This is a genomic window from Thermoanaerobaculia bacterium (assembly GCA_035260525.1).
In the GTDB taxonomy this organism is placed as follows: Bacteria; Acidobacteriota; Thermoanaerobaculia; order UBA5066; family DATFVB01; genus DATFVB01.
The window spans coordinates 1-47097 of record DATFVB010000206.1 but is presented as its reverse complement, the minus strand read 5'-3'; the positions used below and the strand labels follow the sequence as shown (position 1 = coordinate 47097).

Here is a 47097-nt window from a genome sequence, read left to right as displayed (position 1 = left end):
GCTGCTGACGGACGACTCGGTCGCTCCGGCGCTCGCCCGCCGCCAGCTCTCCCGCGCGTCGGCCGACCTGCGCGAGAATCTCTGAACCGCTCCGGCGGCGTGGGGGGGCTGATGGCCGACAAGGCCTCGGGATTCTTCTCCAAGATCAAGCGCGGGCTCTTCATGACGCACACCGAGATCCTCGAGAAGATCGAGGGGGCGGTCAAGGAGAAGCTCGGCTACGACGCGTCCGTGCTGGAGACCCTGGAGGAGGCGCTCATCGCGGCCGACGTCGGCGCGGAGACGGCGGGGACGCTCGTGGCCGGCGTCGCCGCGCGCGCGCGCCGCTACCGGCCCGAGGACCTTCCGAAGCTGCGCGTGCTCCTGAAGGAGGAGATCGACGCGCTGCTCGCGACCGCCCCGACCGAGCACGTCCCCGAATCCCGGCCCGAGATCGTGTTCATCGTGGGAGTGAACGGGACGGGGAAGACCACGACGGCGGCCAAGCTCGCGGCGCGCGACATCGCGGCGGGGCGGAGGGTGATCCTCGCCGCCGCCGACACGTTCCGGGCGGCGGCGATCGAGCAGCTGCAGACGTGGGGCGACCGGATCGGTGCGCCCGTCATCAAGCATTCCGAAGGATCGGACCCCGCGGCGGTCGTGCACGACGCGATCGCGGCCGCCCGCGCCCGTAAGGCCGACGTGCTGTACGTCGACACCGCCGGACGCCTCCACACGAAATTCAACCTGATGGAGGAGCTCGCGAAGATGCGCCGGGTGGCGGGGCGGGAAGTCGCGGGCGCCCCGCACCGCAGCCTCCTCGTCCTCGACGCCACGACCGGGAGCAACGGCCTGGCGCAGGCGAAGCGGTTCGTCGAGGCGGCCGGCGTCACCGGCGTCGTCCTGACCAAGCTCGACGGAACCGCCAAAGGAGGGGTCGTGCTCGCGATCCTTCGGGAGCTCGGGATACCGGTCGTCGCCGTCGGCGTCGGGGAGGGCCAGGACGACCTCGTGCCCTTCGACGCCCGCGACTTCGCGGCGGCCCTGCTGGACGGATGAAGACGGACGACGAGACGTGGATGCGCCGGGCGCTCGCGCTCGCGGAGAAGGGGCGCTGGTCCACCTCGCCGAACCCGATGGTCGGCGCCGTCCTCGTGAGGGGAGGACGCTTCGTCGCGGAGGGCTGGCACCGCCGCGCGGGAGAGCCGCACGCGGAGATCGAGGCGCTCGCGGCCGCCGGGGGACGCGCGAAGGGCGCCACGCTCTACGTGACGCTCGAGCCGTGCGCGCACCAGGGGCGCACGGGGCCCTGCGCCGATGCGATCGTCCGCGCCGGCATCCGCCGCGTCGTCGCGGCGCGCCGCGACCCGAACCCCCGGGTCGCGGGGCGCGGCTTCCGCCGGCTCCGCGCGGCGGGGATCGAGGTCGAACACGGCGTGCTCGCCCGCGAATCGGCGCTCCAGAACGAGCGGTACGACGTCTGGATCACCCGCGGCCGTCCCTTCGTCCTCGCGAAGGTCGCCGCCACGCTGGACGGCCGGATCGCCGATTCCCGGGGGAAGTCCCGGTGGATCAGCGGGCCGGCGGCGCGGCGTCGCTCCCTCGAGTGGCGGGAGGAGTTCGACGCGATCGTCGTCGGGGCCGCGACGGCGGAGCACGACCGCGCGCGGCTGACTCGCCGGCTCGGATGGAACCGGACGACGCCGCATCGCCGCATCGTGCTCGACGGCGCGTTCCGCGTCCCCGAGGCGCTTCCGATCTTCCGGGGAACCGGCGCGGAGATCTGGACCTCTTCGCGGGGGGACGCGGCGAAGGAACGGCGCCTCGCTTCCCGCGGCGTTCGCGTCGTGCGGCTGCGGCGCGCGCGCCGCGGAAGGGGAATCGACCTCGCCGCGGCGCTCGCCCGGCTGGGCGCCGAAGACGTCACCGGGCTCATCGTCGAAGGAGGCACGCGGACGCTGACGGAGTTCCACGCCGCGGGGCTGATCGACCGCTGGGCGATCATCCTCGCTCCGAAGCTCCTCGGGGGCGCCGGCGCCTGGCCGATTCTCGGCGGCCCGGGCGTTCCCCTGGCGAAGGCGCCGGCGCTCTCCGGCATGACGGCGTCGGCGCTCGGCCCGGACCTGCTCGTGACGGGGAGGACCCGGAATTGAAGGGGGAGGCGTAACGTGTTTTCCGGCATCGTCTCCGCCACCGGCCGCGTCGATCGGATCGACGTCTCGCCCGCGGGAGCGCGCCTGGCCGTGCGTCCGCCGGCGCGTTTCGGGCGCTTTCGGCGCGGGGAGAGCATCTCCGTGTCGGGGGTCTGTCTCACCGCGCTCGCCGGCTCCGCGCTGTTTCGCGCGGATCTCTCGCCGGAGACCCTCCGGAAAACGACCCTGGGAGAGCTCCGAAACGGGGACGCCGTCAACCTGGAGCGTGCCGTGCGCCTCGCGGACCGCCTCTCCGGCCACCTCGTCTCGGGGCACGTCGACGGGATCGCTCGGGTCGTCTCCGTCGAGCCGGAAGGGGACTCCTGGATTTTCCGGTTCGCGGTCCCGCGCGCGCTCGGCCGTTACGTGATCGAGAAGGGATCCGTCGCCCTCGACGGGATTTCGTTGACGGCGATCGGCGTGCGGGGAGGCCGCTTCTCGGTCGCGGTGATCCCGCACACGTTTCGCGCGACGACGCTCCGCGGCCGCCGGCCCGGCTCGCGGCTCAACTTCGAGGCCGACATGATCGCCCGCTGGGTCGAGTCGCTGCTCCGACGATGATCGTCTACGAAGGGTCGGCGCCGGCCGCCGTGCGGCGAGGCGAGTTCCATCCCTTCGCCGGCGCTCGCGGCCGCGTGCGCGCGCTCCCGTATCCCGGCTACGACGCGCCGGGCGGCGATCCGTGGCGCGGGACGTACCGGCGGCCGGGGGAGATCGCGACCGCCGCGGGTCCGTCCTCGCCCGATGCGTGGTCGGACGCATTCGCGCGCGCGGCCGCCGGGAGGATCCTCGTCGGGCCCGCCGCGCCCGCCGAGCCGGTGTACGGCGCGGCGGCGGCCGCGGTCGAGGCCGCGCGGCGGCTCGGGCGCGCATCGGTCCTCGTCGAGACCGCCGACCGCGCCACGAACGAGATCGCCGCGGGGCCCGACCTCGCGCGCGTCGTCGTGTGGGACGGAACGCTCGCCGCGGACGAGTTCTGGGAACGGTTCGCGGGGGGCGCCCGGCCCTCCGGAGTGGCGCTGCCGTGGATTCCCGGCTGGACGGGGGAGGAGGACTTCCTCGCCGCCTTCTTCGGAGCGGCCGCCGGCTCGGGAGCGGCGTTCGCCGCCGGATTCCCTCTCTCGGGAGACGGAGCTTCCCGCGCCGCGATCCACGGCGATTTCGCGGCGCGCCATCCGGACCGCGCCGACGCGTTCTTCGACGCCGTCCATCATCGCGACTGGGATCGGGGAACCGACGAAGCGAGGTCGCGATTCCGGGCGCTCGCGGCTCGCGCCGGCATTCCCGCGCGCATCCCGCCCCTCGTCGGGAGGCGGGATTTCGAGGCGAACGCGCGGCTGGCCGACGCGTTCGAGAGCGAGGCGGAGGCGGGGGAGGAGCCGCGCGCCTCGGCGCTCCTCGCCGCGGCCCGCCGGGTCGAAGATTTCGACCGCGACGTGGCCGACCTCGAGCGGGAAGGAAACCTTCGCATTCTCTGGCCGCCCGACTCTCCCGAGGCGCGCCTCGCCCGAGCCGTCCTCGCCGGAATCGCCCGGTGACCCCCGCCGGCCTCTACGTCCACGTCCCGTACTGCGTGCGCCGGTGCTCCTACTGCACCTTCGTGCTCACGACCGATTTCTCGAGCCGCGACCGCTATCTCGAAGCGCTCCGCCGGGAGGCGGAGCTCGTCGCGCCCGAGGCGGGCGGGGCGGGTTTCGACTCGCTCTATCTCGGCGGCGGGACGCCGTCGACGGTTCCGCCGAACCTCCTCGCCGCGCTTCTGGCCGACCTGCGGGCGGCCTTCGAATTCGAGGACGGTTCGGAGATCACGATCGAGGCGAACCCGGACGATGTCACGGACGCCGCGGCGGCCGCGTGGCGGGAGGCCGGCGCGACCCGGGTGTCGCTCGGCGTCCAGTCGTTTCGCGACGAGGAGCTTCGGGCGATCGACCGGATCCACACCGGCGAGGACGCCGCGCGCGCGATCGATCGGCTCGCGTCGGCCGGACTCGCGATGTCGGCCGATCTGATGATCGGCATTCCCGGGCAGGAGCGCGGAGGACTGCTCGCCGACGTCTCCCGGCTCGCCGCCGGCCCGGCCGGCCACGTCTCGATCTACATCCTCGAGCTCGACAAGGCGAAGCGGATCGCGGAGGACCGCCGCCTCCATCCCGGGCGCTATCTCACCGACGACGCGCAGGCGGACGCGTATCTCGACGCCGGCCGTCTCCTGTGCGACGCCGGCTTCCGCCACGACGAGGTGTCGAACTGGTCCCGGCCGGGGTCGGCGGCCCGCCACAACGCGAAGTACTGGCGGCGCGTTCCCACGCTCGGCCTCGGGGTCGGCGCCCACGAGCTCTGGGACGAGCGCCGAAGGGCGAACACGGCGTCTCTCGGCGCCTACCTCGACGCGATCGCGCACGGCCGCCGCCCGACGGTCGCCGATCGGGCGATCGACGATGTCGAGCGCGAGCGGGAGGAGATCCTGCTCGCGGCGCGCACGCGCGAGGGGATCCCGGCGGAGCGGATCGAGTCGTGGCTCGCCGAACGCGGCGACGCCGCGCTCCGCGAGGACTGGCCGCGCTGGATCGACGCCGGGTTGATCGAGCGGCGCGGCGAGCGTTACGCGCTCACCGAGCGGGGGTTTCTCGTGTCGAACGAGATCCTGTTCCGGTTCGTGTAGCGGTCTTTTTGTTTTGAAAATGGGCGAGTAGCGCCTCATCTCTCTCCGAACCAGGATTCGAGATCAGCCCACGCGCGCCACCGCGATGGCTTCCTTACCCGCCAGCGTTCGACGAGCCTCAGCCCACCGGAGATCAGTTCGTCATCGTTCTGACCAAATCGCATCACGGCGCGCTCGACCAGTTCTGACGAAACCAGCAGAAACGGCGTCAAGGCGGCCTCGCGCCCTTCGCTCGTCAGGAGCGGCCGAAAAACAAGACGAAGAGCCGAAAGCTGCATGCTTACAAGGCCAATGTCGTGACACACATTGAGGGCGGTCCCCCCGAACGCTCGTCCGCAAGACGACGCGCTCGCAATTTCGAAGGCACGCGCCACCCGGTCAGAGGCTTTCGGCGGAAGAAGAGGGAGGACGAAATGATCCACGCGGGCCTGCCATATCGAGATGGTGACGTTGCTCCGATCCTCTCCCCGGGGTAAGGCTGTCTCGCCGATCACTCCAAGGTCTGCAGATGTCGGCGGTAGGGTTCGGTCGGCTGAACGAATGGCGTTTCGTATTCTGCGGGCCGCGGCTTCAAAATCACGTTCGGCCAACGCGATGCCTTCGGTGACAACCGATGCCTCCGTTTCGCCGCTGGCAGCATATTCGAGCAACACGCGCGCCAGATGCTGCTCGCACCGAGCCTGGCTGTTTGCCGTGACCTCGCACTCCGCGATTGCAGTGCTGACGAACTGCGGAGTCGGTGTGCCGATTGCGATTGCGTCCAAGAGCTTTTCGGGTGCCGTCGGGGCTGCCGGCCGAACCGTGATCCCTTGGGCGGCGGTGATGGCGATTCCCGTGACGGCAAAAGCCGCGATGATCCTGCAGGTCATCGGGGGAATTCTATGCGTCCACGCGAAAACCGCCGTGCGATTTCACCCAACCTCAGGCGCGGGGAGGCGCGAGCCCGGCGGGATGCGGGCGCCCGAGCCCGCGGCCGCGGCGTACCGGGGCGTACGTTAAGGCCGCGGGTCGCGGCGCACGCGCCCGCCCGGCTCGATGCATCGCCGCGCCCCTCCCGCGGCTTCGCTCGCTAAATGAAGAGGGGCGCGAGCACCAGCGTAATGGTCGAGAGGAGCTTGATGAGGACGTGCAGCGACGGCCCCGCCGTGTCCTTGAAGGGGTCGCCGACCGTGTCGCCGACGACCGCGGCCTTGTGGGCTTCGGAACGCTTTCCGCCGTAGATTCCCATCTCGATGTACTTCTTCGCGTTGTCCCACGCGCCGCCGGCGTTGTTCAGGAACGTGGCCATCAGGATCCCGGCGATCGTGCCGACCATCAGGAAGGAGGCCACGGTCTCGGCGCCGATCCCGAGGAACCGGAAGAGGATCCCGACCGCGATCGGCATGCCCACCGCGAGGAGGCCGGGGAGCACCATCTGCTTCAACGCGCCGCGGGTGACGATGTCGACGGTGCGGCCGTAGTCGGGTTTCTCGGTGCCGGCGAGGATGCCCGGCTTCTCCTTGAACTGCGCCCGAACGTCGTTGATCACGAAGTAAGCGGCCTTGCCGACCGCGCGAATGCAGAGGGCCGAGAAGAGGAAGACGAGCATCGCGCCGAGGAGCCCGCCGATGAACACCTCGGGCTTGCTCATGTCGACGTGGAGGCGTTCGGTGACGCCGAGAAGCCCCTTCTGGCGCATGAGCTCGGTCGCGTCGTCGAGGTAGGCCGAGAAGAGCAGGAACGCCGCGAGCGCCGCGGAGCCGATCGCGTATCCCTTGGTCAGGGCCTTCGTCGTGTTGCCGACCGCGTCGAGGCGATCCGTCTTCTTGCGGATCTCCTCCGGCTGCTGCGACATCTCGACGATGCCGCCCGCGTTGTCGGTGATCGGGCCGAAGGTGTCCATCGCGAGAATGTACGCGGCGGTCGAGAGCATTCCCATCGTCGCGACCGCGGTGCCGAACAGCCCCGCGTGAGCGATCCCCGAGGCCCGCCCGACGTAGTAGCTCGCGATGATCGCGATCGAGATGACGACCACCGGAAGCGCGGTACACTCGAAACCGACGGCGATCCCCGTGATGATGTTCGTCGCGGGGCCGGTCTGCGAAGCCTCCGCGATCTCGCGCACCGGACGGTACTTGTACTCCGTGTAGTACTGCGTGATGTAGACGAACGCCTGCGACGTCAGGATGCCGATGACGCCGCAGATCAGGAAGTGCCACCAGGCCGCGGGAGCCTCCGCGGTGTTCAGGAGCCAGCGGGTCGTGAAGGCGAACCCGGCCATCGCGAGGAGGGCGGTGACGTAGTAGCCGCGGTTCAACGCGACCATCGGATCCACGTCTTCCTTCGTCTTCACCACGAGAACGCCGATGATCGACGCCACGATCCCGAAGGCGCGCGCGACCAGCGGGAAGAGCACGCCGCCGAGGCCGAAATAGGGCCAGAGGGCGACGCCGAGGATCATGGCGCCGATGTTCTCGGCGGCCGTCGATTCGAAGAGGTCGGCGCCGCGGCCCGCGCAGTCGCCGACGTTGTCCCCGACGAGGTCCGCGATCACGGCCGGGTTGCGCGGATCGTCCTCGGGAATACCCGCCTCGACCTTGCCGACGAGGTCGGCGCCGACGTCCGCCGCCTTCGTGTAGATGCCTCCGCCCACCTGGGCGAAGAGCGCGACGAACGAGGCCCCGAACCCGTAGCCGACGATCAGGAACGGTATCCGCTTCGGATCCTCTCCCATCGCGCGCAGGACCGCGAAGAGGCCCCCGACGCCGAGCAGCGACATCGCGACCACGAAGAGGCCGGAGACCGCTCCCGCGCGCAGCGCCGTCTGGAGGGCGCCGTTCAACGACGTTCTCGCCGCCGACGCCGTGCGGATGTTCGCCCGGATCGAGACCCACATTCCGACGTAGCCGGCGATCAGCGAGCACGCGGCCCCGAGGATGAACGACACGGTCGTCGTCGCGGCGAGCTGCATGTCTCCCTTCGCGTAGGCGTACAGCACGAAGATCACCGCCGCGAGGACGAGCGCGAGCGACGCGATCGTGCGGTTCTGACGCCGCATGAACGCCTCCGCGCCCTCCTTGATGGCGTCCGAGATGGCTTTCATCGCGGGAGTGCCGGTGTCGCGCTTCAGGACCCAGCGCGCGAGGCCCCAGGCGAACACGAGCGCGCCCCCGGAACACAGGAAGATGATCGGCATTTCCCAGGTCATTCTCTGCTCCTCAAAAAACGAGCCCGCCGTGCGGGCCCGTCAAACTTGCGTTGCCGTAACCGGGAAAGGGTCTAGCGGACGGGCACGGGCTCCATGACGATGCCGATCTTCACGCCTTCTTCGGCGTTCTCCTTGTATCCCGTCGAGTTCCGGACGGCGTCCATGACGTTCATCGTCTCGCCGTAGTTCGCGGTGTCGTCGACCGAGAAGAAGACGACCTTCTCCCGGCGATTTTCGAGGATCTGCCCGAGTTGAGTCACGAGGGCCGTCTGCGTCATCTCCTGCTTGTTGAGGAAGATCTTCTTGTCGGCCGTGTAGGAGACGACGAGCTGGTCCGGAGGCGGCGCGGACGGGGTCGCCGACGGGGGCGCCTTCGGGGGGATGGTCGCGTTGTAGCCCATCTGCGTCATGGGCTGGATCACGATGAAGATGATGAGGAGGACGAGGCACACGTCGACGAGCGGGGTGACGTTGATCTCGCTCCGGACGTTGCCGACTTTTCCCATTTCCATAAGCGGTTCTCCCTCGCGCGTTCCCGATTACTGGCCGGGCTTCTGCTTCTTGTCGGTGATGAGCCCGACGTTCTCGAAGCCGGCGTCCTTCGCGATGCGCATCACGTCGCGAACCTGCTTCCACGAGAGGCGCGTGTCCGCCTTGATGACGACGGGCCGGGTCGAATTGCGCTGGTAATCCTCGTCGAGTTGTTTCTCGAAATCCGGGCGGGAGTAGATGTTATCGCCCAGGTCGTCATGGATCCCGAGAATCGGCGGGTTGCCGTATTTCACGTTGAGGACGATCTGCTTCTGGTCCTCGGGCTTCTTCGAGGGCTGGGCGGTCTGCGGCAGCGTGATGTCTCCGGTGCCGAGCATCGGAGTCACGACCATGAAGATGATCAGCAGCACGAGACAGACGTCCACGAGCGGCGTGACGTTGATCTCGCTCCGGATGTTTCCCTTGTCCCCACCGAGGTCCATGGATCCCTCCCTTGGTCCGCCGGGCCTACGAGGCCCGGGCCGCTCCCTGCTTCTTGACGAAGTAGTCGAGGAGCTCCGACGCGGAGTTCGACATCTCGACCTGGAAGCGCTCGATTTTGTTCATGAAGAAGTTGAACATCCACACCGCGGGAATGGCGACGAAGAGGCCGGCCGCCGTCGTCCAGAGGGCCTCGGCGATGCCGCCCGAGACGCTCGCCAGGTTTCCGCCGCCGCCCTTCGAGATGCCCTCGAAGGAGTGGATGATGCCGACGACCGTTCCGAAGAGCCCGATGAACGGCGCGGTCGTCGCGATCGTGGCGAGACCGCCGATGCCGCGCTTGAAGTCCGCCGTCACCATGAGGGCCTCGCGCTCGACGGCGCGCTTGCCGGCCTCGACGACGTCGTGTCCGGGAACGTTCATCGTGCCGGCCTGGACCTCGTACTGGAACTCGTAGAGGCCGGCCGAGACGACGCGCGCGAGGTGGCTGTCCTTGTATTTCTTCGACTCGGCGATCGCCCCCGCGATGTTGTCCTGCTTGAGGAACGTCGTGACCTGCCGCGCGAAGATGAGGGACTGCTTCTTCGCTTTCCCGAAGGTGATCAGCCGCTCGATCATCACGGTGATGGAATAGATGGACAACGCTCCCAGGATGATCACCACCGATCGGGCGATCCAGCTCATCGAGTTCCAAATTTCCAACATGATTAAAAAATCCTCCTCATCTTAATGCGCACACGCGACAATCAATGCAGCTGGAAGTTGACCGTGACCGTGAGGTACACGGAGACCGCCCGCCCGCCCAGCGTGGCGGGCCGGTAGGTCCAGTGAGACACCGCGCGCTCGGCGGCGGCGTCGAGAAGCGGATTGACCGATTTCAGCACCTTCACGTCCGAAACCGTGCCGTCCGCGGTGATGATCGCCTCGAGGATCACGACGCCCTGCATGCGCGCCTTCCTCGCCGGCTCGGGATAAACGGGCTCGACGCGTTCCTTCAGGATCGGCGCCTTCACGTCGCCGCCGACGCGGAGCGGTGCGCCGGGGGTGGTGCCGGTGCCTCCCGGCGTCCCGCCGATCACCCCGCCCACGACGCCGCCGGGAACGCCCCCTTCGACGCCTCCCTCGACTCCTTCGCCGGGTGTCTGGACGGGCTCGGGCGCGGGGAGGGGCTGCGGGATGACGTCCGGTATGACGGTGGGCGACATCACGCGCTCCGTGACCTGCGGCGTCGGCTTCGGCTGCGCCTTCTGCGGCGCGGCTTTCGGCGCCGGAGGAGGCGGGGGAGGAGGCGGCGGCGGAGCCGCCGCGTAGAACTGCACCGGGATCGGCGGCTCGGGGACGTCCTCCACGAACCAGAGCGAGGCCGCGACGACGGTCCCGATCACCAGACCGTGGATGATCACCGAGAGGAAGAACGTCAGCGGTTTCTTGCCGGTGCCCTTCCGGCGCTTCGATTCGATGAGCTGGTTTTCGAACATGGCCTTATTTCCCCGACGCGCCCTTGGCCGCCTTTTCGGCGGCCTTCTTCTTGTTGAGCTCGATCGCCTTGTTCCGGTACTCGTCGGCCTTCGCGACGTCCTCGGCCGCTTTCTGCGGGTCGCTCGTCTGCTCGAGCTTCGCCTGCTCGCGGTAGAGAAGGTTGATGAACGCGAGGGCTTCCGTGTAGTTCGGGTCGATCGCGAGCGCCTTGTTTTCGGCGTCGATTCCCTCCGTGATCACCTGCTGCCGCTGCTCGTCGGTCAGGTCGGGATAGTTGTGCGCCTTGTCCCAGGCCTGCGCGCCGATCGTCTCGAAGGTTTCCTTCTTCGGACCGGTGATCCGCATCGCCTCTTCCATCATCCGGACGCCGTTCGGAAAATCCGCCTTCTGGAAATAGAGGTTGGCCATCGTCTCCTTGGCCTTGGCGTCTTCGGGGTGCTGCTGGCTGTAGGCCTGGAAGAAGGCGAGCGCGTCGTCCACGCGTCCGGAATTCAGGTACATCGTCACGAGATACTCGGGCGCCTTCTTGTCGTCGGGAAACGCCTCGACGTATTTCCTGAGATAGTCGATCGCCTTCTGCGCGTATTCGAGGTCCTTCGGATGCTTCGAGCCCGGCTGGTACATCCCCATGTACGCGAGCCCGATGTTCTTGTAGATCTTCTTCTCGCCGGGGTCGAGCTCGAGCGCCCGGTTGTACTTGGCGAGCGCCGTGTCGTACTTGCCGACGCGGAAGAGCTCGTTGCCCGCCCGGATCTCGCTTCGGGACTGGAACTTGTTGCACCCCGCGGTGGCGAGCAGGATCGCCAGACCACACACGGTCCAGGTGTTGCGCCCGATGGACCCGTTCGGTTTCATTCGACGTTCGCTCCTGCGCTGTTCTTGCCCGGAGACACGAAGCCCCCGGAAACCACGAGTTTAACCCCTTCCTCGACCGAGAAACCAGGATCCAGCAATTCGTCCTCCGGAACGACCACGACGGTCCCGCTCGTCGGGTTCAGCGCGGCCGGAATGAGAACGGAAACCCATTTCCGGTCGCTCCCGGCCGGCGATCGCCAGTCCAGCCGGGAAGTCACGAACCCGACCGCGAACACGCCGCGGCGCGGGTACTCGACGAAGACCACTCTTTTCAAACCCCCGCCGCCGGGAGAGAGCGCCGTAACCATTTGTCGCGACGCTGTGTAGACGCTCTTGACCAGCGGGGTATTCTCTAGAATTTTCGAGACGTAAGCAAGAATTTTTTTGCCGGCAACATTCGACGCAACCGCTCCGACGGCGAGGATCAGCAAAATCGAAACCACCAGCCCGACGCCCGGCAGATGACGGCCGATCGCCCGGTCCGCCGCCGGACCGAGCAGCCCGTCGAAGAAGTTGAAGAGAAACCGGAAGAACCAGTAGGTCAATGCGAGCGGAAGGAGCGTCAGGATCCCGGTGACGAAGCTCCGGCGCAGCGCGTTCAAGCCCCCTCCCGCTCGATCCGGATCGTCCGATGCGCGTCCGCGGGACCCTCGATCGAGACCCGGTACCGGAACCGCAGCAGCTTCGCGGCGCTCCGGTTGGGCCATTCGACGGCGGCGATCTTCCCTTCGAGCACGTCCGGAAGCCCGATCTCGCGGAGCTCGTTCTCGTCGTCGGGCAGCCGGTAGAGGTCGAGATGGACGAACGACGGAGCGCGCGCGCAGTCGTATTCGTGGAGGATCGCGAAGGTCGGCGACGCGACGGCGCGGGCCTGTCCGCCGAGACCCTCGGCGAGGCCCCGGACGAAAACCGTCTTGCCGCTCCCGAGCGGTCCGGAGAGCGCGACGACGTCGCCCGAGCGGAGATCGGCCGCGAGGCCGCGCGCGATCGATCGCGTGTCTTCTTCGCCGGCCGACTCGAATTTTGCGGGGAGCCGCATCGCGGGAATCCTATTCCATGGAGCCGAGCACGTCCGCGACCGCGTCCGCCACCTCGGTCGCGAGCGCGCCGCGCTGCCCGCGCGCGGCGCCGGCCGCTTCTCCCGCGAGCCCGTGCACGAACGCCGCGGCGACCGCCGCGTCCGAGGCTTCGAGCCCCTGGCCGAGAAACGCCGCGCCGACGCCCGCGAGCACGTCGCCGGTCCCTCCCTTGGCGAGGGCGGCGGAGCCCGTCGGGTTGAGCCAGAGATTCCCGGCGGGGGAGGCGGAGATCGTCCCCGCGCCCTTCAACATCGCGACCGCCCGCGCCCTTCGCGCCAGCTCGGCCGCCGCTGCCGGACGGTCCCGCTGGATGCGGGCGACCGTCGATCCCAGCAGACGCGCGGCTTCTCCGGGATGCGGCGTGATGATCGACGGCGCCTTCCGGCGAAAGGCCTCGGGACGCCCGGCGAACGCGTTGAGCGCGTCGGCGTCGAAGAGGGCGGGGAGGCGCGCGGCCGCCACCGCCGCGACCGTCCGGCGCGCGCCTTCGCCCGTTCCGAGCCCCGGCCCGACCGCGGCCGCGTCGCAGCTCTCGAGCAGCGCACGGAGCGCCTCCGCCGCCGCCGGGGAGAGCGCGCCGTCTTCGTCGGGGAGCGGCAGCGTCATGGCCTCCGGCAGCCGGGCCAGAAATCCGGGCTCGATCGAGGCGGGGCACGCGATCGTCACGAGGCCGGCGCCGGCGCGCAGGGCGCCGAGCGCGGCCAGCAGCGCCGCTCCCGCCTTCCCGCGGCTCCCGGCGACGATCGCGACCCGTCCGGCGTCCCCTTTGTGGGCGTCGGGCGGCCGCCGCGGAAAGAGCGGCGCGATCTCTTCCCATCCGATCATGGCGAACCGGTGCGCCCGGGTCTCGAGGAGCGCGTCCGGGATCCCGATGTCGACGACGGCGATCTCGCCGCAGAGGGCGCGGGCGGGAAAGATCGCGTGGCAGCGCTTGAGCGCGGCGATCGCCGCGGTCGCCCGCGCCCGGATCGCCGGGCCGAAGACGTCGCCGCGGTCGCCGGAGAGTCCGGAAGGCACGTCGACGGACAGGATCGGGCGCCCGGCGGCGTTGGCCGCCGCGACGAGCCGGCGCGCGCGGCCGGAGAGCGGGCGCGAGAGCCCCGTCCCGAAGAGGGCGTCGACGACGAGATCCGCCTCGTCGAGCTCGCGGGCGACGACGGCGGCGCGGGAGGCCGGGATCCACGGGAGCTCCCTCTCGCGGGCGGCCTTCCAGTTCGCGAGCGCGTCGCCCCGGAAGCCGTCCGGCGGCTCGAGCGCGACGATCGTGGCGGCGATCCCGCGCGCGTGGAGCAGACGCGCCGCCGCGAGGCCGTCTCCGCCGTTGTTCCCCGGGCCGCAGAGCACGGCGACTCGCCGCGCTCCCGGGAACCGGTCGGCTGCCAGCTCGAGCGTCCCTTCCGCGGCGCGCTCCATGAGAACGAGCGAAGGGATCCCCGCCTTCCTCTGCGCCGCCCGGTCGACGGCGGCCATCTCGCCCGAGGTCAGGATCCTCACGCGGGCGTTCCCCTTCCGAGCGACCGGAGAGCCTCCCACGTGTGTCGCGGAAACCCGGCGGCCGATCGGTCCCTCGCCGCGAGCTCCCGGGCGAGCCGCTCGAGGTCCTCTTCCGCATCGACGTCGTCGGTCTCGGCGACGCGCTCGAGCCGCGCGCCGAGCGACGCGGCCCGCTCGAGCGTCTGCTCGAGCACGCGCGGGGTCGACCATTCGATGCCGTCGAACAGTCCGCGGCTCCCGTCCGGGGGGAAGACGAGCCGGGCGTCCCGGCGGCTGAGGAGGATCGCGGCGAAACCGCCGTCGCGCGCCGGCCAGACGGCGCTTTCCGGTTGCTTTAGGAAGAGCGCGAACGCGTCGGCCGGAAGCGCCGGGTGGTCCGAACCGATCGCGACGGCGCGATCGTAGAGGGCGAGCTCCCGCGTGAATGCGCGCGCGAGGCGCCCACCGAGGTCTCCCGGACCCTGGGGTTCGATGCGCCAGGGGGGCCGGAAGGTCCGCCGCCAGAACGGGGCTTCCGGCTCGTCGGCGGCGAGGACCGGGGCGACCCCGGCGATCGCGCTCCACCGTTCGGCGCCGTCGCGGAGGAACGCCTCGGCCAGCGCGGCGGCGGCGGCGGCTCCGACCGTCCGGGCGAGGCGCGTCTTGACCCTCCCGGGGACCGGGAGCTTGGCGAAGAAGAGGAGGGCGGTGCGCGCGCGGGAAGGGAGGGGGCCGGGGCGGCGCGGCGGCATCGCGGAACCCTAAGACCCGGCCTTCTTCTCCGCCGGCAGGACCGAGATGAAGACGCCCTTCTGCGCGAACGAGACGGCGTTGGAGACGCCGTCGCGGATGGCGACCGAGAGACGCTGCGCGCCCGGGATCATGATGAGCTGCACGTCGTATCCGTACGTCTTCGTCCTCGCCGAATCGTAGTTCTTGAGCGGCACCTTGATCTCGAGCGGGCGGATCTGGAGGTCCGATTGCTTCCCGTCGGAATCGAGGACGACGAAGTAGACGTAGAGGCGGCCGCGATACTGGGCGCCGTCCGGCACCAGCGTGACGTTTTCCAGGGGGATCGACATCCGGATCGGGACGAGGTAGTTCTCGGCCGAATACGCCTTCGGGTCGCCGACGGCGATCGTGAATTTCAGCGGATTCTCGCTGCGCGGATAGGTCAGCGCCGCCGTGACCTCCTCGGCGGTCCGCGTTTCGACCGTTTTTTCCATGTATCCGGAGCGGTAGCGGGCTCGCAGTCCCGGCTTCGTCAGCTTGACCTCGATCTGGTGGGGACGGTCGACGGCGCCTCGGGTCGAGCGGTATCCGAGCGAATAGAAGTCGGAGAAGTCCCTGGCGACCTCGTCGAGCTCGCGCGTCGGATCGTTCGTGTTGATCGCCGCGATCCCGCCGGTCTCGCGCGCGAGCGTCTGCAGCGGCTGCTGGTAGTTTTGCCGGAGGAAGAACGTCGACGGGCGGCTGTCCATCGTCGCCCGCTCGGCCGACACGTTTTCGTCGGCCTGGAGTCCCGACGCGTCGATCGCGTGGAGCGTCACTCCCTGCGCGTTGGCCTCGCGGACGAGGGCGAGATACGACGCGGTCCGGTCGAACGTGAACGCCTCCGTGCTCGCCTGGGAAGCATGAAACTTCGTCTGGATCGTGTCGAAGAGCTCCTGCCCGACCGTCTGCGGGAGGCCGTCGGAGACGTAGATGAGGATTTTTCGCCCGTCGACGCCGGCGAGGCCGTCGATCGCGGTCTTCAGCCCGTCGAGGGACGCGCGGAGGTCGTCGTCCATCGAGCGCGCGACCTGCTCCGCGTAGTTGATCGCCTCTCCCTGGTTCTTCATGTCGTTGATCTTCTGGAGCGCGTCCTCGCGCTCGGACACGATGGTCTGCCCGCCGCCGGCCTCGCCGGCGACCTTCTCGAGGGCGCCGACCAGGAGACCCTTCTCCGAGGTGAATTTCTGCCGCACTTTCAGCGACCGGTTGAAGGTCATGACCATGCCTTCGGCGTTCGGGCCGATGGCCTTGTCGAGGAAGTCGTAGACGCTCCGGAAGACGCGCGTGCGGTGGAGCGGATGGATGTTGAGGTTGTCGACGTAGACGACGTACTTCGCCTTGAGCGCCGCGGGAATTTCCGCGGCCGCGGCGGGCGCCGGCGGCGAGGAGAGCGAGATCTCGCTGCCGTCGGCGAGGATGGTCCTCCCGCCGGTCACCGCGTAGAAATTCGTGATCGGCTGCGGGATCCCGTCCTCGAAGACCTGGAAGTCTTCCTTCTTGAGCCCCGGCACGCGGTTCCCCTTGGAGTTGGTGACCACGACCTCGACGTTCGTGATCGCGACGGTGACGTTCTCGGCGAGCGGCGGGAGCTCCGCCACCTTCGGCGTCTTCTGCGCGAGGAGCGAGCCTTCCGCGGCCAGCGCGGCGGCCGCAATCAGGAGAACCCGGCTTCGAGGCATTCGCGGCATTCTATCCCCGCGCCGGCGGGCATCGTTCGCCATGCTCATGAGTAATCCGGGCTAGAACGCGAGGATCAGCCCTCCCGAGAGCTCGCCGTTGGTGAGCCAGTGCGTGTCGTTGCAGCGGCGGTCGTCGTGGCGCGAGCAGGTGTCGTTGCCGTTCAGATAAGTCGAGTATCCGCGTCCGTCGAACCGCAGGCCGAAGTGCGGATTGACGAACACCTTGAGCCCCGCCCCGAGACTCGCGGTGAACCGCGACGAGTCGTGAGCCGCGACCGGGGTCGCCGACGGCTGGAGCCGTCCCACGCCCGCGCCGAGCGTGACGTACGGGACCGCCCGCCGGTGGCCGAAGTTGAACGTGCCGTAGCCGAGCAGGTAGTCGATGCGGAGATCGCCGAGGCGCTCGCCTCCGGAGCCGAACAGGTCGCCGGAGTCGTGGGTGACGAAGTGCGTGTCGGTGCGCGAGGCCTGCACCTCGAGCTCCATCGACTCGGTCATGTTGTAGCCGAGGCGCAGCCCCCACGTGTTCGCGTCGTCGGCGTCGACGCGCTGGTCGAAGATGGAATTGGAGCCGCGGGCGAACTCGCCGCCGAAGAGCCGGCCGTAGAACGGGCTGATCTCGACGGTGTTCTGGCGGATCTGAGCCCTCGCGGCGGCGGGGAGGCCCAGCGCGAGGACGGCGGCGGCGAGCGCGAGAACGGCGGATCTCGGTTTCATTTCGACCCCCTCTTCTTCTTGGCATACTTGTCGACGCGTTCCATCCACTCCTTCTCGATGTTCGGGGAGAAGCCGACGTAGGCCTTCTCCAGCGTCCCGTCCGGAGCGACGATGAAGCTCGTCGGGATCCCCTGCGAGGTCATCACCGCGGCATCGGTAGGGCTCGCGTAGTAGATCGGCAGAGAGAGATTGTGGGCCTTGAGGAACGGCGCGATGCGGTCGCGATCGGAATCGACGCTGATGGCGAGCACCGTGAAGTTGCGATCGCTGTAGCGGTTGTAGAGGTCCTGCAGGAGCGGGAGCTCGGCCCGGCAGGGCCCGCACCAGGTCGCCCAGAAGTTGAGGAGCAAGACGTTGCCGCGGAGCTGGGAGAGCCGGATCCCGCCACCGTCGCGCGCTTCGAGGTCGAGGTCGGGAAAAGGGACGGGCTTGGCCGCGCGGGCCGCGGCCGCGAACACGAGCACGAGCCCGAGGAGGGTCCCGACAACGCGGACGGAGGGCTTCGGTTTCATCTTCGTCTCCAGGTGCGTCCAACGCGCACGCCGTTCAGTTTATTTCTTTCCATCCCCGGAGGATACCCGCGCGTCGGGAGAGGATCGCCGTCTATAATCCGCGCGTTGAGCATCGATCCTCGCGCGCTGCCCGCCGTCTCGCAATGGGACGACAAGCTGGACACCTTCGTCAAAGCCGTCCTCGTCAAGGTGGCGGATTTCCTCCCCTCCCTCCTCGGCGCCGTCATCGTCCTCGTCGCGTTCTGGGGACTTCACCGGCTGCTCCGCGGGATGCTGAACCGGAGCCTCTCGGCGCGGACCAGCCTGCTCGCCGCCGACATCCTCCGGAAGCTTCTGAAATACGTCGTGCTCGGCATCGGCCTCCTGATGGCGGCGTCGCAGCTCGGCTTCAACGTGCTCTCGATGCTCGCCGGGCTCGGGGTCGCCGGCCTCGCGGTCGGCCTCGCGGCGAAGGACACGATGGCGAACTTCATCGCCGGACTGATCATCCTCTGGGACAAGCCGTTCGCGCTCGGCGACGACGTGGAGATCGGCGAGACGCCCGGATGGGTACGGCACATCGAGCTCCGGACGACGATTCTCGAGGACATCGACGGCAACGACGTGATCCTCCCCAACAGCGACGTCGTCGCCAAGAAGATCATCAACTACAGCCGCACGCCGAGGTCTCGCCTCCACGTTCCGATCGGGATCGCTTACGGCGCGAACATCGAGGCCGCGCGGACGGCCCTGCTGGCCGCCGCGGCCGGGGACGCGCGGCTCCTCGAGTCTCCGGCTCCGGTCGTGATCGTCACGGAGCTCGCCGACTCCGCCGTCGTCCTCGAGCTGATCGTCTGGGCGGCCGATCCTTCGCGGCGTCGGCTCCTCCGCGCGGAGTACCTGGAGCGGGCGAAGAACGCGCTCGACCGCGCCGGAATCCCGATCCCCTTCCCCCAGCGGGAAGTGCGCCTGCTGGGAACGGCGGCCGCCCGTGCCTGAGACGCCGGCGGAGAAGGTCGCGGGACCGGCGGCGAATCCCGTTGCCGTTGAGGCAACAAACCCGGTCGCCGTTGAGGCGACGAGTCCCGTTGCCGTTGAGGCGACGAGTCCCATCGTCGCGCGGGTGACGCGCGCCGGCCGCGTCGAGTCGATCCATCGCGGCTTCGGCGCCGTCTGTGACGCGTCGGGTCGCGGTGTGGCGGGTTTCGGAGATTCCGAAACGCCGGTCTTCTGGCGCTCGGCGGCGAAGCCATTCCAGGTCATGCCCTTCCTCGAGGCGGGCGGGGCCGAGCGCTTCGGCCTCACGACCGAGGAGGTCGCGCTCGCCGTCGCGTCGCACTCCGGCGAGCCGGCGCACGTGGCGACCGCGGAGTCGATCCTCGAGAAGGGAGGCTTCTCGGCCGCCGATTTGCGCTGCGGCGCGACCCCCCCCTCCGACGAGGCGTCGGCCGCCGCGGTCGTGCGCGACGGCCGACCCTTCTCGCCGCTCCACAACAACTGCTCCGGAAAGCATGCCGCGATGCTCCTCGCCTGCCGCCTGCTCGGGTTCGACCCGGCGACCTACGACGATCCCGCGCACCCTCTTCAACGCCTGATCCTCGCCAGGGTCGCCTTCTACGCCGGCCACCCGGCGTCGAAGATCGAGATCGGGGTCGACGGCTGCTCGCTGCCGGTGTTCCGGCTGCCGATCTCGCGCCTCGCGGCCGCCTACGCGCGTCTGGTCGCCCCGGGAATGCTCGACGACGAGTCTCCGGCCGCCGCGAAGGCGCGTCGGCGCGCGGTCGCGGCGATGATCGCCGCCCCCTTCCACGTCTCCGGGACGGGCCAGTTCACGACCCGGTTTCTCGAGGCGGGCGCCGGCCGCTGGATCGGCAAGGAAGGCGCCGAGGGGGTGTACGCGATCGGCGTCGCCGCCCCGCGGCTCCTGGGAATCGCCTTCAAGATCGACGACGGCGCCGCCCGTCCGCGATTCCCCGTCGCGATCGACATCCTCTCGCGCCTCGGGATCTGGGAGGGGGGCGTGCCCGAGTCGCTCTCCGGGGACGTCCGCCCGGCGATCCTCAACGCGAGGGGACTGCGCGTCGGGGAGGTCGTCGCCGCCGTGCCGGTCGAGGCGCGCGCGGACGCCGCGAAGGGGCCTCCGGGCGATCCGGTCGCGGGGCGCGCGTGAGCCACCGCAACCTCTCGAGCTTCGTCGAGGAGCTGCGGCGGCGGGGAGACCTCGCGACGATCCGAGAGCGCGTGTCGCCGATCCTGGAGATCACCGAGATCGCCGACCGCGCGGTCAAGTCGGGAGGGCCGGCCCTGCTCTTCGAGAACGTCGAGGGCTCCGAGTTCCCGGTCGCGATCAATCTCTTCGCCTCCCGCGCGCGGATGCTCGAGGCGCTCGGGATCGGCTCGTGGGAGGAGTGGGAGGAACGGCTCGAGTTCTTCCTCGACCCGAAGCCCCCGGAGGGCTTTCTCGGGAAGCTCAAGGCGCTCCCGAAGGTCGCCGACCTCGCCTCGGTGTTCCCGAAGACGGTCCGGAGCGCGCCCTGCCAGGAGGTCGTCGAGACGGGCGACGCCGTCGACCTCGGGCGGCTGCCGGTCCTGAAGTGCTGGCCCCAGGACGCCGGCCGGTTCATCACGATGCCGCTCGTCGTCACGCGCGATCCCGCGACCGGCCGCGCCAACGTCGGCATGTATCGGATGCAGGTCTACGACCGGAACACGACCGGCATGCACTGGCAGAAGCACAAGGACGGCGCGGGGCAGGCGCGCGGCTACGCGCGCGAGGGGCGCCGGATGGAGATCGCGGCCGCGATCGGGGCCGATCCGGCGACGGTCTTCTCGGCGATCGCGCCGCTTCCCCCGGGCGTGTCGGAGTTCCTCTTCGCCGGGTTCCTGCGCGGGGAGAGCGTGCCGCTCGTGCCCGCAAAGACGGTCGATCTCCTCGTCCCGGCCGAGGCCGAGTTCGTGCTCGAGGGGTGGGTGGATCCCCGCGAGAGCCGTCTCGAGGGTCCGTTCGGCGACCACACCGGTTACTACTCGCTCGACGACGACTTCCCGGTCTTCCACGTCACGGCCGTGACCCGCCGCGCGCGGCCGATCTATCTCACGACGATCGTCGGGCCGCCGCCGATGGAGGACGGCTTCATGGGAGAGGCCGTCGAGCGCCTCTTCCTTCCGCTCGTCCGGAAGACCATCCCCGACATCGTCGACATGGCGCTCCCCGTCGAGGGGATCTTCCACAACCTCATGATCGTGTCGATCGACAAGCGCTACCCGGGACAGGCGCGGAAGGTGATGCACGCGATCTGGGGGACGGGGCAGATGATGTTCACGAAGGTGATCGTCGTCGTCGACGCCGGGACGAACGTGCACGACCCGGCCGAAGTGGTCTGGAAGAGCCTGAACCACATCGACCCGCAGCGCGATTTCGAGTTCGCGCTCGGGCCGATCGACGAGCTCGACCACGCCTCCCGCGAGCCGTGCTACGGGTCGCACGTCGGAATCGACGCCACGAAGAAGCTGGCCGGCGAGGGATTCCGCCGCCGGTGGCCCGACGAGATCGTGATGGACGCGGAGGTCCGGAAGAAGGTCGACGCGCTCTGGCCGAAGCTCTTCCCCGGCGGCTGAGCGCGCCGACGGCCGCGCGGCGTCGCTCTCGGTTCCCGCGCCCGCACACGTCGACGTTCGCGCACGCTTCTTGCTTCGTCTCCGCGGCGGAGGGAGTGTGGCGGGAGGCATCGCATCTTCGGTGCTCGCGCCGGCCGGGCCGCAGGCCGGGTCGATTGCGGCGCTGTGGTGGCTCGTACTCGGCGTCTGCGGCGCCGTTTTCGTCGCCGTGCTGGTTCTCCTCGCGGCGGCGCTCGCACGCCGCCGCAGCGCCGAGCCCGATCTCCTTCCGGGGCCCCCCCCGGCCGAGGGCCGCCGGAAAGCGGCGGTCGCGGCCGGTGCCGTCACGACCGTCGTGATCCTCTTCGTCTTCCTCGTCGCGAGCATGTCGACGGGGAAGACGGCGTCCCCGTCGCGGGACGACCCGGCCGGGCTGCCGATCGAGCTCTTCGGCCGCCAGTGGTGGTGGGAGGTCCGCTACCCGTCCCCGTCCCCCTCCGACACGGTCGTGACCGCCAACGAGATCCACGTGCCGGTCGGGCGCACCGTGCTCCTCCGCGCCACGTCCCGCGACGTGATCCACAGCTTCTGGGCGCCCAACGTCGACGGAAAGAAGGACCTGATACCGGGCCGATGGACCCTGACGCGTTTCCGCGTGGACCGTCCCGGCGTCTACCGAGGCCAGTGCGCGGAGTACTGCGGCGTCCAGCACGCGCACATGGCGTTTCTCGTCGTCGCCCAGCCGGAAGCGGAATTCGAGTCCTGGCTCGCCGCGCAGCGGGCGCCGGCGGCACCGCCGGACGGCGCCCTCCAGGAGCGCGGCCGCGACGTCTTCGTCTCCTCCTCCTGCCCGCTGTGCCACACGGTCCGCGGGACGCCGGCCGCCGGGACGCTCGGGCCCGACCTCACCCACGTCGGCGCGCGCGAGACGATCGGGGCGGGGACGCTCGCCAACGACGCGGCGCACCTCGCCGGCTGGGTGCTCGACCCGCAGAAGGCGAAGCCCGGCGCCGCCATGCCGCCCAACGCGATCGCCTCCCGGGATCTCCCGGCGCTGCTCGGCTGGCTGGAGCACCTCCGGTGAGCGCCCCGACGCCGGGCCGCGCTCCCGCCGGCCGTGAGCGTCGGGAGACCCGCGCTCACGCCGCGGCCGCTGAGGAGCGGGCGACGTTGCGCGAGACCTGGAGAGAGCCTCCCGGACTGCGCGGCTTCTTCACGGCCGTCGGCCACAAGGAGATCGGAAAGCGCTACGTCGCGACCGCGTTCTTCTTCTTCCTGCTCGGCGGGATCCAGGCGGCGCTCATGCGGATCCAGCTCGCGGTTCCCGAGAACCGGTTCCTCTCGCCCGACCGGTACGACCGGTTCTTCACGACGCACGGGACGACGATGATGTTCCTCTTCGCCGTCCCGGTCATGGAGGGAATGGCGGTCTACTTCGTGCCGCTGATGGTCGGCACGCGCAACGTCGCGTTCCCCCGGATGAACGCTTTCGGGTACTGGATGTACCTCGTCGGCGGACTGTTCCTGTACACGGGCGTGTTCCTCGGCGCGGGACCGCAGGCGGGGTGGTTCGCCTACACGCCGCTCTCGGAGCGGGCGTTCTCGCCGGACAAGGGAGTCGACATCTGGTCGCAGATGATCACGTTCACCGAAATCTCCGCGCTCGTGGTCGCGATCGAGCTGATCACGACGATCTTCAAGCAGCGCGTCCCCGGGATGTCGCTCCATCGCCTCCCGCTCTACGTCTGGGCGATGCTCGTCACGTCCTTCATGATCCTCTTCGCGATGCCCGCCGTGATGATCTCGAGCGGGTTTCTCGCGATGGACCGCCTCGTCGCGACGCAGTTCTTCGTCCCGGCTTCGGGCGGCGACCCACTCCTGTGGCAGCACCTCTTCTGGTTCTTCGGCCACCCCGAGGTGTACATCATCTTCATCCCCGCGCTCGGGTTCGTGTCGACGATCGTCGGGACCGCGGCGCGGCGGCCGGTCTTCGGCTACACGGCGATGGTCCTCTCGCTCGTGTCGACGGCGTTCCTCGGCTTCAGCCTCTGGGTGCATCACATGTTCGCGACGGGGCTGCCGCAGATGGGCTCGAGCTTCTTCACGGCGGCGAGCATGATGATTGCGATCCCCAGCGGGGTCCAGATCTTCTGCTGGATCGCGACGCTCTGGGGGAGACGGCCGCGGCTGACGACGCCGCTCCTCTTCGTCCTCGGGTTCGTCTTCATCTTCGTGATCGGCGGCCTGACCGGCGTCATGCTCGCGTCCGTGCCGCTCGACCTCCAGGTGCACGACACGTTCTTCGTCGTCGCCCACTTCCACTACGTGCTGATCGGCGGCGCGGTGTTCCCGCTCTTCGGCGCGATCTACCACTGGTATCCGAAGTGGACCGGCCGCCGCATGTCGGAGGTCCTCGGCCGCTGGAACTTCGCCCTCTTCTTCGTCGGATTCAACCTGACGTTCTTCCCGATGCACGTCCTCGGGCTGCACGGGATGCCCCGGCGCGTCTACACCTACCGGCCGGAGACGGGATGGGGGCCGCTCAACATGCTCGCGTCGATCGGCGCGGCGGTGATCGCCGCGAGCGTCCTCGTCTTCCTCGTCAACGTCGTGCGCAGCCGCCGGCGCGGAGAGCCGGGAGAGAACCCCTGGGGAGCGTCCACCCTCGAATGGGCCGCGGCGTCGCCGCCGGAGCCGTACAACTTCGAGCGCCTTCCGGTCGTCGAGGGAAGAGAGGCGCTCTGGTGCCGGTCGCCCGAGGCGCCGGTGGTCGCCGGGATCCAAGAGGACCGGCGGCAGGTGCTCGTGACGCGCCCCCTCGACGCCGAACCGGACCACCGTCCCACGCTCCCCGGCCCGTCGGTGTGGCCTTTCCTGATGGCGCTCTCCGTCGGCCTCGGGCTGACCTGGGGGATCTTCCAGGCACGCGCGTTCGTCGTGTCCGCCGCGCTCTCGGCGGTCGCGATGACGGGGTGGTTCTGGCCGAAGGGGGAGCCGCAGCCTCCGGCGCGCGAGGAGAACGCGTGAGCGCCGAAGTCGACGTCGCCCGCCTCCCGGAGCACGTTTACGATCACCGCGCCCTGGTCGTCTGGGCGAACCTCGGCCTCATCGCGATCGAGAGCACGACCTTCGCGATGGCCTTCTGGAGCTACTTCTACTACCGCATGACGGCGCGCGAGTGGCCGCCGCCCGGCATGCCGCTCCCCGATCTGCGTTTCGGGATCGCGAACGTCGCCGTGCTGCTGATGAGCTGCATCCCGTTCCGGATCGCGGAGCGCGAGGCGAGCAAGGGGCCCGGGGCGCGTCGGGGGCGGATCCGTGCGGGGCTCGCCGCGAACCTGCTCTTCGGCGCGGCGTTCATCGCGCTCCGCGCCTTCGAGTTCCGCGGCCTCGGCTGCCGGTGGAGCGCCAACGCCTACGCCTCGATCAACTGGGCGATCCTCGTTCTTCACGGCGGGGACACTCTGGCGGCCGTGATCGAGACGGGGGTCGTCCTCGCGGTGTTCGTGCTCGGACCGGTGAAGGAGAAGGACTTCACCGACGTGCGCGCCGACGCCTTCTTCTGGTACTTCCTCGTCGCGGCGGGCGTCGCCGGCGCGGCGGTCGTCTACGCCGCGCCGAGGCTGCTGTGAACGGCGCCGCGCGGCCGGCCGTCGCCTGGACGGGAGTGCTGCTCCCGCCGGTCGCGTGGCTCGCCGACCTGTCGCTTTCGGACTCGCTCGTCGGCGAGTCGTGTCTTCGCGGCGACCGGCTGCTCCTGCACGGCGCGACGGCCGTCGCGCTCGCGGCGGCGCTGGCGGGCATCGCGGCCTCGTGGGCGACGTACCGCGGCGCGAAGGGGGATCCGTTGCCGCGCGCGCGCGCCGAGCGGTTCCTCGGCGTGGCGGGGATGGCGCTCGGCGCCATGTTCGTGCTGGTGATCCTCGCCGCGCAGGTGCCGAAGCTGATGCTGAGGCCGTGTGCGTAGGACGATCTTCGCTCTCGCCGCGCTCTCCGCCGCCGCGCCCGCCGGAGCGCACGAGACGGCCGGGAGCGGCGGGGCCGGATGGACGTTTCCGCCCGCCGTGGTCGCGGCCCTCGCGGTCTGCGGCGTCGCATACGTCGTCGGCGTGCGGCGTCTCTGGCGGCGCGCGGGAACGGGCGCGGGGATCGGGGTCCGGGCGGCGGTCTCCTTCGCCGCCGGATGGGCGGCGCTCGCGGCCGCGCTCGTCTCCCCGATCCACGAGCTCGGCGAGGCGCGGCTCTCGTGGCACATGGCGCAGCACGAGCTGATCATGCTCGTCGCGGCGCCGCTTCTCGTGCTCGGCCGGCCCGCCACGGCGTTTCTCTGGGCCTTCGGGAGCGGCCCGCGCCGGGCGATCGGCCGGGGAGGGCACGCGCTCGCCCGGCCCGCGGCGCACCCGGTGTTCGCGTGGGTCGTCTTCGCGCTGTCCCTCTGGACCTGGCACCTGCCCTCGCTGTATCAGGCGGCTCTCCGGAGCGAGACCGTGCACGCCGCCGAGCACGCGACCTTCCTCGCCGCCGCCCTCCTCTACTGGTCGGCCGTCCTCGCCGGCGCGCGCGGGAGGATCGCGGTGGGCGCCGAGGCGGTGTCGCTCTTCGGCACCGCGTTCCACGGCGCGCTGCTGGGAGCCCTGATGACGGTCGCCCCCACGCTCTGGTACCCGGCATACGGCCGGCGACTGGCCGGCGCGGCAGCCCTCGAGGACCAGCAGCTCGCGGGGCTCTGGATGTGGGTCCCGGCGGGGCTCGTCTTCGTCGTGTGCGGGATGGGGCTCGTCGGAGGATGGCTCCGCGAATCCGAGCGGCGAGCCGGCGGCGAAGCGAGTTGAAGTCCTTCCTGAAGATCGCCCTCGGGATCGTCACCAGCATGGCCGGGTTCCTCGAGGTCGGCTCGATCTCGACGGCCGCGCAGGCGGGCGCCGCGTTCCGCTTCCGGCTCCTCTGGGCGATCGCGGCGGCGACGATCTGCCTCGTGGCGCTCGTCGAGATGTCGGGGCGGCTCGCGGCGTCGAGCCGGCACACCGTCTCCGACGCGGTGCGCGAGCGGTTCGGCTTCCGGTTCTCCGCGGTCCCGCTCGCGGCCGAGATCGTCCTCGACACCCTCGTCCTCGCGGCGGAGCTCGGCGGGGCGGCGATCGCCGTCGAGCTCGCGACGTCCGTCGGGCGCGGGTGGTGGGTGCTGCCGGCCGCCTTCGCCACCTGGTTCCTCCTCTGGAAGGGGAGCTTCGGGCTGATCGAGAACGGCGTGTCGCTCCTCGGGCTCGTCTCGCTCGCCTTCGTCGTCGCCGTCGTCCGGCTGCATCCCTCCGCCCGCGCCGTGGCCTCGGGGCTGGTCCCCTCGTTTCCCCGCGCGAGCCTGGCGAAGTACGGCCTGCTCGCCGTCAGCATCCTCGGCGCGACCGTCAGCCCGTATCTCGTGAATTTCTACGCGTCCGGCGCGGTCGAGGAGCGCTGGAAGCCGAAGGACATCCCGGCCAACCGCGTCGTCGCGATCGCCGGGATGGGCTTCGGGAGCGTCGTCAACGCGGCGGTTCTCGTCTGCTCGGCGGTCGTCCTCGCCGGCGTCGACGTCAAGAGCTTCCATCAGGTGGCGCAGACGCTGGTCCCTCCGTTCGGCCGGTGGGGCGTGCCGCTCTTCGCGGCGATCCTCGGCTTCGGGTGCTTCGGCGCGGCCCTCGAGATCGCGCTGAACCTCGCGTACGCGGCCGCCCAGCAGCTCGGCTGGAACTGGGGCGAGGATGTCCGCCCGAAGCGCGAGGCGCGGTTCGCGCTCGTCTACACGGCGGTGATCGCCGTCGCGGCGCTCGTGATCGTCTCGGGCATCGACCCGCTGAAGCTGACGATGATCTCGATGGCGCTGACGGTGCTCGTCCAGCCGATCATCGTCTTCCCGTTCATCGTCATCATGAACGACCCGCTCTACGTCGGCCGCCACGGCAACGGGCCCTTCGGAAACGCGATGGTGGTCGGGATCACGGCCGTCGGCGCGGCGATGGCGCTCGTGGCGATCCCCCTCGAGATCCTCGGGAGCTGAAGCGGCGTGAGCGCGGCCGAGCCCCCTTGCCTCGACCTCTTCCAGGAGGTCCTCGACAAGCAGCTGACCGACCGCAACGGAGAGAAGGTCGGAAAAGCGGACGGGGTCGTCGCGGCGGCGTCGGGGCGGCTCGAGGCGATCGAGGCGGGATTTCCGACGCTCGCCCGGCGACTGAACGGGCGGTGGGCCCGCGCGATCGAGCGCGTGTCCGGCCGCTGGAAGGCGCCGCTCCTGCGCTCCTGCCGCGTCGCCTTTCGGGAGATCCTGGACATCGGCCTCGAGGTGAAGCTCGACGTCGACGCGAAGAAGACCCCCCTCCGCGCCGGGGAACGCTGGCTCGCCGAACGGGTCGTCGGACGGATCCCCGGGTCGGGGGCCGGCGCGCCGCGGACCGGGCCGGACGACGCGCGCCGGCCCGTCCGGATCGAGGAGCGGCCCGGCGAGATCCGCCTCGAGCTCGCGCTCGGACGGCGGGTCCGCGCGAAGAACAACCGCACGATCGGCCGGCTCGAGGAGGTGCGCGCCGAAAAGAGGGGCGCGGACTGGTTCGCGCGCGACGTCCGGATCGGCCCCGCCGCGCTGCTCGAGCGGCTCGCGGCCGGGACGCGCCTCTTCGGCCGGCGGAAACCGAAGGGGCGGATCGCCCTCTGGAGCGAGATCGACCTCGCCGACCCCCGCCGGCCGCGCCTGCGCGTCGCCGCTTCGGACCTGCGTCCGCTTCCCGAAGAGGAGGCGCTCGCGCCGCCCCGGCGCTGACCCGGAATTCTTTGGGCGGGTCCCGGCGTTACAATCAGACGATGGAACCCCTTCTTTCCGACGGGACCCGGCTCGTCGACGAGCTGCTCGCCGAGGTCGAGGATCTCCGGCGCTCGCTCGCCCGCGCCGGCGGGCCGCTCGCGGGGCTCGTGGGCCGGTCCGTGCCGATGCAGGCGCTGTTCGACGAGATCTTCGCCGCGGCCCCGCGCCGCGAAGTGGCCGTGGTCGCGGGAGAGAGCGGGGCGGGGAAGCGGACCGTCGCGGCCGCGCTCCACCGTCTCTCGCCGCGAGGCCGGGAGGCGATCCGCTCGATCGTCTTCGATCCGCGCGGCGCCCCGGTCGCCCCGGGCGAGATCGCGGAGGCGGCGCGAACGTCCGGGACGCTCGTGCTCGAGGGGATCGTCCATGCGTCGCCGGCGCTCCAGCGCCTGGCCGCCGAGGCCGCCGACGCCCCCGGAGCGGCGAGGCTCGTGGTGCTCTCGCCGCGCGAGCCGACGATCGAGGGGAGACTCGACCCCGCGATCGCGCAGCGGGCGGGCGCGACGATCGCCGTGCCTCCGCTGCGAGAGCGCCGCGAGGACATCCCGCTCCTCTCCGAGTACTTCCTGAGGCAGGCCGGCTCCCGGGACGGCGCCGAGCCGGCGATCGATCCGAAGGCTCTCGACGCGATGGCGGCCCACGAGTGGGCCGGCAACGTCCGCGAGCTGCGCAACGTGATCCGGCGGGCCCGGGCCCTCTCCGACGGGCCGATCATCGGCCTGACGGCGATCCAGTCGGTGCTCGGCGGCGTCTCCGCGCGCTCGGAGCGGGACGGCGCGGACGGCCCCTCGGAGAAGGAGATCGTCGCCGTCCGGATCGGCGACTCGATGGCGGACGTCGAGCGCCGCGTGCTGCAGCGGACGCTCCGGTTCGCCAAGGGGAACAAGAGGAAGGCCGCGGAGATGCTGAAGCTCTCGCTGAAGACGATCTACAACAAGGTGAAGGAGTACGGTCTCGAGCGGGAGTTCAACCGGCGATTTCGGAAAGAGCCTCGATCCGAGTAGGAGCGTCGCCGTAGCGGTAGCCGCGGAACGCGACCGGCGCGGCGCGCGCCGCCTCCTCGTCGTACCGCGAGTCGCCCACCATCACGCAATCGGAAAGCGCCAGTCCGAGCCGATCCGCGGCGAGGCGGACGACCGCCGGATCGGGCTTGCCCGCGCCGGCCTCGTCCGCGCAGGCGAACGCGGTGAGGAGACCGGCGACGCCCAGCCGGCCGAGGATCGCCTCGGCGAGACCGCGGTTCGTGTTGGTCGCGAGCGACGTCCTCACCCCGCGTTCCCGCAGCCGGACGAGCGCCGGGGCGGCTTCCGGATTGAGCGCGATGTCGCCCAGGCGCTCCGCGAAGAAGCGGCGGTACGCGGCATCGATTTCCTCGACGCTCCGCTCCGGCATGTACGCCGCGCGGTCCGCCTGCGTCCCGTTGCCGAAGATGCGCAGGAACTCCTCGCGCCCGATGCGCGGGTGTCCGAAATGGGCGAGCGTGTCGTTGTAGACCCCGAACCACGCCTCGGTCGAGAAGATCAGCACCCCGTCCATGTCGAACAGGATGCCGCGCGGCCCGGGCGGAGTCACTTCTTCTTGCGCGCGGCCGACGGAGCGGGAGCCGCGTCGCCGGCGACGCGATACCGCGCCCCACCCGCGGGCCGTCCGTCCACCGTCACGACGAGGGTGTGCACCCCCCGTTCCTCCGGCTTGCGGGAGTCGATCCGGCGGAAGATGTCGGCGCCGATCCCCGCACGCGGGTCGGCCGTCTCGTTCCGATCGAGGACGACCGTCGACTTTCCGGAGGGGAATCGATCGGTCACGACGACCCGAAAGGTCTTTCCCGCGGCTTTCTTCGGGACGTCGACGACGAGCTGGCCGCGCACGCCGGCGTCGCTCGGCTCGATCGCGAAGCCTTCGGGAGCCGACGGATGTCCGTCGGCGCTCGCCGGCATCAGCGAGAAATCGCCGACGATCGGCGCGGGCATCGATCCGGTTTCGGCGATCCGGTTTCGGTCGTCCCGGAAGCGCACGGTCGCGTTGAGGACGATCGGCACGGGCTTGCCGTCTTCCTTTCCCGGCGGGAACTTCGCCAGCCGGAGGTGCGCGAGCGCCGCGTCGTTCAGGACCGGCGACGACGTCGCGAGGACCCGGAGGCCGCTCAACTTTCCGTCGGCGGCGACGTCTCCGGTGACGACGACGTTGCCTTCGATCCCTTTCTTTCGGGCTTCTTCCGGGTAGGGCGCCGGCGGGAAGGCGATGTTGCCCGCCTCGCGCTTCGGAGCGGCGCAGACGGGTACCGAGGCCGCGGCGACGGCCGCGGCGAGGAGGAGCGTTCGAAGCTTCAAGTCGTCTCCTTTTCGATAGCGTGGCGGGCGTGGTACGAGGAACGGACGAGGGGCCCGGCCTCGACGTGGGCGAAACCGAGCCGGAGCCCCTCCTGCCGGAGGGCGGCGAACTCGGCGGGGGTGTAGTACTTCTCCACGGGCAGCCGCTTTTCGTACGGCTGCAGGTACTGTCCGATCGTGGCGATGTCGCAGCCGTGCGCGCGCAGATCGGTCAGCGTCGCGACGATCTCGCCCGCGGACTCGCCGAGGCCGGCCATGATCCCCGACTTCGTCCGCATCGCGGAACCGTCCCGAAGCCTACGGGCGTCGGCGCGAGCCAGCAGCGCGAGCGACCGTTCGTATACGGCGTCGGGCCGGACGCGCCGGTACAGCCGCGGCACGGTCTCGATGTTGTGGTTCAGGACGGTCGGTCCCGCGTCGAGGACGGCGTCGATCGCGTCCGCGTCGCCGCAGAAGTCGGGGACGAGCACCTCGACCGCGCAGCCCGGGTTCCGGCGGCGGATCGCGCGGATCGTCTCCGCGAAGTGCGCGGCGCCGCCGTCCGGCAGATCGTCCCGGTTGACGGACGTGACGACGGCGTGCGCGAGGCCGAGCTCGGCGACCGCCTCCGCGACCCGCGCCGGCTCCTCCGGGTCGATCGTCCCGGGCTTCCCCTTTCCGACGGCGCAAAACCCGCAGTGGCGAGTGCAGACGTCGCCGAGCAGCATGAAGGTCGCCGTCCGCTCCCGCGCCCAGCACTCGTGGATGTTGGGGCAGCGGGCCTCCTCGCACACCGTGACGAGCCGGAGGCGGCGCATCATGGCGTTGACTTCGTCGAATTCGCCGGTCGCCGTGAGGCGCACCTTCAGCCATTCGGGCCGGGCGAGGCGGGTCGCCCTTTCGGGCGCGTCGGGAAACGCCGGGAGCGTCACCCCGGAATTATAGCGGGGACGCAGGTTCGGCCTCCTTTCCAGAGATCCGCCTCGGGTCAACGGATCACTCGTCGAGACGGCGGCCGCCGCCGCTCTCGTTTCCCGTCGCCGTCGCGATCCGGGCTCCGCGGGCTCCGCGAAACCGACGTCAGGCGTTTCTGAGGTAGAAGGAGAGCGTCTCCAGGTGGATCTTCAGGTCCACGTTCTTGACGAAGACGCTCTCGGGCGCCTTCAGCCGCACCGGCGAGAAATTCAGGATCGCGCGCACGCCTGCGGCAACGAGCGTGTCCGTCGTCGGCTGGGCCGCTTCGGGGGGGACGGCGACGACGGCGATGTCGACCGGGTTCCCGGAGAGGAACGCCGGCAGGCTGGCGCCGTCGAGGATCGGGAGGTTTCCGTGGATCGTCTTTCCGATCTTGGCGGGATCCACGTCGAAGAGCGCGACGACCCGGAAGCCGGCCGAGTTGAACCCGCCGTAGCCGGCGAGCGCCTGGCCGAGGTGCCCCGCGCCGCAGAGAATCACGCGCTTGTCCGAGTCGATGCCGAGGAGGCCGACGATGTGCCGGCGCAGGCTCCCCACGTCGTAGCCGACGCCGCGGATCCCGAACTCGCCGAAGGTCGCGAGGTCCTTGCGGATCTGCGCGGAGTTGAGATGGAAGCGGCGGGCGAAGTCGTGCGACGAGATCGTGCGGACGCCGTCCGCCTCGAGCTGCTGCAGGCCGCGGAGATAGATCGAGAGGCGGCGCGCCGTGACCTCGGAGACGGCGTCTCCCGGGGAGAGCCGGCGGCTCATGGCCGCAGGAACGGGACGGCGCGCGAGGCGGCCTGGGCGATCTGCCAGAGACGGGAGGGGAAGACGCCGACGGCGAGGACGCCGAGGCCGCAGAGCAGCAGGGCGAGCCGCGATTCGGCGGCGAGCGGCGCGGGCGCCTCCGGCTCGACCGGCTCGCGCATGTAGAGCACGTAAACGACGCGCAGATAGTACCCGAGCGACACGAGGCTGTTGACGACGCCGACGACGGCGAGCCAGACGAGGTCCTTCTCGATCGCCGACTTGAAGACGAAGAACTTCCCGATGAATCCCGCCGTCGCGGGAATCCCCGCGAGCGAGATCATGCAGAGCGCCAGCACCCCGGCGGCGAGCGGCGCGCGCGTCCCCATTCCCGCCAGCAGTCCCACCGGGTGCGCCTGCGTCTCGTCCCGATAGAGCGCGGCCACGCAGGCGAACGCCCCGATGTTCGTCAGGGCGTACGCGAAGAGGTAGACGAGAACGGCCGAGAACGCGTCCCGGCCGAACACGGCGAGCGCGATCGCGACGTAGCCCATGTGGGCGATCCCCGAGTACGCGAGGAGCCTCTTGATGTCCCGCTGCGCGAGCGCGACGAGGTTTCCGAGGACCATCGAGAGGACCGCGACCGCGGCGAGGCCGGCGCGGACACGGCCGGGGAGGACCCCGTCGAAGAGCCCGGCGAGCACGCGGAAGAGCACGACGAGCGCCGCGCCCTTGGGCGCGACCGACAGGAAGGCGACGGCGGGCGTCGGCATGCCGGCGTAGACGTCGGGCGCCCACGCGTGGAAGGGCGCCAGAGCGATCTTGAACGCGAAGCCCGAGAGGAGGAACACGAGGCCGGCCAGCAGCAGCGGGTCGGCGCCCGCGTGCGCCTCGGCGAACCGGGCGATCGTCGTGGAGCCCGTCTTCCCGAAGATCAGGGCGATCCCGAACAACGTGAACGAGGACGCGAACGCCCCGGTGAGGAAGTACTTCAACCCCGCCTCGGAGGACGCCTCCGAGCGCTTGAAGTAGGCGGCGAGGATGTAGAAACAGAGCGAGAACGTCTCGAGGCCGAGGAAGATGACGAGGAGGTCGAGGCCCCGGGCCATCAGCGACAGTCCGACGGCGCCCCAGAGCAGGAGCGGGTAGAACTCGCCGTCGGACGCGATCAGCCCCGCCGCCACGGCGCGCTCGAGATACGGCCGGGCGACGAGAAGGGTCAGCACGGTGGCGAGGCCGAGGAAGAGGCCGAACGTCCGGGCGAAGATCGACCCGTCGAACGTTCCGGCGAACGCGTCTCCCCCGGGAATCCGCTCGAGGAGCACCATGTAGCCGCCGGCCGCGAGGATCGAGATCGCCGCGAAAGCCCGCCGGGTCGCCGGCAGGAACGCCTCCATGAGCAGGAGGAGACATCCCGCGCCCGCGAGGACGACCTCGGGGACCGCGGCCCGGACGTCGAGCGCGAGCGCGGCGGAGATCATCGGAGCGCCTCGATCGGCGCGGCGGACTTCGCCCGCACGAACGCGAGGAGGGTGTCGACCGACCCGTGGATCTTGTCGAGGAAGAGGTTCGGCGCGACACCGATCACGACCATCGCGACGACGAGCGCCGCGCAGACGAGGAACTCCGACGTCCGGATGTCGGGGAGCGAGCGGTTCTCCTCGTGGACGAGCGGCGTCCAGAAGACGCGCTGGACGAGTGTCAGGAGATACACCGCCGAGAGGATCATGCCGCTCGTCGCGACGATCGCCCACCACTTCGGGACGCCCGGCGCGTTGAAGGTGCCGGTCAGGATCAGGAACTCGCCGACGAACCCGTTCAGCCCGGGGAGCCCGATCGACGAGAGGGTCGCGATGAGGAAGAGCGTCGCCGTCACCGGGACGACCTTCGCGATTCCGCCGTAGGCGGCGATCTCGCGCGTGTGCCGGCGCTCGTAGAGGACGCCGACGAGCAGGAAGAGCGCGCCGGTCGAGAGGCCGTGGTTGACGCTCTGGAGCACCGCGCCCGAGGTCGACGTCGACGTGAGCGCCGCGATCCCGAGCATGACGAGCCCGAGGTGCGCCACCGAGGAGTACGCGACGAGGCGCTTCATGTCCTTCTGCGCGTAGGCGACCATCGACCCGTAGACGATCCCGACGAGGGCCAGGCCCGCGAGCCACGGCGCGAACCGGATCGCCGCCTGGGGGAAGAAGGGGAGCGCGAAGCGGAGGTAGCCGTACACGCCGAGCTTCAGGAGCACCCCGGCGAGGATGATCGAGCCGGCCGTCGGCGCCTCCGTGTGCGCGTCGGGGAGCCAGGTGTGGAGCGGGAACACGGGCACCTTCACGAGGAAGGCCGCGGCGAAGGCGAAGAAGAGGATCGTCTGCGTGGCGATCGGGAACGTCATCGGGTAGAGCTGCTCGAGCGAGAACGACCACTCGCCCGACACGCGGTGGTACTGGATCGCCATGTAGAGGATCGCGACGAACATCAGGAGCGACCCGGCCATCGTGAAGAGGAAGAACTTGACGGCCGCGTAGATCTTCCGCTTGCCGCCCCAGATCCCGATGATGAAGTACATCGGGACGAGCATCACTTCCCAGAAGACGTAGAAGAGGGCGAGATCGAGCGCCGCGAGCGACCCGAGCATCCCCGTTTCCAGGACGAGGAACGCCGCCGTGAAGCCGCGCACGTTCTCCTTCACGTGGGAGAGGGAGAAGATCAGCGCGACCGGGGTCAGGAGCGTCGTCAGCAGGACGAGGAGCAGCGAGATGCCGTCGATTCCGACCGTGTAGGTGATCCCGAGCGGGGGGATCCACGGGACGCTCTCGCCGAACTGGAACGCGGGGACGGCCGGGTCGTAGCCCCAGAGCCCGAGCGAGAGGACGAACACGGCGAGCGAGACGACGACCCCCGCCGTCTTCGCCTCGGTCGCGGCGCGCGCCGGGAAGAGGAGGAGGAGCGCCGCCCCCGCGGCGGGGAGGAAGATCAGCCAGGAGAGGAGATGCGGGATCGCGATCATCGCGGCGCCCACCCGAGATACGCCAGCAGCGCGACGATCCCGAGGAGGAAGGTCAGCGCGTAGTTGCGCACGTTGCCGGTCGTGAAGAAGCGGAGGAGGTCTCCCGAGAGCTCGACGAGGAACGACCCCGCGTTGATCAGCCCGTCGATCACGAGCGTGTCGACGACTTTCCAGAACATGCGCGAGAGCCGGCGGAACGGCCGGTAGATCACGGCCTCGTAGAGCTCGTCGACGTAGAACTTGTTCGAAACGAGGAGGTGAACTCCCGGGAACGCCCGGACGAAGCGCTCGGGGATCGTCCCCGCGCGGTCGCCCGAATAGCAGACGCGGGCGACGATCCACCCGAGGAGCGCGATCCCGACGGAGGCGGCGATCAGCGCGATCTCGGTCCCGCGCGAGAGCTCAGCGACTTGCGCGCCGCGTCCGAGCGCGGCCCCTCCGGTGATCGGCGGAACGATCGGGTCGAGGAAGCGGTGGAACAGGTTCGCCCGCGGTCCGAGGAGCGCGGGGAGCCCGACGAGACCGCCGGCGGTCGAGAGCACCGCCAGGATCACGAGCGGAATGGTCATCGAGGGCGGCGACTCGTGCAGGTGGCGCTTTTCCTCCTCGGTCCCGCGGAACGTCCCGAAGAAGGTCAGGTAGACGACGCGGAACATGTAGAAGGAGGTGAGCCCCGCGGCGAGGAATCCGATCCCCCAGAGGATCGGATTCCTGGCGAACACCGCGCCGAGGATCTCGTCCTTCGAGAAGAAGCCGGCCCAGATCGGGATCCCGGCGATCGCGAGCGTCGCGGCGAGGAACGTCCAGAAGGTCACGGGGAGGGCGCGGCGCAGGCCCCCCATGCGGCGCATGTCCTGCTCGCCTCCCATGGCGTGGATGACGGACCCGGAGCCGAGGAAGAGGAGCGCCTTGAAGAAGGCGTGCGTCAGGACGTGGAACATACCGGCCACGAACGCCCCGACGCCGCAGGCGAGGAACATGTAGCCGAGCTGGGAGATCGTCGAGTACGCGAGGACCTTCTTGATGTCGGTCTGCGCGGTGCCGATGATCGCGGCGAAGAGCGCGGTGGCGCCCCCCACGATCGCGACGACCGCCATCGCCGTCGGAGAGAGCCGGAAGAAGACGTTCGCGCGCGCGACGACGTACACGCCCGCGGTGACCATGGTCGCCGCGTGGATCAGGGCCGAGACCGGCGTGGGGCCGGCCATCGCGTCGGGGAGCCAGACGTAAAGCGGCAGCTGCGCGCTCTTGCCGCACGCGCCGACGAAGAGGCAGAGCGCGATCGCCGTCATGGCCGGCGCGAACCGGCCCGGCGCGGCCGCGGCGGCCGGGAAGATGCGGTCGAACTCGAGCGTGCCGAAGAGCCCGAGGATCAGGAAGAGGCCGATCAGGAAGCCGAAATCGCCGACGCGGTTCGCGACGAAGGCCTTGCGCCCGGCGCGCGCGGAAGACTCCTTCTGGTAGTCGAACGCGATGAGGAGATAGGAGCACAGCCCCACGCCCTCCCACCCCACGAAGAGGATCAGGAAGTTCGCGCCGAGGACGAGCGTCAGCATGGAGAACATGAAGAGGTTCAGGTAGGAGAAGTAGCGCCAGTACCCCTCCTCGGCGTGCATGTAGCCGACCGAATAGACGTGGATCAGGAGGCCGACGAAGGTCACGAACGACAGCATCAGCGCCGAAAGAGGATCGAGGCGCATCGCGAAGTCGACCGCGACGTTCCCCGCGCGGATCCAGGAGCCGTAGCGCTCGACGACCGGCGCCGCGTTTCCTCCGAAGACGCCGGCCGCGTACGGGACGAGGCGCGCGTACGCGAGCACGGTCGTCAGGGCGACGGAGCCGACGCCGCAGACCGTGACGAACGTCTTCCCGAGCCGGCGGCCCAGCAGCCCGCACAGGAGGAACCCGGCGAACGGCAGGAGGGGAAGGAGCCAGAGCGGGATCATCGCGCTCACCACTTCAGGAGGTTGATCTTGTTCACGTCGATCGTCTCGTGATGGCGGAAGACGGCGACGAAGATCGCGAGCCCGACGGCGGCCTCGGCCGCGGCGACGACGATCGCGAAGAAGACGACGATCTGCCCCTGGTACCCGCCGACCTTCGCGCCGAATCCGACGATCGCGAGGTTGGCGGCGTTCAGCATCAGCTCGATCGAGAGGAAGATCGTGATCGCGTTCCGGCGCAGCAGCGCGCCGGCGAGGCCGAGCGCGAAAAGCGCGACGGAGACGACGAGGACGTCCGTCAGCGGGACGCTCACGGCGCGGCGCTTCCGGAGCGCTCGCGGCGCATCAGCACGTAGGCGCCGGTGAGCGAGGCCAGGAGCAGCACGGAGACGGCCTCGAACGGGAGCGCCGCCTGCGAGAAGAGCGCCCGCGCCAGCGGCTCGACGGCGCCCGTGGCGGGCGGCTGCCCCGAGGTCCCGGTGATCTCGCCGGAACGCCGCACGTCGGAGAGGAGGATTGCCGCGAGCGCGACGATCCCCACGAGGGCGAAGAGCTTCTGGAAGGGGCGCCGGTCGGCGGTTTCCTCCTCGGTCTGGAGATTCAGGAGCATCGTGACGAACAGGAAGAGGACGAGGATCGCCCCGGCGTAGACGATCACCTGGATCGCCGCGAGGAACGGCGCCGAAAGGAGCACGAATCCCGCGGCGAGCGCGAAGAACGAGACGACGATCGCGAGCAGGCTCTTGATCGGGTTGCGGTGGACGACCATCACCGCCGCGAAGACGAACGCGACCGCGCCCGCGAGGTCGAAGATCAGCCGCGCCGCGTTCACAGCACCCCGCTTCGGACCAGGAGGGCGGTCCAGAGGAGGTTCGCGAACGCGAGCGGAAGGAGGACCTTCCACCCGAGCCTCATCAGCTGGTCGTAGCGGAAGCGGGGGAGCGTCCATCGCACCCAGATGAAGACCAGGAGGAAGAAGGCCGTCTTCGCGGCGAACACCGCGACCGAGACGAGGCCGCCGAAGAGGCCGGTCGGGTGGAAGAACGGGAGCGACCACCCGCCGAAGTACATCGTGACGATGAACGCGGATCCGACCGTCATCGCGATGTACTCGGCCATGAAGAACGCGCCGAACTTGAAGGCGGAATATTCGGTGTGGTAGCCGCCGACGAGCTCCGCGTCGGCTTCGGCGAGGTCGAACGGCACGCGGTTGGTCTCGGCGAACGCCGCGATCGTGAAGACGACGAAGCCGAAGAACTGCGGGACGACGTTCCACCGAAGGAACGATGCGTGCTGCGCCTCGACGACCCGCGTCAGCCGGAGCGACGACGAGGAAAGGAAGACTCCCGCCGCGGCCGTCGTCATCGCGAGCTCGTAGGAGATGACCTGCGCGGCGGACCGGAAGCCGCCCATCAGGGAGTACTTGTTGTTCGAGGACCAGCCGGCGAGCACGATCCCGTAGACCGAGAGCCCCGTCATCGCGAAGATGAAGAGCGCGCCGATCGGCACGTCGGCGCCGACCAGGGGGACGATCCTCCCCGCGATCGGGATCGGCGGCCCGTACGGGATGACGGCGAAGCCGACGAGCGCGGAGAACATGACGATCCAGGGCGCCAGCGTGTAGAGGAACGCGTCGGCGTTGTCCGGCGTAATGTCCTCCTTGAAGAAGAACTTGAGCGCGTCGGCCAGGGGCTGGCCGAGCCCGAACGCGCGCCAGCCGAAGAACCCGACCCGGTTGGGCCCCGGACGGTCCTGGATGAGGCCCGCCCCGCGGCGCTCCGCCCACGTGAGGACGGGGACCGCCATCGCGGCCCCGAGGACGGGGACGAGCGGCCGCAGCACGACGATCACCCAGTCGGCGGCGCTCACAGTCCTCCTTCGGCGACGAAGAGTCCCTTCTTCATCGTCAACCCGCCGTCTAAGACCTCCTCGTCGACCGCGTAGCCGGGAATCTCGGCGGCGAGGAGCGAATAGATCGAGATCGGGTTCCAGGAGGGGTCCCCGAATCCGAGCGCGAGGGAGAGGAGGAGGAGGATCTCCCAGTCGGCCTTGACCGGGGGCCGGGCGAGCATCGCGCGCTCGAACCGCTGCACGCGGCCGAAGCGGTTCGTGAACGTCCCCTCCTTCTCGGCGAGGGAGGCCGCCGGCAGGACGACGTCCGCCTCGCGCGTGAGGAGGTTTTCCGTGCGGGCGTGGACGACGAGGAGCTTCGCGCGGCGCAGGGCCGCGACGCGGTCCGGGTTGTCGGCGTCCTTCGACCACGCGGCGTCGGCGACGTAGACGATCTCGGGAGTGAAGCGGCCGTCGAAGAGGGCGGCGAGCCCCTTTCCGCTCGCCGCGGGGGCCACCCCGACGTCCCGCGCCCCTTTGAGATTCGGCGCCGCGAGCCCCGAGCTCTCGATCCATCCGCTCTTCGAGGGCATGCGGCGCACGCGATCGGCGTCCGCCGAGACGTCGATGTTCGGGACGTGCAGCGTGTCCGCGAAAAGCCTCCGGAGCAGCCAGTTCTCCTCGTTGGAGAGGAACGGAGAGCCGACGGCGAGGATCGCCCCGGGGCCGGGGCCCGCGACGGTCTCCCGGATCCGCGACGCGATCCGCTCGATTGCCGCGTCCCACGGGAGGGTCTTCTCGTCGCCCCCCTCGCGGACGAGCGGCCGCGTGTAGACGCGCTCGTTCAAGCTCTCGGCGAGGAACCGGCCGTGGTCGCAGAGCCAGTAATCGTTGACCTCGGGGTTGAGCCGCGGCATGGAGCGGAAGACCACGCCGCCGCGCGACTCGATCGTGTTGTTGCAGCCGATGTCGCATCCGAAGCAGACCGACGGCGTCTTCTTGAGGTACCAGACCCGCTGCCGGAACCGGAACTCCTCGACGGTCAAGGCCCCCACCGGGCAGACGTCGGCGGCGCACGCCGACCAGTCGTTGTCGAGCTCGCGCCCCTCGTGCGTCCAGACGAGCGTCGTGCCGGCGCGGTCGAGGAACGTGAGCTCTCCGGTCTTCGCGATCTCGTGGGTGAACCGGATGCAGCGGGTGCAGAGGATGCAGCGGGTCATGTCCGCGATCACCCGCGGGCCGATCTTCGTCCGCGAATAGCCCTCGTACTGCTTCTTGCGCTCGTCGTAGCGGGACTGCTGGAACCCGTAGCCGAAGGAATTGTCCTGGAGCTTGCACTCTCCCGCCTGGTCGCAGATCGGGCAGTCGAGGGGGTGGTTGATGAGGAGGAACTCCATCGTCCCCTTCTGCGCATCCTTCGTCTTCTGCGAGCCGGTCTTGACGACCATGCCGTCCTTGATCGGCGTCGTGCAGGCGGCCTGGATCTTCGGCATCCCCTCGATCTCGACGAGGCACATCCGGCACTGGCCGACGACGGAGAAGCGCGGGTGGTAGCAGAAGTGGGGGATCTCGATGCCGGCGAGCTTGGCGGCCTCGATCAGATTCGTTCCGTCGGGCACTTCGACGGTGCGGGTTTCGGCGTCCTGGAACGTGATCTTCGGCATCGAATATTCTTCGCGGCTTACCGCCGCGAGCTCCCCGCGCGGGACGTCCTTCGAGCGGCTTGCCGCCGCGACGCCCCGCCGATGCCTCTCGTCATTGTCGTGCCACGTTCAGTTCGCGCGGCGATCACGCCACGTTCGATTTGCGCGGCGATCACGCCACGTTCGATTCGCGCGGCGATCACGCCACGTTCGATTTGCGCGGCGATCACGCCACGACCTCTTCTCGTGCGCCGACCAGGCACCGCTTGTGGGCGACGTGATAGTCGTATTCCTCGCGGAACTTCGGGACCGTCGAGACGACGTGTCCGACCGCCGCGTCCGCGAAGACGCAGAGCGTCATGCCGTTGTTCATCTGCCGGGCCATCGGGAGCAGCAGCTCGACGTCCTCGGGCCGCCCCTGCCCCGCCTCGATCCGCGTGAGGACCTTCAGGAGCCAGGGGCACCCTTCCCGGCACGGCGTGCACTGGCCGCACGACTCGTGCGCGAAGAACTTCGCGAGGTTCCTCGCCGCGCGCACGATGCAGGTGTCCTCGTTCATCACGACGATCGCCGCCGAGCCGAGCATCGACCCTTTCGCCGCGACCCCGTCGAAGTCGAGCGGGCAGTCCTCGATCTCGGCGGCGGTCAGCATCGGCGCCGACGCGCCTCCCGGGATGACCGCCTTCACGTTCCGGTTCCCGCGCATTCCGCGGCCGTACTCGTCGCCGAAGATCAGGTCCTTGAGCGGCAGCCCCATCGGGGCCTCGTAGACGCCCGGGCGGTTCACGTGGCCCGACAGGCAATAGAGCTTCGGCCCGGTGTTCTTTTCGTTCCGGCCGATCCCGGCGAACCATTCCGCGCCGCGGTTCATGATGAGCGGCACGCAGGCGATGGTCTCGACGTTGTTGACGATCGTCGGGCACGCGAACGCGCCCGATACCGCGGGAAAGGGCGGCTTGACGCGCGGCTGGCCGCGCTTTCCTTCCAGGGATTCCAGGAGCGCCGTCTCTTCGCCGCAGATGTACGCGCCGGCTCCCCGGTGGACGACGATGTCGAGCTCGACGCCCGAGCCCTTCACGTTCTCGCCCAGATATCCCTTCCCGTACGCCTCGCGGATCGCGTCGGTCAGGATCCGCGCTCCGTCCCAGAACTCGCCGCGGATGTAGATATAGGCGCGCCGGCAGCCGATCGCGTACGCCGAGATCATCATCCCCTCGAGGACGAGATGCGGGTCGCGCTCGATCAGGAGCCGGTCCTTGAACGTGCCCGGCTCCGATTCGTCGGCGTTCAGGACGAGGTAGATCGGCTTCCCTTTCGTGTCCTTCGGGATGAACGTCCATTTCACGCCCGTCGGGAATCCCGCGCCGCCGCGGCCCCGGAGCCCCGATTTCTTCACCGTCTCGGAGATCGACGCCGGTTCGGGTTTCTCCCGCAGGACCTTCTCCCAGGCCCGGTACCCGCCGTCGCGGACGTACCCGTCGATCGCGCGCGAGTTCTCCTTGCCGATCCGCGCGAGCAGGACTTTCTCGTACGCCACGTCAGGCTTCCTTCGCGAGGTCGGCCAGGAGCGCGTCGAGCTTCTCGGGCGTCATCGGCTCGTGGTACCGGTCGTTGACCTGCATCGAGGGGGCGCGGTCGCATCCCGCGATGCACTCGACCTCCGTGATCGTGAACTTCCGATCCGGGGTCGTCTCGCCGGCGTGGATGCCGAGCTTCCTCTCGCAGTGGGCGAGGAGGTCGTCGGCGCCGTTCAAGTGGCAGGAGATCGACGTGCAGAACTGGAGGTCGTACCTTCCGATCGGCTCGAGGTTGTACATCGTGTAGAAGGTGAGCACCCCGTCCACGAACGCCGTCGAGAGCCCGAGGAGATCGGCGACCGCCTCGACGGCCTCCCGCGGGATCCACCCCATCCGGTCCTGGACGATCCAGAGGACCGGGAGGAGCGCGGCCTGTTTCGTCGGGTATTTGCCGAGGAGCGAGTCGATCGCGCGGCTCTCCTCCGGCGTGAAGGAAAAGGGAGCGCCGCATTCCCGCGACGAATAGCGGAGCTTCTTCATCGCGCCGTCACCAGTCGAGGGCTCCCTTCTTCCAGATGTAGGCGTAGCCGACTGCGAGTGTCGCGAGGAAGACGATCATCTCGAGGAACATTCCCCAGCCGTGGCTCCGGAAGATGACGGTCCAGGGATAGAGGAACGCGATTTCGACGTCGAACAGGATGAAGACCATCGCCACGACCGAGTACTTGACCGAGATGCGCTTCCTCGACTCGTCGAGGAGCGGCATGCCGCACTCGTACGTCGAGAGCTTGCGGCGGGTCCGGACGTGCCGGCCGAGGATGGCGTTGAGCCCGAGCAGGGCGGCTGCGAGGAGCGCCGCGAAGACCATGAGCACCAAAATCGGAATGAAGGATGAAGCCACGCGCTCTCCGACTTCTTTTCACGCAATTCCGAGTGCGTGAAAAATTTCACGAGGAGTCTATGCGGGCGCGCCGCGAGGGTCAACCGAGCGGCGCGCCCGAAAACTCGAAGCACGAATTCTCGAAACACGAAACAAATTCGAATCTCGAAATCCGAACGGCCGAAAGGGAGGCGTTTTGCGGGCTTTCCCCGTTTTTTCGTTTTCGTATTTCGGTCATTCGGATTTCGGACCTGTTTCGGATTTCGGGTTTCGGATTCCGAAAGCCCGAAGGATTTCCGAAAGGGTCCGGCGGCGTTCGGTTTCCGGACCAGGTCCGGGTTCCACGACGAAATCGCCGTCGACACAGAAAATACCGTCTTCGGAAGTCTGGATATTTCGCGGATTCTCGGGGTCCGGCTCGCCGGCGACGAGAAGCCGGTCCCCGGGGACCGGGAGGCGATAGCCGGGCACGACGGAGCAGAGTGTGATGCCCTGAATTTCGACCCGGCCGATTCGTTCGAGGAAGGTCGCTTGTTCTTTCTCCGCTCGCTTCCCAGTTCGGTCTGTGAGGATTCGATTCACACGAGCCCACACCAGCGATGCGGGGCGAGCGTCCTCGCCGAATCCCGGCACGATCCGCTCGACGGTGACTGTCAGCACGATCGGCTTTTCGGCGAGACCTTCGAAGCCTTTTTCAGGGGCGGCTCCGATGACGACGCCGAGAACCGGCTGGACGCAGTAATCGTCTCCCGGCTGAGGAGGATCCGCCCGGTGCAACCGAAGAGCGTCGCTGAGCCGGGTCTCGAAATCGAAACGGAAAGGCGGCTTCCCGAGGTCCGAAAAGGAGGCGCCGCGAACGACCTCCGCAGGAGCGAAGCGGATCACCCGCCTTCCGGCATCGGTTCGCTCCCAGAGGATGTCCGCTTCTCGCCCAGGCGCGATCGGCCCGCCGATCGCGATCATTCCCAGACCGGCGGCAAGCATTCGGAAAACCAGGCGATGAGGTTTTCGGAAAGCCGGCACGAGGCTACGGAGCGGGCTTCGCCGCCGGCCGCACCGGCAACGGAACGTTGCAGAGCGAGACGTACCCCGCCGGCCGGACGAACCAGCTCTCGCGCCGGTTCCGGCGCGACTCGACCCAGGCGGCGAAGGTCGGCGTGTCGGTGCGGAGGGCTTCGAGGTTCGTTCTCTCTTTCGCCGGGAGGTCGGCCGCGAGCCGGACCGACTCTATCGGGACGAACTGCGCTGGCTTGTCGTAGAAGCCGAGCGGCCCCGAACCGCGCGGGAGCGTCGAGAGGAGCTCGATTCCCTTGACGACGCGTCCGACGACCGTGACGTTCCGGTCGAGATGCCGCGGCGCGTTTCCGATCACGACGTAGAGCTCGCTTCCGTTTCCCGACTTCGGGTCGTCGCCGCGGCCGACGCCGACCATCCCGTAGCAGTGCGCGAGCCAGGCTTCGCCGCTCTTCGGGTCGCGCCCGGCCGGGAATCCGTTCGAGAACCCGGATTCCGGCGCGTAGCCGTCGGGGCCCTCGAGACGTGTGAACGGCAGCGCGGAGGCATTGGCGCGCGTCAGCTCGCCGGGAAGCGTCGCCTTCGCATCGCCGAGAGACTTCGCCTTCGCCTTGTCGTCGCCGTTCGGGTCTCCCCACTGGACGACGTAGTTGTCCTGCGAGCGGACGATCGCGAGCCCGTCGTAATACTTCTCCCGGACGAGCTTCACGATGTTCGCGAAATGCTCGGGAGCGAACGCGGGCGCGAGCTCGATCACGACGCGCCCCGAGGCGAGATCGAGGTAGAGCGTGTTCTCGGGCGGGATCGGCCGCCAGTCGGAGGATTTCGAGGCGGCGAGGACGTCGGCGCTCGTCGGGGCGGCGGGCTTCGCGGTGGGCGCCGGGACGGGCATCGTTTCTCCGAACGCGGCGGCCGCGAACAGGAGCACCACCGAGGCGAACGGTCCCTTCCTCATGACGTCTCTCCCTTCGCGGCGGCCGCGTGCTCCCGTTTCCATTCCTCGCAGAACTCGATCCGGTGCTTGAGCGACGGGTGCGTGTAGAACCAGAGCTCGATGATCCGCGGCGGATCGTACTCCGACAGGTCGTGCGTGTTGAACTTCGCAAAGCCCGCCGCGAGCGCGTCGGGATCGCGCACGACGTCCAGGGAAAACGCGTCCGCCTGGTGCTCCTCCCAGCGCGAGAAGGCGTTGGCGGCGGGCGCCGCGAGGAACGAAAAGACCGAGACGATCAGGAGCACGAGCGGCAGGCCGGCGGGATCCGAGACGGGGCCGATCGCCCAGCGTTCTCCCCGCCGCGCGGCGAGTCGAGGGTAGAGCCCCTTCACGAGTCCCGCGCCGAGGAGGATCAGGACCGCCCCGAGCGCGAGCCCCTTCCACAGGTGATGGAGGACGTAGTGTCCCATCTCGTGCCCCATGACCGCCACGATCTCGCGAGGCGTCTGGGTCTGGAGCAGCGTGTCGTAGATGACGATCCGCTCGGTCCCGAGGAGCCCCGCGACGTAGGCGTTCGTGTGCCCCGACTGGCGGCTCGCGTCGACCTCGTACACGTCGTCGGCGGCGATTCCCTGCGAGTGCGCGAGGTCCAGAAGCTTCGTCTTCAGCGGCCCCGGCGCGAGCGGCGTGAACTTGTTGAAGAGCGGCGCGATGAACACCGGCTCGACGGCGACCGCGAAGATCGTGAACGCCATCGCCACGGCCGCGCCGATCAGCCACCACCGGCGCGGAAAGCGGCGAATGACGGCGTAGAGCGCAACCGCGAACACGCCGCCGAGGACGACGCCGAGCCCGAGCCCCTTCCCCCAGTCGCCGAACCATTGCGGAAGGCTCTGGTGCGCGAAACCGTACCGCTTCTCGCGGTACCAGCCGGAATAAACGTCGAGCGGGAGGGCGAAAAGCGACGTGACGAGGACGAAGAGCCCGAAATAGAGGAAGACGGCGAGGTTCTCGCGACCCGTGCGCCGCCGCGCCCAATCGCGCATCCGCGCGGAGAACCGGAAGCGCAGGAGTCCCCAGAGCACCGCGAGTCCCCACAGGCTCCCGGCGATCGAGAGCGCATAGCGGCCGTGCATGTAGCGGATCTGGCGGCTCTGATCCCGGGGGATCTCGACTTTCTCCTCGGGGCTCGCGGCGGCCGTCGCCGGCTGCGGGGGCGCCGAAGGCGCGGCGGCGCGCTGGCCGGCGCCCCGCGAGGGCAGAGCCGCCGCGGCCAGGAACATCATGACGAGCCCGGCGCGCTTCACGATCCGGATTCTACGGCGCGGCCGTTCCCTCGAACGTTAGAATCGCGGGTTCATGCCGGAGATGCCGCTGGCCTTCGCCGCGCTCATTCCCGCCTTCGAGTGCGCCCCGACGATCGGTCCCGTCGTCGCCGCGGCGAAGCGGCACGTGGCGAACGTCGTGGTCGTCGACGACGGGTCGCGGGACGCCACGGGCGCCGAGGCGGCCCGCGCCGGAGCCCGCGTCCTCACGCGGCGCGAGAACGGCGGGAAGGGCGCGGCGATCCGGACGGGCCTCGAGAGCCTCCTCGCGAACCCGCGCGTGTCGCACGTGGTATTCCTCGACGGCGACGGTCAGCACGACCCGGCGGAGATCCCGAAGTTCCTCGACGCCGCGGGACGCGGCGAGCCCTTCGTGATCGGCTCCCGGATGGGAGAGCCGGACGCGATCCCCGCCTACCGATACGAGACCAACCGGATCGGCGACATGATCCTCTCGAGGATGACGGGGCTGCGGGTCGAGGACGGCCAGTCGGGGTTCCGCGCGGTCGCTTCGGCGCTTCTGGCGAAGGTCCGGCTGCGCGCCAACGGGTATCTCGTCGAGACGGAGATGCTGCTGAAGGCGGCGCCCTTCGTCCGCCGTTTCGCGACCGTCCCGATCCGCGCGATCTACGGGGGGCCGTCGCATTACCGCCCTTTCCGCGACACGTGGAAGATTTCGTGGGGAGCCGTGTTCATCAAGGTCTTCGAGACGGAATGACGGCGCAACCCGTCCGCTTCGATCCCGCGCCGGCCGTCCTCACGGTCGATCTCGAGGAATGGTTCTGCATCTGCGGCGACGAGCACTACTCCGATCCGCGGAACTGGGACGCGTTCGAGCCGACGATCGAGCGCAACGCCGCCGCGCTCCTCGAGCGGTTCTCCGCCGCGGGCCGGCGAGCGACCTTCTTCGTCGTCGGCTGGATCGCCCGGCGCTACCCCGCGCTCGTGAAGCGGATCGCGTCGGCGGGCCACGAGATCGCGTTCCACGGGATGACGCACCGCCGCTGCGACGAGATGACCGCGGCCGAG

Annotated in this window: 49 protein-coding genes; 18 read left to right on the top strand and 31 right to left on the bottom strand. The window is 69.6% G+C overall.

All coding sequences use genetic code 11. The features are described from left to right. Nucleotides 1-111: 111 nt before the first annotated feature. From ftsY to hemW, 5 genes are read left to right on the top strand one after another with little or no spacing between them, the layout of a single operon-like run. Nucleotides 112-1038, top strand: a complete 927-nt coding sequence (ftsY, locus tag VKH46_10605; protein ID HKB71283.1) for a signal recognition particle-docking protein FtsY — start codon at nucleotides 112-114, stop codon at nucleotides 1036-1038. Continuing rightward, complete coding sequence (gene ribD / locus VKH46_10600; GenBank protein HKB71282.1) at nucleotides 1035-2132, top strand: bifunctional diaminohydroxyphosphoribosylaminopyrimidine deaminase/5-amino-6-(5-phosphoribosylamino)uracil reductase RibD; 1098 nt, start codon at nucleotides 1035-1037, stop codon at nucleotides 2130-2132. Before ftsY ends, ribD begins: the two co-directional genes overlap by 4 nt. A gap of 15 nt (nucleotides 2133-2147) precedes the next feature. Then, nucleotides 2148-2732 carry a riboflavin synthase gene (locus VKH46_10595; protein HKB71281.1) on the top strand — a complete coding sequence of 195 codons (585 nt, stop codon included), beginning with the start codon at nucleotides 2148-2150 and terminating at the stop codon, nucleotides 2730-2732. Beyond that, nucleotides 2729-3709 carry a hypothetical protein gene (locus VKH46_10590; GenBank protein HKB71280.1) on the top strand — a complete coding sequence of 327 codons (981 nt, stop codon included), beginning with the start codon at nucleotides 2729-2731 and terminating at the stop codon, nucleotides 3707-3709. Before VKH46_10595 ends, VKH46_10590 begins: the two co-directional genes overlap by 4 nt. Further along, the gene (hemW, locus tag VKH46_10585; protein HKB71279.1) at nucleotides 3706-4833 is read left to right on the top strand and encodes a radical SAM family heme chaperone HemW; all 1128 of its coding nucleotides are present in this window, start codon (nucleotides 3706-3708) and stop codon (nucleotides 4831-4833) included. Before VKH46_10590 ends, hemW begins: the two co-directional genes overlap by 4 nt. 35 nt (nucleotides 4834-4868) lie before the next feature. Here the strand turns inward: hemW and VKH46_10580 are convergent, their stop codons facing one another. From VKH46_10580 to VKH46_10515, 14 genes are all read right to left on the bottom strand, one after another. Further along, complete coding sequence (locus tag VKH46_10580; GenBank protein ID HKB71278.1) at nucleotides 4869-5702, bottom strand: hypothetical protein; 834 nt, start codon at nucleotides 5700-5702, stop codon at nucleotides 4869-4871. Nucleotides 5703-5902: 200 nt separating this feature from the next. Then, nucleotides 5903-8008: a sodium-translocating pyrophosphatase gene (locus VKH46_10575; protein ID HKB71277.1), complete on the bottom strand. Its 2106-nt coding sequence runs from the start codon at nucleotides 8006-8008 to the stop codon at nucleotides 5903-5905. Between the two features lie 83 nt (nucleotides 8009-8091). Beyond that, nucleotides 8092-8532 (bottom strand): biopolymer transporter ExbD, encoded by a 441-nt coding sequence (locus VKH46_10570; GenBank protein HKB71276.1) that lies wholly within the window; start codon nucleotides 8530-8532, stop codon nucleotides 8092-8094. Nucleotides 8533-8559: 27 nt separating this feature from the next. After that, nucleotides 8560-8994, bottom strand: coding sequence for a biopolymer transporter ExbD (locus tag VKH46_10565; GenBank protein ID HKB71275.1), 435 nt, complete (start codon nucleotides 8992-8994; stop codon nucleotides 8560-8562). 25 nt (nucleotides 8995-9019) lie between these two features. Then, nucleotides 9020-9697 (bottom strand): MotA/TolQ/ExbB proton channel family protein, encoded by a 678-nt coding sequence (locus tag VKH46_10560; GenBank protein HKB71274.1) that lies wholly within the window; start codon nucleotides 9695-9697, stop codon nucleotides 9020-9022. 41 nt (nucleotides 9698-9738) lie between these two features. Beyond that, a complete protein-coding gene (locus VKH46_10555) occupies nucleotides 9739-10470 on the bottom strand; it encodes a TonB family protein (GenBank protein HKB71273.1) in 732 nt (243 codons plus the stop codon). 4 nt (nucleotides 10471-10474) lie between these two features. Continuing rightward, complete coding sequence (locus VKH46_10550) at nucleotides 10475-11326, bottom strand: tetratricopeptide repeat protein (protein HKB71272.1); 852 nt, start codon at nucleotides 11324-11326, stop codon at nucleotides 10475-10477. After that, nucleotides 11323-11928, bottom strand: a complete 606-nt coding sequence (locus tag VKH46_10545; GenBank protein ID HKB71271.1) for a DUF502 domain-containing protein — start codon at nucleotides 11926-11928, stop codon at nucleotides 11323-11325. Before VKH46_10545 ends, VKH46_10550 begins: the two co-directional genes overlap by 4 nt. Further along, entirely contained in the window at nucleotides 11925-12365 is a 441-nt protein-coding gene (tsaE, locus tag VKH46_10540; GenBank protein HKB71270.1) for a tRNA (adenosine(37)-N6)-threonylcarbamoyltransferase complex ATPase subunit type 1 TsaE, read from the bottom strand. Before tsaE ends, VKH46_10545 begins: the two co-directional genes overlap by 4 nt. Before the next feature lie 10 nt (nucleotides 12366-12375). Further along, nucleotides 12376-13899, bottom strand: a complete 1524-nt coding sequence (locus VKH46_10535) for an NAD(P)H-hydrate dehydratase (protein ID HKB71269.1) — start codon at nucleotides 13897-13899, stop codon at nucleotides 12376-12378. After that, nucleotides 13896-14630 (bottom strand): DUF2064 domain-containing protein, encoded by a 735-nt coding sequence (locus VKH46_10530; protein ID HKB71268.1) that lies wholly within the window; start codon nucleotides 14628-14630, stop codon nucleotides 13896-13898. Before VKH46_10530 ends, VKH46_10535 begins: the two co-directional genes overlap by 4 nt. A 9-nt stretch (nucleotides 14631-14639) precedes the next feature. Further along, nucleotides 14640-16331 (bottom strand): VWA domain-containing protein, encoded by a 1692-nt coding sequence (locus VKH46_10525; GenBank protein HKB71267.1) that lies wholly within the window; start codon nucleotides 16329-16331, stop codon nucleotides 14640-14642. A gap of 60 nt (nucleotides 16332-16391) precedes the next feature. Then, a complete protein-coding gene (locus VKH46_10520; GenBank protein HKB71266.1) occupies nucleotides 16392-17048 on the bottom strand; it encodes an outer membrane beta-barrel protein in 657 nt (218 codons plus the stop codon). Next, entirely contained in the window at nucleotides 17045-17560 is a 516-nt protein-coding gene (locus tag VKH46_10515; GenBank protein HKB71265.1) for a TlpA disulfide reductase family protein, read from the bottom strand. The genes VKH46_10520 and VKH46_10515 overlap by 4 nt, the downstream gene beginning before the upstream one ends. A gap of 105 nt (nucleotides 17561-17665) precedes the next feature. Here VKH46_10515 and VKH46_10510 point away from each other — a divergent pair, with 105 nt between their 5' ends. The 11 genes from VKH46_10510 to VKH46_10460 all read left to right on the top strand — a co-directional run bounded on the left by VKH46_10510 (nucleotide 17666) and on the right by VKH46_10460 (nucleotide 28972). After that, on the top strand, nucleotides 17666-18538 hold the full coding sequence (locus VKH46_10510) for a mechanosensitive ion channel family protein (protein HKB71264.1): 873 nt from the start codon (nucleotides 17666-17668) through the stop codon (nucleotides 18536-18538). Beyond that, nucleotides 18531-19709: an asparaginase gene (locus tag VKH46_10505; protein HKB71263.1), complete on the top strand. Its 1179-nt coding sequence runs from the start codon at nucleotides 18531-18533 to the stop codon at nucleotides 19707-19709. Before VKH46_10510 ends, VKH46_10505 begins: the two co-directional genes overlap by 8 nt. Beyond that, the gene (locus VKH46_10500) at nucleotides 19706-21157 is read left to right on the top strand and encodes a menaquinone biosynthesis decarboxylase (protein HKB71262.1); all 1452 of its coding nucleotides are present in this window, start codon (nucleotides 19706-19708) and stop codon (nucleotides 21155-21157) included. Before VKH46_10505 ends, VKH46_10500 begins: the two co-directional genes overlap by 4 nt. Nucleotides 21158-21254: 97 nt before the next feature. After that, the gene (gene coxB, locus VKH46_10495) at nucleotides 21255-22220 is read left to right on the top strand and encodes a cytochrome c oxidase subunit II (GenBank protein HKB71261.1); all 966 of its coding nucleotides are present in this window, start codon (nucleotides 21255-21257) and stop codon (nucleotides 22218-22220) included. Nucleotides 22221-22306: 86 nt separating this feature from the next. Further along, nucleotides 22307-24163 carry a cytochrome c oxidase subunit I gene (gene ctaD / locus VKH46_10490; protein ID HKB71260.1) on the top strand — a complete coding sequence of 619 codons (1857 nt, stop codon included), beginning with the start codon at nucleotides 22307-22309 and terminating at the stop codon, nucleotides 24161-24163. Continuing rightward, nucleotides 24160-24768, top strand: coding sequence for a cytochrome C oxidase subunit III (locus tag VKH46_10485; GenBank protein ID HKB71259.1), 609 nt, complete (start codon nucleotides 24160-24162; stop codon nucleotides 24766-24768). The genes ctaD and VKH46_10485 overlap by 4 nt, the downstream gene beginning before the upstream one ends. Further along, a complete protein-coding gene (locus VKH46_10480; protein HKB71258.1) occupies nucleotides 24765-25103 on the top strand; it encodes a hypothetical protein in 339 nt (112 codons plus the stop codon). Before VKH46_10485 ends, VKH46_10480 begins: the two co-directional genes overlap by 4 nt. After that, nucleotides 25096-25968 (top strand): cytochrome c oxidase assembly protein, encoded by an 873-nt coding sequence (locus VKH46_10475; protein HKB71257.1) that lies wholly within the window; start codon nucleotides 25096-25098, stop codon nucleotides 25966-25968. Before VKH46_10480 ends, VKH46_10475 begins: the two co-directional genes overlap by 8 nt. Further along, nucleotides 25965-27173, top strand: coding sequence for a divalent metal cation transporter (locus VKH46_10470; protein ID HKB71256.1), 1209 nt, complete (start codon nucleotides 25965-25967; stop codon nucleotides 27171-27173). Before VKH46_10475 ends, VKH46_10470 begins: the two co-directional genes overlap by 4 nt. 6 nt (nucleotides 27174-27179) lie before the next feature. After that, complete coding sequence (locus VKH46_10465) at nucleotides 27180-27929, top strand: hypothetical protein (GenBank protein HKB71255.1); 750 nt, start codon at nucleotides 27180-27182, stop codon at nucleotides 27927-27929. Between the two features lie 41 nt (nucleotides 27930-27970). Continuing rightward, a complete protein-coding gene (locus VKH46_10460; GenBank protein ID HKB71254.1) occupies nucleotides 27971-28972 on the top strand; it encodes a helix-turn-helix domain-containing protein in 1002 nt (333 codons plus the stop codon). On the opposite strand, the gene VKH46_10455 is transcribed toward VKH46_10460, so the two are convergent. The 17 genes from VKH46_10455 to VKH46_10375 all read right to left on the bottom strand — a co-directional run bounded on the left by VKH46_10455 (nucleotide 28935) and on the right by VKH46_10375 (nucleotide 46050). After that, entirely contained in the window at nucleotides 28935-29540 is a 606-nt protein-coding gene (locus VKH46_10455) for an HAD family hydrolase (protein ID HKB71253.1), read from the bottom strand. The genes VKH46_10460 and VKH46_10455 overlap by 38 nt on opposite strands. Continuing rightward, on the bottom strand, nucleotides 29537-30298 hold the full coding sequence (locus VKH46_10450; GenBank protein ID HKB71252.1) for an energy transducer TonB: 762 nt from the start codon (nucleotides 30296-30298) through the stop codon (nucleotides 29537-29539). The genes VKH46_10455 and VKH46_10450 overlap by 4 nt, the downstream gene beginning before the upstream one ends. Then, a complete protein-coding gene (gene lipA / locus VKH46_10445; protein ID HKB71251.1) occupies nucleotides 30295-31209 on the bottom strand; it encodes a lipoyl synthase in 915 nt (304 codons plus the stop codon). The genes VKH46_10450 and lipA overlap by 4 nt, the downstream gene beginning before the upstream one ends. Before the next feature lie 148 nt (nucleotides 31210-31357). Further along, the gene (locus VKH46_10440) at nucleotides 31358-32002 is read right to left on the bottom strand and encodes a redox-sensing transcriptional repressor Rex (protein ID HKB71250.1); all 645 of its coding nucleotides are present in this window, start codon (nucleotides 32000-32002) and stop codon (nucleotides 31358-31360) included. Further along, entirely contained in the window at nucleotides 31999-33462 is a 1464-nt protein-coding gene (locus VKH46_10435) for an NADH-quinone oxidoreductase subunit N (protein HKB71249.1), read from the bottom strand. Before VKH46_10435 ends, VKH46_10440 begins: the two co-directional genes overlap by 4 nt. Next, nucleotides 33459-34982, bottom strand: a complete 1524-nt coding sequence (locus tag VKH46_10430) for an NADH-quinone oxidoreductase subunit M (protein ID HKB71248.1) — start codon at nucleotides 34980-34982, stop codon at nucleotides 33459-33461. Before VKH46_10430 ends, VKH46_10435 begins: the two co-directional genes overlap by 4 nt. Beyond that, nucleotides 34979-36928 carry an NADH-quinone oxidoreductase subunit L gene (gene nuoL, locus VKH46_10425; protein ID HKB71247.1) on the bottom strand — a complete coding sequence of 650 codons (1950 nt, stop codon included), beginning with the start codon at nucleotides 36926-36928 and terminating at the stop codon, nucleotides 34979-34981. The genes VKH46_10430 and nuoL overlap by 4 nt, the downstream gene beginning before the upstream one ends. A gap of 5 nt (nucleotides 36929-36933) precedes the next feature. Next, complete coding sequence (gene nuoK, locus VKH46_10420) at nucleotides 36934-37239, bottom strand: NADH-quinone oxidoreductase subunit NuoK (protein ID HKB71246.1); 306 nt, start codon at nucleotides 37237-37239, stop codon at nucleotides 36934-36936. After that, entirely contained in the window at nucleotides 37236-37757 is a 522-nt protein-coding gene (locus VKH46_10415; GenBank protein ID HKB71245.1) for an NADH-quinone oxidoreductase subunit J, read from the bottom strand. Before VKH46_10415 ends, nuoK begins: the two co-directional genes overlap by 4 nt. Then, nucleotides 37754-38794: an NADH-quinone oxidoreductase subunit NuoH gene (gene nuoH, locus VKH46_10410; protein HKB71244.1), complete on the bottom strand. Its 1041-nt coding sequence runs from the start codon at nucleotides 38792-38794 to the stop codon at nucleotides 37754-37756. The genes VKH46_10415 and nuoH overlap by 4 nt, the downstream gene beginning before the upstream one ends. Beyond that, nucleotides 38791-40419, bottom strand: coding sequence for a 2Fe-2S iron-sulfur cluster-binding protein (locus VKH46_10405; protein HKB71243.1), 1629 nt, complete (start codon nucleotides 40417-40419; stop codon nucleotides 38791-38793). The genes nuoH and VKH46_10405 overlap by 4 nt, the downstream gene beginning before the upstream one ends. 205 nt (nucleotides 40420-40624) lie before the next feature. Further along, nucleotides 40625-41935: an NADH-quinone oxidoreductase subunit NuoF gene (gene nuoF / locus VKH46_10400; protein ID HKB71242.1), complete on the bottom strand. Its 1311-nt coding sequence runs from the start codon at nucleotides 41933-41935 to the stop codon at nucleotides 40625-40627. A 1-nt stretch (nucleotide 41936) separates the two neighbouring features. Next, nucleotides 41937-42455, bottom strand: a complete 519-nt coding sequence (gene nuoE, locus VKH46_10395) for an NADH-quinone oxidoreductase subunit NuoE (GenBank protein ID HKB71241.1) — start codon at nucleotides 42453-42455, stop codon at nucleotides 41937-41939. A 7-nt stretch (nucleotides 42456-42462) separates the two neighbouring features. Continuing rightward, on the bottom strand, nucleotides 42463-42816 hold the full coding sequence (locus VKH46_10390) for an NADH-quinone oxidoreductase subunit A (GenBank protein ID HKB71240.1): 354 nt from the start codon (nucleotides 42814-42816) through the stop codon (nucleotides 42463-42465). 213 nt (nucleotides 42817-43029) lie between these two features. Further along, the gene (locus tag VKH46_10385) at nucleotides 43030-43758 is read right to left on the bottom strand and encodes a hypothetical protein (GenBank protein HKB71239.1); all 729 of its coding nucleotides are present in this window, start codon (nucleotides 43756-43758) and stop codon (nucleotides 43030-43032) included. Nucleotides 43759-43822: 64 nt separating this feature from the next. Further along, nucleotides 43823-44701 (bottom strand): peptidylprolyl isomerase, encoded by an 879-nt coding sequence (locus VKH46_10380; protein HKB71238.1) that lies wholly within the window; start codon nucleotides 44699-44701, stop codon nucleotides 43823-43825. 59 nt (nucleotides 44702-44760) lie between these two features. Further along, nucleotides 44761-46050, bottom strand: a complete 1290-nt coding sequence (locus VKH46_10375; GenBank protein HKB71237.1) for a M48 family metallopeptidase — start codon at nucleotides 46048-46050, stop codon at nucleotides 44761-44763. Between the two features lie 52 nt (nucleotides 46051-46102). On the opposite strand from VKH46_10375, the gene VKH46_10370 reads away from it, so the two are divergent. Both VKH46_10370 and VKH46_10365 read left to right on the top strand, forming a co-directional pair. Continuing rightward, nucleotides 46103-46786, top strand: a complete 684-nt coding sequence (locus VKH46_10370) for a glycosyltransferase family 2 protein (protein ID HKB71236.1) — start codon at nucleotides 46103-46105, stop codon at nucleotides 46784-46786. Continuing rightward, a partial coding sequence (locus VKH46_10365) for a polysaccharide deacetylase family protein (GenBank protein ID HKB71235.1) occupies nucleotides 46783-47097 on the top strand: 315 nt, incomplete at its 3' end. The genes VKH46_10370 and VKH46_10365, both read left to right, overlap by 4 nt.

Bases quoted from the DNA above. Each gene is read 5' to 3' on its own strand.
- VKH46_10565 (HKB71275.1), bottom strand. From the start codon at position 8,994: ATGGACCTCGGTGGGGACAAGGGAAACATCCGGAGCGAGATCAACGTC.
- ribD (HKB71282.1), top strand. From the start codon at position 1,035: ATGAAGACGGACGACGAGACGTGGATGCGCCGGGCGCTCGCGCTCGCG.
- VKH46_10575 (HKB71277.1), bottom strand. From the start codon at position 8,008: ATGCCGATCATCTTCCTGTGTTCCGGGGGCGCGCTCGTGTTCGCCTGG.
- VKH46_10525 (HKB71267.1), bottom strand. From the start codon at position 16,331: ATGCCTCGAAGCCGGGTTCTCCTGATTGCGGCCGCCGCGCTGGCCGCG.
- VKH46_10370 (HKB71236.1), top strand. From the start codon at position 46,103: ATGCCGGAGATGCCGCTGGCCTTCGCCGCGCTCATTCCCGCCTTCGAG.
- VKH46_10580 (HKB71278.1), bottom strand. From the start codon at position 5,702: ATGACCTGCAGGATCATCGCGGCTTTTGCCGTCACGGGAATCGCCATC.
- VKH46_10555 (HKB71273.1), bottom strand. From the start codon at position 10,470: ATGTTCGAAAACCAGCTCATCGAATCGAAGCGCCGGAAGGGCACCGGC.
- VKH46_10520 (HKB71266.1), bottom strand. From the start codon at position 17,048: ATGAAACCGAGATCCGCCGTTCTCGCGCTCGCCGCCGCCGTCCTCGCG.
- VKH46_10530 (HKB71268.1), bottom strand. From the start codon at position 14,630: ATGCCGCCGCGCCGCCCCGGCCCCCTCCCTTCCCGCGCGCGCACCGCC.
- VKH46_10590 (HKB71280.1), top strand. From the start codon at position 2,729: ATGATCGTCTACGAAGGGTCGGCGCCGGCCGCCGTGCGGCGAGGCGAG.
- VKH46_10460 (HKB71254.1), top strand. From the start codon at position 27,971: ATGGAACCCCTTCTTTCCGACGGGACCCGGCTCGTCGACGAGCTGCTC.
- nuoL (HKB71247.1), bottom strand. From the start codon at position 36,928: ATGATCCCGCTCTGGCTCCTTCCCCTCCTGCCGTTCGCCGGGTTCCTC.
- VKH46_10385 (HKB71239.1), bottom strand. From the start codon at position 43,758: ATGATCGCGATCGGCGGGCCGATCGCGCCTGGGCGAGAAGCGGACATC.
- ftsY (HKB71283.1), top strand. From the start codon at position 112: ATGGCCGACAAGGCCTCGGGATTCTTCTCCAAGATCAAGCGCGGGCTC.
- VKH46_10570 (HKB71276.1), bottom strand. From the start codon at position 8,532: ATGGAAATGGGAAAAGTCGGCAACGTCCGGAGCGAGATCAACGTCACC.
- VKH46_10560 (HKB71274.1), bottom strand. From the start codon at position 9,697: ATGTTGGAAATTTGGAACTCGATGAGCTGGATCGCCCGATCGGTGGTG.
- VKH46_10380 (HKB71238.1), bottom strand. From the start codon at position 44,701: ATGCCCGTCCCGGCGCCCACCGCGAAGCCCGCCGCCCCGACGAGCGCC.
- VKH46_10405 (HKB71243.1), bottom strand. From the start codon at position 40,419: ATGCCGAAGATCACGTTCCAGGACGCCGAAACCCGCACCGTCGAAGTG.
- VKH46_10550 (HKB71272.1), bottom strand. From the start codon at position 11,326: ATGAAACCGAACGGGTCCATCGGGCGCAACACCTGGACCGTGTGTGGT.
- VKH46_10430 (HKB71248.1), bottom strand. From the start codon at position 34,982: ATGATCGCGATCCCGCATCTCCTCTCCTGGCTGATCTTCCTCCCCGCC.
- VKH46_10435 (HKB71249.1), bottom strand. From the start codon at position 33,462: ATGATCTCCGCCGCGCTCGCGCTCGACGTCCGGGCCGCGGTCCCCGAG.
- VKH46_10515 (HKB71265.1), bottom strand. From the start codon at position 17,560: ATGAAACCGAAGCCCTCCGTCCGCGTTGTCGGGACCCTCCTCGGGCTC.
- VKH46_10440 (HKB71250.1), bottom strand. From the start codon at position 32,002: ATGAGCCGCCGGCTCTCCCCGGGAGACGCCGTCTCCGAGGTCACGGCG.
- nuoE (HKB71241.1), bottom strand. From the start codon at position 42,455: ATGAAGAAGCTCCGCTATTCGTCGCGGGAATGCGGCGCTCCCTTTTCC.
- tsaE (HKB71270.1), bottom strand. From the start codon at position 12,365: ATGCGGCTCCCCGCAAAATTCGAGTCGGCCGGCGAAGAAGACACGCGA.